We start from the raw sequence: 56098 nt of genomic DNA, 5'->3' as shown, positions 1-56098 counted from the left end.
AGGTTCGTAAAGAGAAGGATGCAGCAGTGCAAAGCCAAGAGTTTGAAAAAGCTGCTTCCTTGCGTGATACAGAACAACGCCTACGCGAGCAAGTAGAGGATACGAAGAAATCATGGAAAGAGAAGCAAGGGCAGGAAAACTCAGAGGTTACTGTAGATGATATTGCGATGGTTGTATCCAGCTGGACCGGTGTGCCTGTATCTAAAATCGCCCAAACTGAAACTGATAAGCTTCTCAATATGGAAAACATTCTTCATTCCCGTGTCATTGGCCAGGATGAAGCGGTTGTAGCTGTTGCAAAAGCCGTCAGACGTGCGAGAGCAGGATTGAAAGATCCTAAACGCCCAATTGGCTCATTCATTTTCTTAGGCCCTACAGGTGTAGGTAAAACAGAGCTTGCACGAGCACTCGCTGAATCCATTTTTGGCGATGAAGAATCCATGATCAGAATTGATATGTCTGAATACATGGAAAAACACTCAACTTCAAGACTTGTCGGTTCTCCTCCGGGATATGTGGGATATGATGAAGGCGGTCAATTGACAGAGAAAGTCAGAAGAAAACCTTACTCTGTCGTGCTTCTTGATGAGATCGAGAAAGCGCACCCTGATGTCTTCAATATCCTTCTGCAAGTTCTTGAAGACGGACGATTGACTGATTCTAAAGGACGCACAGTCGATTTCCGCAATACCATTCTGATCATGACATCAAACGTCGGAGCAAGTGAGCTGAAACGCAATAAATATGTCGGCTTTAACGTTCAGGATGAAACTCAAAATCATAAAGACATGAAAGATAAAGTGATGGGTGAATTGAAACGAGCGTTCAGACCTGAGTTCATCAACCGTATTGATGAAATCATTGTCTTCCATTCACTTGAGAAAAAACATCTTACTGAAATTGTGTCATTAATGTCTGATCAATTAACGAAACGCCTGAAAGAACAAGATCTTTCTATCGAATTGACAGATGCAGCAAAAGCGAAAGTCGCGGAAGAGGGCGTTGACCTGGAATACGGTGCCCGTCCGTTAAGAAGAGCGATCCAAAAACATGTCGAGGATCGTTTATCTGAAGAACTCCTCAGAGGAAATATTCATAAAGGACAGCATATTGTTCTTGATGTAGAAGATGGCGAATTTGTCGTAAAAACGACTGCTAAAACGAATTAATATAGAAGACGGAAATGAGGCATACAGCATGTAAGTGTATGCCTCACTTTCATATCAAGAAATAGAACAAGGGAGAGGTCTTACACTATATATGGCTAAAACAAAATCGAAATTCATCTGCCAATCCTGCGGCTACGAGTCTCCAAAATGGATGGGGAAATGTCCGGGCTGCGGTGCTTGGAATACAATGGTGGAAGAAATGATTAAAAAAGCACCGGCCAATCGGAGAGCGGCTTTTTCTCATTCTGTTCAAACTGTACAGAAACCTTCACCTATTACATCAATCGAAACATCAGAAGAACCCCGCGTCAAAACCCAGCTTGGCGAGTTTAACAGAGTACTCGGCGGAGGTGTCGTTAAAGGCTCCCTCGTTTTAATTGGCGGTGATCCTGGTATCGGAAAGTCAACGCTATTACTGCAGGTTTCCGCTCAATTATCAGGCTCATCAAACAGTGTCCTGTATATTTCGGGAGAAGAATCTGTAAAGCAAACGAAGCTGCGAGCAGACCGTCTCGGCATTAATAATCCGTCACTACATGTTTTATCTGAAACCGATATGGAGTATATTTCGTCTGCTATACAAGAGATGAATCCAGCGTTTGTCGTTGTTGACTCTATTCAGACGGTTTACCAAAGCGATATTACATCGGCTCCAGGCAGTGTGTCACAAGTCAGAGAATGTACCGCTGAGCTGATGAAAATTGCAAAAACAAAAGGTATTCCGATTTTTATCGTAGGGCACGTGACGAAAGAAGGGTCTATTGCAGGTCCGAGACTGTTGGAGCATATGGTTGACACTGTTTTATATTTTGAGGGAGAACGCCACCATACTTTCCGTATTTTGCGGGCTGTAAAAAACCGTTTCGGATCTACAAACGAAATGGGCATTTTTGAAATGCGGGAAGAGGGGCTCACTGAGGTTTTGAATCCTTCGGAAATTTTCTTAGAAGAACGCTCTGCTGGTTCCGCAGGCTCGAGTATCACTGCCTCTATGGAGGGCACTAGACCGATTCTCGTTGAAATTCAGGCGCTCATCTCGCCAACAAGCTTTGGCAACCCAAGGCGTATGGCAACGGGAATAGACCATAACAGGGTTTCTCTGTTAATGGCTGTGTTAGAAAAAAGAGTTGGACTGCTGCTGCAAAATCAGGATGCTTATTTGAAAGTGGCTGGCGGCGTTAAGCTTGATGAACCGGCAATTGATCTTGCGATTGTGATTAGTATCGCATCAAGCTTTAGAGACACACCTCCAAATCCTGCAGATTGTTTTATTGGAGAAGTGGGATTAACCGGAGAAGTCCGGCGGGTTTCAAGAATTGAACAGCGTGTGAAAGAAGCGGCAAAGCTTGGTTTTAAACGCATGATCATACCCGCGGCAAATCTGGACGGATGGACAAAACCAAAAGGGATTGAGGTTATCGGAGTAGCAAATGTTGCAGAAGCGCTTCGTACTTCATTAGGAGGATAATAGATGGAAAAAGAGAAAAAAGGGGCGAAACACGAGTTAGACCTGTCATCTATATTGCAGTTTGTTGCTCCGGGTACACCGCTCAGAGCGGGGATGGAAAACGTCTTGAGAGCAAATACAGGCGGTCTGATTGTTGTTGGATATAATGATAAAGTAAAAGAAGTGGTGGACGGCGGCTTTCACATAAACACGGCTTTTTCTCCGGCGCATTTATATGAGCTGGCTAAAATGGATGGAGCGATCATTTTAAGTGATTCGGGTCAAAAGATCCTCTATGCGAATACTCAGCTGATGCCGGATGCCACAATTTCTTCATCAGAAACAGGAATGCGGCATAGAACTGCCGAAAGAGTAGCTAAGCAAACTGGCTGTCTTGTGATCGCTATTTCTGAAAGAAGAAATGTCATAACGTTATATCAGGAAAACATGAAGTATACACTAAAAGACATAGGATTTATTTTAACCAAGGCGAACCAAGCCATTCAAACACTTGAAAAATATAAGACAATCCTCGATAAAACGATTAATGCACTGAACGCGTTAGAGTTTGAGGAACTTGTTACCTTCAGTGATGTCTTGTCTGTCATGCATCGTTATGAAATGGTACTGAGAATCAAAAACGAAATTAATATGTATATCAAAGAGCTGGGGACAGAAGGGCATCTGATCAAACTGCAAGTCATTGAATTGATTACGGATATGGAAGAAGAGGCCGCTTTATTTATTAAGGACTATGTAAAAGAAAAGATTAAAGATCCGTTTGTTCTCTTGAAGGAGCTGCAGGATATGTCCAGTTATGATCTGCTGGATGATTCCATTGTGTATAAGCTTCTCGGTTACCCTGCTTCTACTAATCTTGATGATTATGTATTGCCGAGAGGATACAGGCTGTTAAATAAGATACCGCGTCTTCCGATGCCGATTGTTGAAAATGTTGTAGAAGCATTTGGAGTCCTACCAAGGATTATTGAGGCGAGTGCAGAAGAATTAGATGAAGTAGAGGGTATCGGTGAAGTACGAGCCCAAAAAATCAAAAAAGGATTAAAACGCCTGCAAGAGAAGCATTATTTAGACAGACAACTGTGATTTCGGTTAAAACCTTATGAATACGGGTATATTAATGTTGGTTTTTGTTTATTCTGATATTCGTAGGATGCATAAGACTTTGTGAAATTAAAATGTTAAAAAAGGAGGTGGGGGTATGTTAAAACGAATAGTTCAGGCGTTCTTCATTATTTTTGGCGGCGTTGTTGGTATATTTTTGATACCTGAATTGTTTGTACTGTTAAATATACAGGACATACCTTTAATAACAAACGCATATACGTCTGCGGCAATAGGAGCAATTATCTTTTTTCTCATCAGTATATGGGGTACAGAATACGTTGTGAACTGGGTGAAGTGGATAGAGGATTCATTGTTAAAAGCGCCGGTTCCAGATTTGTTATTTGGAAGTCTTGGCTTAGTTTTTGGACTTATAATTGCTTATCTTATCGTAAATGTTATTCCTTTAGACAATATACCTTACCGCATATTCAGCACAATAATTCCTGTATTTTTGGCTTTCTTCCTCGGTTATCTCGGCTTCCAGGTGGGCTTTAAGAAAAAGGATGAATTGATCAGCCTGTTTTCCATTTCCGCCAGAATGCAAAAGAAAAAAGGAACAGCTGATGAAGAACATGAGGTTCAAGACAAGAAGCTGAAAATTTTGGACACTAGTGTTATTATTGATGGGAGAATAGCAGATATTTGCCAGACTGGTTTTTTAGAGGGAGTTATCGTGATTCCGCAGTTTGTCCTTGAGGAATTGCAGCATATTGCAGACTCTTCAGATGTTTTAAAACGAAACAGAGGACGCCGCGGTCTTGATATCCTGAACCGCATTCAGAAAGAATTAGACATTGAAGTTGAAATTTACGAAGGCGACTTTGAAGATATTCAGGAGGTTGACAGCAAGCTCGTCAAACTTGCTAAGCTGACATCCGGGGTCGTTGTGACGAATGATTTTAATTTAAATAAAGTGTGCGAGCTTCAAAAGGTAGCAGTATTAAACATTAATGACCTTGCCAATGCGGTCAAGCCTGTTGTGCTTCCTGGCGAGGAAATGAATGTTCAGGTCATTAAGGACGGGAAAGAGCATAATCAGGGAGTTGCCTACTTGGATGACGGTACGATGATTGTCGTTGAAGAAGGACGCAATTATATCGGCAAGCATATTGATGTACTCGTCACAAGTGTGCTGCAGACAGCAGCGGGACGAATGATTTTTGCGAAGCCTAAGCTGTTGGAGAAGGCGCTCTAAAGGGAGAAGAAACAATGAGTTATGATGTGGTGATTCCTGCAGCCGGACAGGGAAAGCGGATGAAGGCAGGGAGAAATAAACTGTTCATTGATCTGAAAGGAGACCCGGTGATCATACACACGTTAAGAGTGTTTGACAGCCACCGGCAGTGCGATAAAATCATTTTGGTGATTAACGAGCAGGAGCGGGAGCACTTTCAGCAATTGCTGTCCGATTACCCGTTTCAAACTTCAATTGAGCTTGTTGCAGGCGGAGAAGAGCGTCAGCACAGTGTGTATAAGGGGCTGAAAGCCGTAAAGCAGGAAAAGATTGTCCTTGTACATGACGGTGCCCGCCCATTTATAAAACATGAACAAATTGACGAACTGATCGCAGAGGCGGAACAGACAGGAGCGGCCATCCTTGCTGTTCCGGTAAAAGATACGATTAAACGCGTTCAAGATTTACAAGTCAGTGAGACGATTGAACGTTCAAGCTTGTGGGCTGTCCAAACGCCACAAGCTTTTCGTCTTTCTTTATTGATGAAGGCTCACGCTGAGGCCGAGCGCAAGGGATTTTTAGGGACGGATGACGCCAGCCTCGTTGAACAGATGGAGGGCGGTTCGGTCCGTGTTGTAGAAGGCAGCTATACAAATATTAAGCTGACGACGCCAGACGATTTGACGTCAGCTGAAGCTATCATGGAATCAGAAAGTGGGAATAAACATGTTTAGAATTGGACAAGGATTTGATGTGCATCAATTAGTGGAGGGCCGTCCTCTCATTATTGGCGGAATTGAAATCCCGTACGAAAAAGGGCTGCTTGGCCATTCTGATGCAGACGTATTGCTGCATACTGTCGCTGACGCCTGCCTGGGAGCTGTGGGTGAAGGAGACATCGGCAAGCATTTTCCTGACACAGATCCCGAGTTCAAGGACGCAGATTCTTTCAAATTACTTCAGCATGTCTGGGGAATCGTGAAACAGAAAGGGTATGTCCTTGGGAACATTGATTGCACCATCATAGCGCAAAAGCCGAAGATGCTGCCGTACATAGAAGATATGAGAAAAAGAATTGCTGAAGGCCTTGAGGCAGATGTTTCTCAAGTAAATGTAAAAGCAACAACGACAGAAAAGCTTGGATTTACAGGCCGGGCGGAAGGAATAGCGGCTCAGGCGACAGTACTGATACAAAAAGGCTAACTTGTTTTGATGCCGGGTCTATTTGGTGGTAGAATAGATTCATACATTTTTGCCTGAGGCCATACATGACATGAAAGGAAGTATTTGAAAATGGGAAACGAAGTACGCGTCCGTTATGCACCGAGTCCAACCGGACATTTGCATATTGGAAATGCCAGAACGGCGCTTTTTAATTATTTATTTGCCCGCAATCAAGGCGGTAAGTTTATCATTCGAGTTGAGGATACAGATAAAAAGCGCAATATTGAGGGCGGAGAACAAAGCCAGCTGAATTATCTGAAGTGGCTAGGTATTGACTGGGATGAGAGTGTGGATGTCGGAGGAGAGTACGGCCCATACCGTCAGTCAGAGCGTAACGATATCTATAAAGTGTACTATGAAGAGCTTCTTGAAAAAGGGCTTGCTTATAAATGTTACTGTACGGAAGAAGAGCTTGAAAAAGAGCGTGAAGAACAGATTGCCCGCGGAGAAATGCCTCGTTATTCCGGAAAACACAGAGACCTGACTCAGGAAGAACAGGAGAAATTTATCGCTGAAGGCAGAAAACCGAGTATTCGTTTCCGCGTGCCGGAAGGAAAAATCATCGCCTTCAATGATATCGTAAAAGGCGAAATTTCTTTTGAATCAGATGGCATCGGCGACTTTGTTATTGTGAAAAAGGACGGAACGCCGACTTACAACTTCGCGGTAGCGATTGATGATTACTTAATGAAAATGACACACGTGCTGCGCGGTGAGGATCATATTTCTAACACACCGAAACAGATTATGATTTATCAAGCATTCGGATGGGATATTCCTCAGTTCGGACACATGACGCTGATCGTAAACGAAAGCCGTAAAAAGCTCAGTAAACGTGATGAATCCATTATTCAATTCATCGAGCAGTACAAAGAGCTTGGCTACCTGCCAGAAGCACTGTTCAACTTTATCGGCCTGTTAGGCTGGTCACCGGTTGGAGAAGAAGAGCTTTTCACAAAAGAGCAGTTTATTGAAATTTTTGATGTAAATCGTTTATCTAAATCACCAGCTTTGTTTGATATGCATAAGCTAAAATGGGTTAACAACCAATATGTGAAGAAGCTGGATCTTGATCAGGTTGTTGAATTGACGCTTCCGCATTTGCAAAAAGCCGGCAAAGTTGGCACTGAGCTTTCTGCTGAAGAACAAGAATGGGTTCGTAAACTGATTTCCCTGTATCATGAGCAATTAAGCTACGGTGCGGAAATTGTTGAGCTGACTGATTTGTTCTTTACGAATGAGATCGAGTATAATCAAGAAGCGAAAGCTGTTCTGGAAGAAGAACAGGTTCCTGAAGTGCTCAGCACATTCGCAGCGAAGCTTGAAGAGCTTGAGGAGTTCACTCCGGATAACATCAAAGCATCGATCAAAGCAGTGCAGAAAGAAACTGGCCATAAAGGGAAAAAACTGTTTATGCCGATTCGTGTTGCTGTAACAGGGCAAACTCACGGCCCGGAACTGCCGCAATCAATTGAATTGATCGGTAAAGAGACTGCAATTCAGCGTTTAAAAAATATCTAAATAAATGATTGTTGACAGGGAAGAGTATAAAGCTTAAGGCCATTACAGAAAGGATCTCCATTGGCTGAGAGAGATCCATGAGCCGGGTTTTAGAAGTGCGCCCTTAAGACCTTTGAAGAACGTTTTTTGAAATCAGTATTCAAAGGCGGCCGCCGCCGTTACAGGCTGAAGTTGGGAGAGCAGAAGTCTGCTTTTCAAACAGAGTGGAACCGCGCGGTTAAAGCGTCTCTGTCATGTTTACATGCAGAGACGCTTTTTTTATTGGGTAGAGGAAATCAGATAGAGAAACGGGGGGAAGCATGTGTTTTTTAGAATGCTCAAAGAAGACATTGATACTGTGTTCGATCAAGATCCCGCAGCAAGAAGCTATTTTGAAGTGATTTTAACTTATTCCGGTTTACATGCTATATGGGCGCATCGGATTGCACATGCTTTATATAAACGAAAATTTTATTTCCTTGCACGCCTTATATCTCAAGTAAGCCGATTTTTTACCGGGATAGAAATCCACCCCGGCGCTACAATCGGGAGAAGATTTTTCATAGACCACGGCATGGGGGTTGTCATTGGGGAGACATGTGAAATCGGCAATAACGTAACCGTTTTTCAGGGGGTTACCCTCGGGGGAACGGGGAAAGAAAAGGGAAAAAGGCACCCAACGATTAAAGATGACGCATTGATAGCCACAGGTGCTAAAGTGCTCGGTTCTATTACGGTCGGTGAAGGCTCAAAGATTGGCGCTGGTTCAGTAGTGCTGCATGATGTTCCTGATTTTTCAACAGTTGTCGGTATCCCTGGACGGGTCGTTGTACAAAATGGCAAGAAAGTAAGACGCGATTTAAACCATCAGGATTTGCCCGATCCAGTTGCTGACCGCTTTAAGTCTTTGGAACAGCAGATTTTAGAGCTGAAGGCAGAACTTGAAGACAGAAAAGAAAGGATCAATCAAAAATGACAATCACACTTTATAATACATTGACTAGACAGAAGGAAACATTCGTTCCTCTTGAAGAGGGAAAAGTGAAAATGTATGTATGCGGACCCACGGTTTACAATTACATTCATATCGGGAACGCGCGTCCGGCAATCGTTTACGATACGGTTCGAAACTATTTAGAGTATAAAGGCTATGATGTGCAGTATGTCTCTAACTTCACAGACGTAGACGATAAATTAATTAAAGCGGCAAATGAACTCGGTGAGGATGTACCCACCATTTCAGAGCGTTTTATTAAAGCATACTTTGAAGACGTAGGTGCGCTCGGCTGCCGAAAAGCCGACCTTCATCCGCGAGTGATGGAAAACATGGATGCCATTATCGAATTCGTAGATCAGCTCGTGAAAAAGGGCTACGCTTATGAATCAGAAGGTGACGTTTATTTCAAAACAAGAGCGTTTGAAGGATACGGAAAGCTTTCTCAGCAATCAATCGATGAGCTAAGATCAGGTGCACGCATCCGAGTCGGCGAGAAAAAAGAAGATGCTCTTGATTTCGCACTGTGGAAAGCGGCAAAAGAAGGGGAAATCTCTTGGGATAGTCCTTGGGGAAAAGGACGTCCGGGCTGGCATATTGAATGCTCAGCAATGGTGAAAAAGTATCTGGGTGACCAGATTGATATCCATGCGGGCGGACAGGATTTAACATTCCCTCACCATGAAAACGAAATTGCGCAATCTGAGGCGCTGACAGGCAAAACGTTTGCGAAGTACTGGCTTCATAATGGTTATATCAATATTGATAATGAAAAAATGTCAAAATCACTAGGCAACTTTGTGCTTGTCCATGACATCATTAAACAGCATGATCCGCAGCTTTTGAGATTCTTTATGCTATCTGTTCATTATCGCCATCCGATTAACTATTCAGAAGAGCTTCTGGAAAATACGAAAAGCGCATTTAACCGTTTAAAAACAGCGTACAGCAATCTTCAGCACCGTCTGAACAGCAGTACGAATTTAACCGAAGATGACGATCAATGGCTTGAAAAAGTTGAAGAACACCGCAAAGCATTCGAAGAAGCGATGGACGATGATTTTAATACGGCGAATGCCATTTCAGTCTTGTTTGACTTAGCGAAACACGCCAATTATTATCTTCAGAAAGATCATACGGCTGATCATGTGATTACGGCGTTTATTGAGATGTTTGACCGCATTGTTTCTGTCCTCGGTTTTTCGTTGGGTGAGCAGGAACTTCTCGATCAAGAGATTGAAGACTTAATCGAAAAGCGAAATGAAGCGCGCCGGAATCGCGATTTTGCATTGTCAGACCAGATCCGTGACCAGCTGAAAAGCATGAATATCATTCTTGAAGATACGGCTCAAGGCACTCGCTGGAAACGGGGAGAATAACAGATGCTTGAATTTGATACGATAAAAGATTCTAAGCAGCTTAACGGTCTTGCGCTTGCTTATATAGGTGATGCCATTTTTGAAGTGTATGTCAGGCATCACCTGCTTAAGCAGGGCTTTACCAAACCAAATGATCTTCATAAGAAATCAAGCCGGATTGTTTCAGCAAAGTCACAGGCTGAGATCCTATTTTTTCTGCAGAATCAATCATTTTTTACGGAAGAAGAGGAAGCGGTGCTGAAAAGAGGCAGAAATGCCAAGTCAGGGACAACACCTAAAAATACAGATGTTCAGACGTACCGCTACAGTACAGCATTTGAAGCGCTTCTGGGCTACCTTTTTCTAGAGAAAAAAGAGGAACGACTTAGTCAGCTCGTAGCCGAAGCTATACAATTCGGGACGTCAGGGAGGAAAACAAATGAGTCAGCAACATGATTACGTCATAGGGAAAAATGCAGTGATCGAGACGTTAAAATCTGATCGGAAGCTGTATAAGCTGTGGATGGCGGAAAACACCGTAAAGGGACAAGCACAGCAAGTGATTGAGCTTGCCAAGAAGCAGGGAATCACGATTCAATACGTCCCGAGAAAAAAACTCGATCAAATGGTGACAGGACAGCATCAGGGCGTAGTGGCACAGGTTGCAGCGTATGAATATGCAGAACTAGACGATTTATATAAAGCAGCCGAAGAAAAAAATGAACAGCCTTTCTTCCTCATTCTGGACGAGCTTGAAGACCCTCATAATCTTGGTTCCATTATGAGGACAGCAGATGCGGTCGGCGCTCATGGCATCGTCATTCCAAAACGGAGAGCTGTCGGGCTGACAACAACAGTGGCAAAAGCTTCAACAGGAGCAATTGAGCACATTCCTGTAGCAAGAGTCACCAATTTGGCACGGACGTTAGAAGAGATGAAAGAGCGGGGAATCTGGGTTGTCGGAACGGATGCGTCCGCGCGTGAGGATTACCGCAATATGGACGGCAATATGCCTTTGGCTCTAGTCATCGGAAGTGAAGGAAAAGGGATGGGCCGCCTTGTGAAGGAAAAGTGCGATTTTCTCATTAAACTCCCGATGGCCGGAAAGGTAACTTCACTAAATGCATCTGTCGCGGCTGGTCTTTTGATGTATGAAGTCTACCGGAAACGAAACCCTCTGGGAGAATAAAGACCCATGGATATCCTGTTAGTAGACGGGTACAACATGATTGGAGCCTGGCCGCAGCTGAAGGATTTAAAAGCGAACAGTTTTGAAGAGGCGAGAGACGTACTGATTCAGAAAATGGCGGAATATCAATCGTATACAGGAAACAGGGTTATTGTTGTTTTTGACGCGCATCTCGTAAAAGGGCTTGAGAAAAAACAGACCAACCATAGAGTTGAAGTGATTTTTACAAAAGAAAATGAGACGGCTGATGAGCGGATAGAAAAGCTCGCTCAGGCTTTGAATAATATTGCGACTCAAATTCACGTTGCGACCTCTGACTATACTGAGCAGTGGGCGATTTTCGGACAGGGGGCATTGCGGAAATCGGCCCGGGAGCTTTTGAGAGAGGTAGAAACGATTGAAAGGCGAATAGAGAGACGGGTAAGAAAAATCACTTCCGAAAAGCCGGCGGGTAAAATTGCTTTATCGGAAGAGGTTTTGAAAACGTTTGAAAAGTGGAGGCGGGGAGACTTAGATTAAGTTGACGCTTTTTTGCCCAATACTGTATAATATTTCTATCTACGTGCGCCGGGGGGATCGGAGTGAATCTACAGAACAACAAGGGAAAATTCAACAAAGAGCAGTTTTGCCAGTTGGAGGACGAGCAGGTCATTGAAAAGGTTCATGTTGGGGACAGTGATGCGTTAGATTACTTGATTACGAAGTACCGAAACTTTGTTCGGGCAAAAGCAAGATCCTATTTCTTAATAGGGGCGGACAGAGAGGATATTGTTCAGGAAGGCATGATAGGCCTCTATAAGTCTATTCGTGACTTCAAAGAGGACAAGCTTACCTCATTCAAAGCTTTCGCAGAATTATGTATTACCCGCCAAATTATTACCGCAATAAAGACAGCTACTCGCCAGAAACACATTCCTTTGAATTCCTACGTCTCATTAGATAAACCGATTTTTGATGAAGAATCAGACCGAACGCTGCTGGATGTCATTTCAGGAGCGAAAACCTTAAATCCTGAGGAAATGATCATTAATCAGGAAGAATTTGATGATATTGAAATGAAAATGGGTGAACTATTAAGTGATTTAGAGAGAAAAGTACTCGTCTTATATCTCGACGGGAGAAGTTACCAAGAGATTTCTGATGAACTGAACCGACATGTGAAATCGATCGACAATGCCCTTCAGCGTGTGAAACGCAAGCTGGAGAAGTACTTGGAAATTCGCGAAATCAGTTTGTAATAGGAATTTATGCTATATTGACAGTATTTTTCTGACTATGATATGTTACTAAAGATAAGAACTAATGTCTATTTAGAAAAAGGTGTAATGACATGAGAAAAAAGATTACGTTAGCATGCAAGACATGCGGAAACCGTAATTATACGACAATGAAGAGCTCTGCATCAGCGGCTGAGCGATTAGAAGTAAAGAAATACTGCAGTACTTGCAATTCACATACAGCTCATCTTGAAACAAAATAGTTTTTGCGCTTTTAAATTGTGGAGGTCTTTTACATGCGTATTATGAAATTCTTTAAAGATGTTGGGAAAGAAATGAAAAAGGTAAGCTGGCCTAAAGGAAAAGAGTTAACGCGTTATACCATTACGGTAATTTCAACAGTTATCTTTTTTGTTATCTTTTTTGCCCTCCTTGACACAGGAATTTCTCAATTAATTCGTTTAATAGTTGAATAATGATCAGCAATACGTGCTATAATAGATCATAATATTACTTGCCAAAACCCGTTCAGCGGGTTTTTTATTGTGGCTTAAAATGATAGTTATCATAGGCTTGCCGCCTATTTTTTGAAGCGTTATGGTAATTCACTAAAACCAAATGCGGGGAGGGAAGGACTGGACAGTCCTGAATAGAATGGAAAAGAATTGGTATGTTGTTCACACGTACTCTGGTTATGAGAATAAAGTAAAAGCCAACTTGGAAAAACGTGTTGAATCAATGGGGATGCAGGATAAAATTTTCCGTGTAGTCGTACCCGAAGAAGAAGAAACAGATATCAAAAACGGCAAGAAAAAAGTCGTGAAAAAGAAAGTATTCCCTGGTTATGTGCTTGTTGAAATTGTAATGACAGACGACTCTTGGTATGTTGTCCGCAACACGCCGGGCGTTACTGGATTCGTAGGATCTGCCGGGTCAGGTTCAAAACCGACGCCGCTTCTTCCGGGCGAAGCAGAAACCATTCTGAAGAGAATGGGCATGGATGAACGCAAAACTGATATTGACTTTGAACTGAAAGAGACAGTGAAAGTAATAGACGGACCTTTTGCTAACTTTACAGGATCAATTGAAGAGATTGATTATGATAAAAGCAAGGTCAAAGTTTTCGTTAATATGTTCGGCCGTGAAACGCCGGTTGAGCTGGAATTTACCCAAATCGATAAATTGTAATGTGAAAAAACTTGAAATTGCTATATATAAATGATAATATAGCAAAGGTACGTCTTGGACTTATCCAAGGCAACTAGCATGATATTTCGTCATTCATATAAAGAATGAAACCTTGAGTGGGAGGGTTTACCCTATTACCACATCACGGACTTAAGGAGGTGTGTCTCGTGGCTAAAAAAGTAGTTAAAGTTGTAAAATTGCAAATTCCTGCTGGAAAAGCTAACCCAGCACCACCAGTTGGACCTGCACTTGGTCAAGCCGGTGTTAACATCATGGGATTCTGTAAGGAGTTTAACGCTCGTACAGCTGACCAAGCTGGTTTAATCATTCCTGTTGAAATTTCGGTTTACGAAGACCGTTCATTTACATTTATTACAAAAACTCCACCTGCTGCAGTATTGCTTAAAAAAGCAGCTGGAATTGAGTCTGGTTCTGGTGAACCAAACCGTAATAAAGTGGCAACCGTTAAGCGCGATAAAGTACGCGAAATCGCTGAAACGAAAATGCCTGACTTAAACGCAGCAGACGTTGAAGCGGCAATGCGCATGGTTGAAGGTACTGCCCGCAGTATGGGTATTGTAATCGAGGATTAATTTGTTTCTTGTCGGGTTGCGAGTTTTAACAAGTTCGCAACCCTTATTCGTGGGAGGTTATTCCGCTATAACCACATAAGGAGGAAATTTTAAAATGGCTAAAAAAGGTAAAAAGTACGTTGAAGCTGCTAAGCTTGTAGACCGTTCTAAAGCTTACGACGTCTCTGAAGCAGTAGCTCTCGTTAAAAAAACAAACACAGCTAAATTCGACGCTACAGTTGAAGTGGCTTTCCGTTTAGGGGTTGACCCTCGTAAAAACGACCAGCAAATCCGTGGAGCAGTTGTGCTTCCAAACGGAACTGGTAAAACTCAGCGCGTTCTCGTTTTCGCAAAAGGCGAAAAAGCGAAAGAAGCTGAAGCTGCTGGTGCAGATTTCGTAGGCGACACTGACTACATCAACAAAATTCAACAAGGCTGGTTCGATTTCGATGTTATCGTAGCTACACCTGACATGATGGGTGAAGTTGGTAAAATCGGTCGTGTACTTGGACCAAAAGGTTTAATGCCAAACCCTAAAACTGGTACAGTTACTTTCGAAGTTGAAAAAGCGATCGGCGAAATCAAAGCTGGTAAAGTTGAATACCGTGTTGATAAAGCTGGAAACATTCATGTTCCTATCGGTAAAGTTTCTTTCGAGGATGAAAAACTTGTTGAGAACTTCACAACAATGTACGATACAATCCTTAAAGCTAAACCTGCTGCAGCTAAAGGCGTTTACGTGAAAAACGTTGCTGTAACTTCTACTATGGGACCTGGTGTCAAAGTAGACTCTTCAACTTTTAACGTAAAATAATATTGACATGACATCAACATTCTGATATTATTCAAAATGTTGTAAAATAGAATATCATTTATACCGTAGACAGTAGGGGCCTAACCGCTTAATTATCCTACCGAGGTGTATATTATCACAGCTATTACGTTACGTATGCTTGTATATACAGCCTCCATGTCTCATGGAGGCTTTTTATATGGAATCCGTCGTCTCAGTCGTGATCACCTAACGGTATAAGTGTTACACAAGAATCTACAGGAGGTGTAACCATGAGCAGCGCAATTGAAACAAAAAAAGTTGTTGTTGAAGAAATTGCTTCTAAACTGAAAGAAAGTAAATCAACGATCATCGTTGACTATCGCGGACTTAACGTTTCTGAAGTAACTGAACTTCGTAAACAGCTTCGCGAAGCTAACGTTGAGTTCAAAGTTTACAAAAATACGATGACTCGCCGTGCGGTTGAACAAGCTGAGCTTAATGGTTTGAATGATTTCTTAACTGGACCGAACGCGATCGCATTCAGCACTGAAGATGTTGTCGCTCCGGCTAAAGTTCTTAATGACTTCGCTAAAAATCACGAAGCTCTTGAAATCAAAGCTGGCGTTATCGAAGGTAAAGTTTCTACTGTTGAAGAAGTGAAAGCTCTTGCTGAACTTCCATCACGCGAAGGCTTGCTTTCTATGTTGCTTAGCGTACTTCAAGCTCCAGTTCGCAACCTTGCTCTTGCTGCAAAAGCTGTGGCAGAACAAAAGGAAGAACAAGGCGCTTAATCTAATCAGTTTTTCATAAATTAAAACAAAATGGAGGAATTACAAATGGCTTTAAATATCGAAGAAATCATTGCTTCCGTTAAAGAAGCAACTGTACTTGAATTGAACGACCTAGTAAAAGCAATCGAAGAAGAATTTGGCGTAACTGCTGCTGCTCCTGTAGCTGTAGCTGGCGGAGCTGCTGCAGGCGGAGCTGCTGAAGAGCAAAGCGAATTCGATCTTATCCTTGCTGGTGCAGGATCTCAAAAAATCAAAGTTATCAAAGTTGTACGTGAAATCACTGGTCTTGGCTTGAAAGAAGCTAAAGAACTTGTTGACAACACTCCAAAACCACTTAAAGAAGGTATTGCTAAAGAAGAAGCTGAAGAGCTTAAAGCTAAACTTGAAGAAGTTGGCGCTTCTGTAGAAGTTAAGTAATCTTCACTTACCTGTAGGGGAAGCTCGCTTTTATGAGGCGAGCTTTTTCTTTGCCATTCTTTAAGCTATGAAAAAAGGAGGTTCTAATAATGAGTGAGCACTATTATTCAGAAAAACCTTCAGTAAAAAGCAACAAGCAAACCTGGTCTTTTAGGCTTCGGAATAAAGATTTCACGTTTACCAGCGACAGCGGGGTTTTTTCTAAAAAAGAAGTTGATTTCGGCTCCCGCCTGCTGATTGATTCTTTTGAAGAGCCTGAGGTTGAGGGCAGCTTTTTGGATGTAGGCTGCGGGTACGGCCCGATTGGTTTATCGCTCGCCAGCGACTTTAAAGACCGGACTATCCACATGATTGACGTTAATGAGAGAGCCGTAGAACTATCAAATGAAAATGCGGAACAGAACGGAATAACAAACGTTAAGATTTATCAAAGCGATTTGTTTTCAAACGTTGATTCTGCTCAAACATTTGCTTCTATTCTTACAAATCCCCCAATCCGAGCCGGAAAAAAAGTTGTCCATGCTATCTTTGAGAAAAGCGCTGAACACTTAAAAGCTTCAGGTGAATTGTGGATCGTCATACAGAAAAAGCAAGGCGCGCCTTCTGCCATTGAAAAGCTCGAGGAACTGTTCGATGAAGTTTCCGTCGTTCAAAAAAAGAAAGGCTATTATATCATAAAAGCAAAAAAAGTTTGACTCGGTATTTTAACTATGTTAATATTGTAAAATGCCAATGTATATATTTTGCTTGATATGATGAATTGTCAATATCTATGTATAAATTATACAAGTATGGAAATGCTAATAAAATCGGTATTTGTTTTTGGATGTGGTTTTCTTAATTAGAAACCCTTTTTTCTTTTGTCTTGTAAAAGTATTTTCTTTCTTTGGAAGAAATGCTTATTACACATATAATACGCATGATTTGAGGGGTGAATCAGTTGACAGGTCAACTAGTTCAGTATGGACGACACCGCCAGCGCAGAAGCTATGCTCGCATTAGCGAAGTGTTAGAATTACCAAATCTCATTGAAATTCAAACCTCTTCTTATCAGTGGTTTCTTGATGAGGGTCTTAGAGAGATGTTTCAAGACATATCACCAATTGAGGATTTCACTGGTAACCTCTCTCTTGAGTTCATTGATTATAGTTTAGGTGAGCCTAAATATCCTGTAGAGGAATCAAAAGAACGTGATGTGACTTACTCAGCTCCGCTAAGAGTGAAGGTTCGTTTAATTAACAAAGAAACTGGAGAGGTAAAAGACCAAGATGTCTTCATGGGTGATTTCCCTATTATGACAGATACAGGTACTTTTATCATTAACGGTGCGGAACGCGTTATCGTTTCCCAGCTTGTTCGGTCTCCAAGTGTATATTTCAGTGGTAAAGTAGACAAAAACGGTAAAAAAGGTTTTACCGCAACTGTCATTCCAAACCGTGGCGCATGGTTAGAATACGAAACTGATGCGAAAGATGTTGTTTATGTCCGCATTGATCGCACACGTAAGTTGCCGGTTACGGTTCTTTTGCGTGCTCTCGGCTTCGGCTCCGATCAAGAGATTCTTGATCTCATAGGAGAAAACGAATACCTGCGAAATACGCTTGATAAAGATAACACAGAAAACAGCGACAAAGCGTTGCTGGAAATTTACGAGCGTCTCCGTCCTGGAGAGCCGCCTACAGTAGAAAATGCGAAAAGCTTGCTTGATTCTCGTTTCTTTGATCCGAAACGATACGATCTTGCCAATGTAGGACGCTATAAAATTAATAAAAAACTTCATATTAAGAATCGCCTCTTCAATCAGAGACTTGCTGAAACGCTTGTTGATCCTGAAACAGGAGAAATCCTTGCTGAAAAAGGCCAGATTCTTGATAGAAGAACACTTGATAAAGTACTGCCATACTTAGAAAACGGAATCGGTTTTAGAAAGCTGTATCCGAATGGCGGCGTTGTTGAAGATGAAGTGACTCTTCAATCAATTAAAATCTTTGCTCCGACTGATCAAGAAGGAGAACAGGTTATTAATGTAATCGGCAATGCTTACATCGAAGAAGAGATTAAAAACATCACGCCTGCTGATATTATTTCTTCAATCAGCTACTTCTTCAACTTGCTGCACGGAGTAGGCGACACAGATGATATCGATCATCTTGGAAACCGCCGTTTACGTTCTGTAGGCGAGCTTCTTCAGAACCAATTCCGTATCGGTTTAAGCCGTATGGAGCGTGTGGTTCGTGAGAGAATGTCAATTCAAGATACGAATACAATTACGCCTCAGCAGCTGATCAATATTCGTCCTGTTATTGCGTCCATTAAAGAGTTCTTTGGAAGCTCACAGCTTTCTCAATTCATGGATCAGACGAACCCGCTTGCTGAATTAACGCACAAGCGTCGTCTGTCAGCATTAGGACCGGGCGGATTGACACGTGAGCGTGCCGGAATGGAAGTGCGTGACGTTCACTACTCCCACTATGGCCGTATGTGTCCGATTGAAACGCCTGAGGGCCCGAACATCGGTTTGATCAACTCACTATCATCTTATGCAAAAGTAAACCGTTTTGGCTTTATTGAAACGCCATATCGCCGCGTTGACCCTGAAACAGGGAAGGTAACGGGCAGAATCGATTACTTAACTGCTGATGAAGAGGATAACTATGTTGTCGCTCAAGCGAATGCTCGTCTTGATGACGAAGGCGCCTTTATTGATGACAGCATCGTAGCTCGTTTCCGCGGGGAGAACACCGTTGTTTCCAGAAATCGTGTAGACTACATGGATGTATCGCCTAAGCAGGTTGTATCTGCTGCGACAGCATGTATCCCGTTCTTAGAAAACGATGACTCCAACCGTGCCCTCATGGGAGCGAACATGCAGCGTCAGGCTGTGCCTTTGATGCAGCCGGAAGCGCCATTTGTTGGAACTGGTATGGAATACGTATCAGGAAAAGACTCTGGTGCCGCTGTTATTTGTAAACACCCTGGTATCGTTGAACGCGTAGAAGCGAAAAACGTTTGGGTTCGCCGTTATGAAGAAGTAGACGGTCAAAAAGTAAAAGGAAACCTGGATAAATACAGCCTGCTGAAATTTGTCCGCTCTAACCAAGGTACGTGCTACAACCAGCGTCCGATCGTAAGTGTCGGCGATGAAGTGGTAAAAGGAGAAATCCTTGCTGACGGTCCTTCTATGGAGCTTGGTGAACTTGCACTTGGCCGTAACGTAATGGTCGGCTTCATGACATGGGATGGCTACAACTATGAGGATGCCATCATCATGAGTGAACGCCTAGTGAAGGATGATGTTTATACATCTATCCACATTGAAGAATACGAATCAGAAGCACGTGATACGAAGCTTGGACCTGAAGAAATCACTCGCGATATTCCAAACGTCGGTGAAGATGCGCTTCGCAATCTTGATGACCGCGGAATCATCCGTATTGGGGCAGAAGTAAAAGACGGAGATCTTCTTGTTGGTAAAGTAACGCCTAAAGGCGTAACTGAACTGACTGCAGAAGAACGCCTTCTTCACGCCATCTTTGGCGAGAAAGCCCGCGAGGTTCGTGATACTTCTCTTCGTGTGCCTCATGGCGGCGGCGGAATTATCCATGACGTTAAAGTCTTCAACCGTGAAGACGGAGACGAACTTCCTCCAGGTGTTAACCAGTTAGTACGCGTATATATCGTTCAGAAACGTAAGATTTCTGAAGGGGATAAAATGGCCGGTCGTCACGGTAACAAAGGTGTTATCTCTAAGATTCTTCCTGAAGAAGATATGCCTTACCTTCCTGACGGCACACCAATTGATATCATGCTTAACCCGCTGGGCGTACCATCACGTATGAACATCGGGCAGGTATTGGAACTTCACATGGGTATGGCCGCTCGTTACCTTGGCATTCACATTGCATCTCCTGTATTTGACGGAGCGCGAGAAGAGGATGTCTGGGAAACACTTGAAGAAGCCGGCATGTCTCGTGACGCCAAAACAGTGCTTTACGACGGACGTACTGGAGAGCCGTTTGATAACCGTGTATCTGTCGGTATCATGTACATGATCAAACTAGCTCACATGGTTGACGATAAACTTCATGCACGCTCTACAGGCCCTTACTCACTTGTTACGCAGCAGCCTCTTGGCGGTAAAGCGCAATTTGGCGGACAGCGTTTTGGTGAGATGGAGGTTTGGGCACTTGAAGCTTACGGTGCGGCTTATACTCTTCAAGAAATTCTGACTGTTAAGTCTGATGACGTGGTTGGACGTGTGAAAACATACGAAGCCATCGTTAAAGGCGACAATGTTCCTGAACCAGGTGTTCCGGAATCATTCAAAGTATTAATCAAAGAACTTCAAAGCTTAGGTATGGATGTCAAAATCCTTTCTGGTGATGAAGAAGAAATAGAAATGAGAGATTTAGAAGACGAAGAAGATGCGAAACAAGCTGACGGCCTGGCATTATCAGGTGATGAAGAGCCGGAAGAAACAGCATCTGCAGACGTTGAACGCGATGTAGTAACAAAAGAATAATCTCTAGTTATAAAGGCAAGTGACATCGGTTAATCCGAAGATAAAAAGGGAGGTAGGCCCCTTGCTAGATGTGAACAATTTTGAGTATATGAACATCGGTCTTGCTTCACCAGATAAAATCCGTTCATGGTCTTTTGGTGAAGTGAAAAAGCCTGAAACGATAAACTATCGTACGTTAAAACCTGAAAAGGACGGTCTATTCTGCGAACGCATTTTCGGACCTACTAAGGACTGGGAATGTCATTGCGGGAAGTACAAGCGAGTTCGTTATAAAGGCGTAGTTTGTGACCGCTGCGGAGTCGAAGTAACACGGGCTAAAGTCCGTCGTGAGAGAATGGGGCACATTGAACTGGCTGCCCCAGTTTCCCACATTTGGTATTTCAAAGGTATTCCAAGCCGTATGGGTCTTGTGCTGGATATGTCACCTCGTGCTTTAGAAGAAGTCATTTACTTTGCTTCTTACGTTGTAACTGATCCGGCGAATACACCGCTTGAAAAGAAACAGCTTCTGTCTGAGAAAGAATATCGTGCTTATCTTGATAAATACGGTAATAAATTCCAAGCATCTATGGGTGCTGAAGCAATTCATAAACTTCTTCAAGATATCGATCTTGTAAAAGAAGTTGATATGTTAAAAGAAGAGCTGAAAACTTCACAAGGACAACGCCGTACTCGTGCGATCAAACGTCTTGAAGTTTTAGAAGCCTTCCGTAACTCAGGAAACAAGCCTTCTTGGATGATCCTTGATGTGCTTCCTGTTATTCCTCCGGAGCTTAGACCGATGGTTCAGCTAGATGGCGGACGTTTTGCGACTTCTGATTTGAATGACCTTTATCGTCGTGTCATCAACCGTAACAATCGTTTGAAACGCCTTTTGGACCTTGGTGCGCCTAGCATCATCGTTCAAAACGAAAAGCGTATGCTTCAAGAGGCTGTCGATGCTCTAATTGACAACGGCCGCCGCGGACGCCCTGTAACAGGTCCTGGTAACAGACCGTTAAAATCTCTTTCTCACATGCTGAAAGGGAAGCAAGGCCGTTTCCGTCAAAACCTTCTTGGTAAACGTGTCGATTACTCCGGACGTTCTGTAATCGTTGTTGGTCCTCATTTGAAAATGTACCAATGCGGATTACCGAAGGAAATGGCGCTTGAACTTTTCAAACCTTTCGTTATGAAAGAACTTGTTGAAAAAGGTCTTGCTCACAACATTAAGAGTGCGAAACGCAAAATTGAGCGCGTACAGCCTGAAGTTTGGGATGTACTAGAATCAGTTATTAAGGAGCACCCGGTACTGCTGAACCGTGCCCCTACACTTCACAGATTAGGTATCCAGGCGTTTGAACCAACGCTTGTTGAAGGACGCGCAATCCGTCTTCACCCGCTCGTATGTACAGCTTACAACGCTGACTTTGACGGTGACCAAATGGCGGTTCACGTACCATTATCTGCTGAAGCACAAGCTGAAGCACGCATCTTGATGCTTGCTGCTCAAAACATCTTGAACCCTAAAGATGGTAAACCGGTTGTAACACCGTCTCAGGATATGGTACTAGGTAACTATTACCTGACACTTGAGCGTGCCGGTGCTGTCGGTGAAGGTATGGTCTTCAAGAATACAGACGAAGCGCTTCTTGCTTATCAAAACGGATATGTTCACCTTCATACGAGAGTAGCTGTTGCAGCTAACTCACTTAAGAATGTGACATTTACCGAAGAACAGCGCTCAAAATTGTTAATTACAACTGTCGGTAAGCTTGTCTTCAATGAAATTCTTCCGGAATCATTCCCTTACATGAATGAACCAACGAAGAGCAACATTGAAGAGAAAACACCTGACCGTTTCTTCTTAGAAAAAGGTGCTGACGTTAAAGCTGTTATCGCACAGCAGCCAATCAATGCGCCGTTTAAAAAAGGCATTCTGGGTAAAATCATCGCGGAAATCTTTAAACGATTCCATATTACGGAAACGTCTAAAATGCTTGACCGCATGAAAAACCTAGGTTTCAAATATTCAACTAAAGCTGGTATTACAGTTGGGGTTTCTGACATCGTCGTACTCGATGATAAACAGGAAATTCTTGAAGAAGCGCAAAGCAAAGTTGACAACGTTATGAAGCAGTTCCGCCGCGGTCTTATCACTGAAGAAGAACGCTATGAGAGAGTCATCTCTATCTGGAGTGCTGCAAAAGACGTTATCCAAGGCAAACTGATGAAATCACTTGATGAACTCAACCCGATCTACATGATGAGTGACTCTGGTGCCCGTGGTAACGCATCTAACTTTACGCAGCTTGCCGGAATGCGCGGCCTGATGGCCAACCCGGCTGGACGTATCATTGAGTTGCCGATCAAATCAAGTTTCCGTGAAGGTCTGACAGTATTGGAGTACTTTATCTCCACACACGGTGCGCGTAAAGGTCTTGCCGATACCGCTCTTAAAACTGCTGACTCAGGTTACCTTACACGCCGTCTCGTTGACGTTGCGCAGGATGTTATCATCCGTGAAACTGATTGCGGAACTGACCGAGGCATTCTTGCTAAGCCTCTTAAAGAAGGAACTGAAACAATTGAGCGCTTAGAAGAACGCTTAATCGGACGTTTTGCAAGAAAACAAGTGAAGCACCCTGAAACAGGTGAAGTGCTTGTGAATGAAAACGAACTGATCGATGAAGATAAAGCACTGGAGATTGTCGAAGCCGGCATTGAAGAAGTGTGGATCCGTTCTGCCTTCACATGTAATACGCCTCATGGTGTATGTAAACGATGCTATGGCCGAAATCTTGCAACTGGCTCCGATGTTGAAGTCGGTGAAGCTGTCGGAATCATTGCTGCCCAATCAATCGGTGAGCCTGGTACACAGTTAACAATGCGTACATTCCATACAGGCGGGGTTGCTGGAGACGACATCACACAGGGTCTTCCGCGTATCCAAGAGCTTTTCGAAGCGCGTAATCCGAAAGGTCAGGCAACAATTACAGAAATCGACGGTACAGTCGTTGAGATCAATGAAGTTCGTGACAAGCAACAGGAAATTGTGGTTCAAGGCGCAGTGGAAACACGTTCTTATACGGCACCTTACAACTCCCGCCTGAAAGTAGCGGAAGGAGATAAAATTACTCGAGGCCAAGTACTGACAGAAGGTTCAATCGATCCGAAAGAACTTCTTAAAGTGACTGACCTGACAACTGTTCAAGAGTATCTTCTCCATGAGGTTCAAAAGGTTTACCGTATGCAGGGTGTTGAAATCGGTGATAAACACGTAGAAGTAATGGTTCGCCAGATGCTTCGCAAAGTACGCGTAATTGATGCCGGTGACACTGATGTGCTTCCAGGTACATTGCTTGATATTCACCAATTTACTGAAGCGAACAAAAAGGTATTGCTTGAAGGCAATCGACCTGCTACAGGCCGTCCTGTCTTACTCGGTATTACAAAAGCATCTCTTGAAACTGATTCATTCTTATCTGCTGCTTCCTTCCAGGAAACAACACGTGTCCTTACAGATGCAGCGATCAAAGGTAAGCGTGACGAGCTTCTCGGCTTGAAAGAGAATGTTATCATCGGTAAGCTTGTTCCAGCTGGTACAGGAATGATGAAATACCGTAAAGTAAAACCAGTATCAAATGTTCAGCCGACTGACGATATGGTCCCGGTTGAATAACTGATTTAATGCTGCTGAAAGACTGCAAAAACAGTCTTTCAGCAGATATATTTATGAAAAAGTCACTCTATGAGAAGAACGAAACTAAAAAATGTCATACCTTGTTGACATTCGTCTCCTAGAATGATAATATAACCAAGGTGCTCGAAATAAACCTGTTACTTTGGAGGATATGTTTATGTCTTATGATAAAGTATCACAGGCCAAATCAATTATTATTGGTACGAAGCAAACAGTGAAAGCTCTAAAGCGAGGTTCAGTAAAGGAAGTAGTCGTTGCAAAAGACGCAGATCCGATACTCACGTCAAGTGTTGTTTCACTTGCTGAAGATCAAGGTATCTCTGTCTCAATGGTTGAATCCATGAAAAAGCTCGGCAAAGCCTGCGGAATTGAGGTAGGAGCAGCCGCTGTTGCCATTATTTTATAACGTACTTTTGTTTTTGCGTAAGATTCCATCTTGTGTAAAGACATTGTTTTTTGCCTTTTGATGAACCACCTGGGTATGTGGGTTATAAAACGTAATGAAGGGAGGAAAAATTCATGCCTACAATTAATCAGCTAATTCGCAAAGGACGCGTGAGTAAAGTAGAAAACTCAAAGTCTCCTGCACTTAACAAAGGATACAACAGCTTTAAAAAAGAGCACACTAACGTATCTTCTCCACAAAAACGCGGGGTATGTACTCGTGTTGGTACAATGACACCGAAAAAACCGAACTCAGCACTTCGTAAATATGCTCGTGTTCGTTTGACTAACGGAATCGAGGTTACTGCTTACATTCCTGGTATCGGTCACAACCTGCAAGAGCACAGTGTTGTACTTATCCGCGGCGGACGTGTAAAAGACTTACCAGGGGTACGTTACCACATCGTTCGTGGTGCGCTTGATACTGCTGGAGTTGAAAACCGTGCACAAGGCCGTTCTAAATACGGTACGAAAAAACCTAAAGCAAAATAATATACGAAAATACGCATAATTGATGAAGGGAGGATATTCAGATGCCACGTAAAGGTCCTGTAGCAAAAAGAGATGTTTTACCTGATCCGATTTACAACTCTAAGCTTGTATCTCGTCTAATCAACAAAATGATGATCGATGGTAAAAAAGGTAAGTCTCAAACAATCCTATACAAGTCATTCGATATCATTAAAGAACGTACTGGCAATGATGCAATGGAGGTTTTCGAACAAGCATTGAAAAACATCATGCCTGTACTTGAAGTAAAAGCACGCCGTGTAGGTGGTGCGAACTACCAAGTTCCTGTAGAAGTTCGTCCTGAACGTCGTACGACTCTTGGACTTCGCTGGTTAGTTAACTACGCTCGTCTTCGCGGAGAAAAAACGATGGAAGAGCGTTTAGCTAACGAAATCCTTGACGCAGCTAACAACACTGGTGCTGCTGTTAAGAAACGTGAAGACACTCATAAGATGGCTGAAGCAAACAAAGCATTTGCTCACTATCGCTGGTAGGATTTATAGATTAACAAAACACAATTTCCTAATAAGGAAGGAGAAATTACCCAATGGCAAGAGAGTTCTCCTTAGAAAAAACTCGTAATATCGGTATCATGGCTCACATCGATGCCGGTAAAACGACTACTACAGAACGTATCTTGTTCTATACTGGTCGTATCCACAAAATTGGTGAAACTCATGAAGGAGCTTCACAAATGGACTGGATGGAGCAGGAACAAGAACGTGGTATCACAATCACTTCCGCTGCGACAACTGCACAGTGGAAAGGATACCGCGTAAACATCATCGACACTCCAGGACACGTAGACTTCACAGTTGAAGTTGAACGTTCTCTTCGTGTACTTGATGGTGCTGTTGCTGTACTTGACGCGCAATCAGGCGTTGAGCCTCAAACAGAAACTGTTTGGCGTCAGGCAACAACTTATGGAGTACCGCGTATCGTTTTTGTTAACAAAATGGACAAAATCGGTGCAGACTTCCTTTACTCTGTAGGAACTTTAAGAGACCGTCTTCAAGCAAACGCTCATGCAATTCAATTGCCGATCGGTGCTGAAGATAACTTCGAAGGTATCATTGACCTTGTAGAAAACGTTGCGTATTTCTACGAAGATGACCTCGGAACTCGTTCTGATGCAAAAGAAATCCCTGAAGAGTACAAAGAGCAAGCTGAAGAGCTTCGCAACAGCCTTATTGAAGCTGTATGTGAGCTTGATGAAGAGCTTATGGATAAGTACCTTGAGGGTGAAGAAATCACAATTGACGAGTTAAAAGCAGGAATTCGTAAAGGTACATTAAATGTTGAATTCTACCCTGTTCTTGTTGGTTCTGCCTTCAAAAACAAAGGTGTTCAACTAGTACTTGATGCTGTTCTTGACTACCTTCCTGCACCAACTGACGTTGCTGCAATCAAAGGTACACGTCCTGATACAAATGAAGAGATTGAGCGTCATTCTTCTGACGAAGAGCCATTCTCTGCATTAGCATTTAAAGTTATGACTGACCCTTACGTTGGTAAGTTGACTTTCTTCCGTGTGTACTCTGGAACACTTGATTCTGGTTCATACGTGAAAAACTCTACTAAAGGCAAACGTGAGCGTGTTGGACGTATTCTTCAAATGCACGCTAACAGCCGTGAAGAAATCTCTACTGTATACGCAGGGGATATCGCAGCTGCTGTAGGTCTAAAAGATACAACTACTGGAGATACTCTATGTGATGAGAAGGATCTTGTTATCCTTGAGTCAATGGAATTCCCAGAACCAGTTATCGACGTTGCTATTGAGCCTAAATCAAAAGCTGACCAAGATAAAATGGGTATCGCTTTAGCGAAACTTGCTGAAGAAGATCCTACATTCCGTACTCAAACAAACCCAGAAACTGGCCAAACGATCATCTCTGGTATGGGTGAACTTCACCTTGATATCATTGTTGACCGTATGAAACGCGAATTTAAAGTAGAAGCCAACGTTGGTGCTCCTCAAGTTGCGTACCGTGAAACATTCCGTACCGGTGCAAAAGTTGAAGGTAAATTCGTACGTCAGTCTGGTGGACGCGGTCAGTTCGGACACGTTTGGATCGAATTCGAACCAAACGAAGAAGGCGCTGGCTTTGAATTTGAAAATGCGATTGTCGGTGGGGTTGTTCCTCGTGAATACATCCCAGCTGTTCAAGCAGGTCTGGAAGATGCACTTGAAAATGGTGTACTAGCAGGCTTCCCGCTTATCGACATTAAAGCTAAACTTTTCGACGGTTCTTACCATGATGTTGACTCAAACGAAATGGCATTTAAAGTCGCTGCTTCTATGGCATTGAAAAATGCAGTCAGCAAATGTAACCCAGTTCTTCTTGAACCAATCATGAAAGTGGAAGTGGTTATTCCAGAAGAATACATGGGAGATATCATGGGTGATATCACTTCACGTCGCGGACGCGTAGAAGGTATGGAAGCACGCGGTAACGCTCAAGTTGTTCGCGCTATGGTTCCTCTTGCTGAAATGTTCGGTTACGCTACTGCACTTCGTTCTAATACGCAAGGTCGCGGTACGTTCACTATGCACATGGATCACTACGAAGAAGTGCCGAAGAGCGTCGCAGAAGAAATTATCAAAAAAAATAAAGGCGAATAATTGATTTTGCCGCTTAACTCAAGTATAACTACTATTGTAAGATGAGGAAGTGAAAGCTTTCTTTCACTTCCTATCACTCTATACATTACTAATTAAAAGCTCTTAAGGAGGATTTTAGAATGGCTAAAGAAAAATTCGACCGTTCCAAATCACATGCCAATATTGGTACAATTGGACACGTTGACCATGGTAAAACAACTTTAACTGCTGCTATCACAACAGTACTTCATAAGAAATCTGGTAAAGGTACAGCTATGGCGTACGATCAAATTGATGGTGCTCCAGAAGAACGTGAGCGCGGTATCACAATCTCTACTGCACACGTTGAGTACGAAACTGAAACTCGTCACTATGCACACGTTGACTGCCCAGGACACGCTGACTATGTTAAAAACATGATCACTGGTGCTGCGCAAATGGACGGAGCTATCCTTGTAGTATCTGCTGCTGATGGCCCAATGCCACAAACTCGTGAGCACATCCTTCTTTCTAAAAACGTTGGTGTACCATACATCGTTGTATTCTTAAACAAATGCGACATGGTAGACGACGAAGAGCTTCTTGAACTAGTTGAAATGGAAGTTCGCGATCTTCTTAGCGAATACGACTTCCCTGGTGATGATGTACCAGTTGTTAAAGGTTCTGCTCTTAAAGCTCTTGAAGGAGACGCTGAGTGGGAAGCTAAAATCTTCGAACTTATGGATGCGGTTGATGAGTACATCCCAACTCCAGAACGCGACACTGAAAAACCATTCATGATGCCAGTTGAGGACGTATTCTCAATCACTGGTCGTGGTACAGTTGCTACTGGCCGTGTAGAACGCGGACAAGTTAAAGTCGGTGACGAAGTTGAAATCATCGGTCTTCAAGAAGAGAACAAGAAAACAACTGTTACAGGTGTTGAAATGTTCCGTAAGCTTCTTGATTACGCTGAAGCTGGTGACAACATTGGTGCCCTTCTTCGCGGTGTATCTCGTGAAGAAATCCAACGTGGTCAAGTACTTGCTAAACCAGGTACAATCACTCCACACAGCAAATTCAAAGCTGAAGTTTACGTTCTTTCTAAAGAAGAGGGTGGACGTCATACTCCATTCTTCTCTAACTACCGTCCTCAGTTCTACTTCCGTACAACTGACGTAACTGGTATCATCCATCTTCCAGAAGGCGTAGAAATGGTTATGCCTGGAGATAACACTGAAATGAACGTTGAACTTATTTCTACAATCGCTATCGAAGAAGGAACTCGTTTCTCTATTCGTGAAGGCGGACGTACTGTTGGTTCAGGCGTTGTTTCTACAATCACTGAGTAATAGTATGATTTTAAACGAGACCCCTGCGGGTCTCGTTTTTTGTTTGCTTATCTTTTTCTTGTATAATAGGATCTATCATATTCGAGGGGTTAATATTTATGATTCCTGAAAAGAAATCAATCGCAATCATGAAAGAACTAAGCATTGGAAATACAAAGCAAATGCTGATGATTAATGGAGTTGACGTGAAAAATCCATTGCTGCTTTTTTTACATGGCGGGCCGGGAACGCCGCAAATCGGATATGTTAGACATTATCAAAAAGAGCTGGAACAGTATTTTACAGTAGTTCATTGGGATCAGAGAGGATCGGGGCTTTCTTATTCTAAGCGAATTTCGCATCACTCTATGACAATAAATCACTTCATTAAAGATACAATCCAAGTCACTCAATGGCTTTTAGCTCATTTTTCAAAATCAAAACTTTACCTAGCCGGTCATTCTTGGGGGTCAATATTGGCGCTTCATGTGCTGCAGCAGTGTCCTGATTTATTTTACGCGTATTATGGAATCAGCCAGGTTGTTAACCCTTACGATGAAGAATCAACTGCTTATCAACATATTCGTGAAATTTCTGAATCAAAAAAAGCAAGCATATTATCTTTCCTCACACGTTTCATTGGTGCTCCGCCTTGGAAGCAGGATATCCAGCACCTTATCTATCGGTTTTGTGTCGAGCTAAGCAGGGGAGGATTCACTCGCCGTCATCGTCAATCTCTAGCTGTATTATTTCAAATGCTTACTGGCAATGAGTATGGAGTGCGGAACATGCACAGCTTCCTCAATGGATTGCGCTTCAGTAAAAAACATTTAACTGATGAGTTGTACCGGTTTAATGCTTTTACATCAGTTCCTTCTATTAAAGTACCGTGTGTTTTCATTTCAGGGAAACATGACTTAATTGTTCCTGCTGAAATATCGAAACAGTATTATCAAGAACTTGAGGCACCCGAAAAGCTCTGGTTTCAATTTGAGAACTCAGCCCACACCCCGCATATTGAGGAGCCGTTATTATTCGCGAACACATTAAGTCGACATGCACGACACCATTTATGATAGATCCTTGATAATTAAGAAAAACCCCTGTATAATGAAAAAAGTGTGCAAACCATGCATATTTTAAATAAGTCTTGCAACATGCGCCTATTTTCTGTATAATGGTGTATGTTGGTCTTTGACTGCGATGAAGTGAGAGGTTGCTGACACACCCGGCCGCTTTGCCATGGCAAGGTGTTCAGGTTTTTCTCACGGAGAACTGTCTAACGTGATGTAGGCGAAAAGGAGGGAAAATAATGGCAAAACAAAAAATTCGTATTCGTTTGAAAGCATATGATCATAGAATCCTTGATCAATCTGCAGAGAAGATTGTTGAAACGGCAAAACGTTCTGGTGCCAGCGTATCTGGTCCGATTCCGTTGCCAACTGAAAAATCAGTTTACACAATCCTTCGTGCGGTGCACAAATACAAAGATTCTCGTGAGCAATTTGAAATGCGTACACATAAACGTTTAATCGACATTGTGAACCCAACACCACAAACTGTTGATGCTCTTATGCGATTAGACTTACCATCTGGTGTCGATATCGAAATTAAACTTTAATTCTAAAATATAGAATGATCTTAATAGGAGGTGTGACGAATGACCAAAGGAATCTTAGGAAGAAAAATTGGTATGACGCAAGTATTCGCTGAGAATGGTGATCTTATTCCGGTAACTGTTATCGAGGCTGCTCCAAACGTTGTTCTTCAAAAGAAAACAGCTGAAAACGACGGTTATGAAGCAATCCAGCTTGGTTTTGACGACAAGCGTGAAAAGCTTTCTAACAAACCTGAAAAAGGGCACGTTGCAAAAGCGGAAACTGCTCCTAAGCGCTTCGTTAAAGAATTACGCGGAGTGGAAATGGATGCGTATGAAGTTGGTCAGGAAGTCAAGGTTGAAATTTTCTCTGCTGGAGAAATCGTAGATGTAACAGGAGTATCTAAAGGTAAAGGTTTCCAAGGTGCGATCAAGCGCCACGGACAATCTCGCGGACCTATGTCTCACGGTTCACGCTACCACCGTCGTCCTGGTTCAATGGGACCTGTAGATCCTAACCGTGTATTCAAAGGTAAATTATTACCTGGACGTATGGGCGGAGAGCAAATCACTGTTCAAAACCTTGAAATCGTAAAAGTTGATGCAGAACGCAATCTTCTTTTGATCAAAGGTAACGTACCTGGTGCGAAGAAATCTTTAATCACTGTTAAAAGTGCTGTTAAATCTAAATAATTCTCTTAGGAAAGGAGGAAATTGATTATGCCAAAAGTAGCATTATACAACCAAAACGGTTCTACTGCTGGTGACATCGAATTAAACGCTTCTGTATTTGGTATCGAACCAAATGAGAGTGTTGTATTCGACGCTATTCTTATGCAAAGAGCTTCCTTACGTCAAGGAACTCACAAAGTAAAAAATCGTTCTGAAGTACGCGGCGGAGGTCGTAAACCATGGCGTCAAAAAGGTACTGGACGTGCCCGTCAAGGTTCAATCCGTTCACCGCAATGGCGCGGAGGTGGTGTCGTATTCGGCCCAACACCACGCAGCTATTCTTATAAATTACCTAAAAAAGTTCGCCGCTTGGCAATCAAATCAGTATTGTCTTCTAAAGTGATCGACAACAACATCATCGTTCTTGAAGATCTTACTCTTGATACGGCTAAAACAAAAGAAATGGCAGCTATCCTTAAAGGATTATCTGTTGAGAAAAAAGCTTTAATCGTAACTGCGGATGCAAACGAAGCAGTAGCATTATCTGCTCGTAACATTCCTGGAGTTACTGTTGTTGAAGCTAACGGAATCAACGTTTTAGACGTTGTCAACCACGAGAAGCTTCTGATTACAAAAGCAGCGGTTGAAAAAGTAGAGGAGGTGCTTGCATAATGAAAGATCCTCGTGATGTTCTAAAGCGCCCCGTCATTACTGAACGTTCTGCTGATTTAATGACTGAAAAAAAATATACTTTTGAAGTTGATGTAAGAGCTAACAAAACAGAAGTGAAAGACGCGGTTGAAAGCATCTTTGGAGTGAAAGTTGACAAAGTCAACATCATGAACTACAAAGGCAAATCAAAACGTGTTGGACGCTACACTGGTATGACTAGCCGTCGCAGAAAAGCGATCGTAAAACTTACTGCAGACAGCAAAGAAATCGAAATTTTTGAAGCTTAATTATCTGTAAAAAGAAGGAGGGAAATTCAAAATGGCGATTAAAAAGTATAAACCGACCTCTAATGGACGTCGTGGTATGACAACTTCAGATTTTGCTGAAATCACGACTGACAAGCCGGAAAAATCCTTGCTTGCTCCCCTTCACAAAAAAGGCGGACGTAACAACCAAGGTAAATTGACTGTACGTCACCAAGGTGGCGGACATAAACGCCAATACCGTGTTATCGACTTCAAACGCGATAAAGATGGTATACCTGGACGCGTTGCTACAGTTGAATACGATCCAAACCGTTCAGCTAACATCGCTCTAATCAACTATGCAGACGGAGAAAAACGTTACATTCTTGCTCCTAAAGGAATTCAAGTAGGTACTGAAATCATGTCAGGTCCTGAAGCTGACATTAAAGTAGGTAATGCACTTCCACTTATCAACATCCCTGTTGGTACAGTTGTGCATAACATTGAATTAAAACCTGGTAAAGGCGGACAGCTTGTACGTTCAGCTGGTACATCTGCTCAGGTTCTTGGTAAAGAAGGTAAATACGTTCTTGTACGTCTTAACTCTGGTGAAGTTCGCATGATCCTTTCTGCTTGCCGTGCTTCTATCGGTCAAGTAGGTAACGAACAGCACGAACTTATCAACATTGGTAAAGCTGGACGTTCTCGCTGGAAAGGCATCCGTCCTACTGTTCGTGGTTCTGTAATGAACCCTAACGATCACCCACACGGTGGTGGTGAAGGACGTGCGCCAATCGGACGTAAATCACCAATGTCTCCATGGGGCAAACCAACTCTTGGATTCAAGACTCGTAAGAAAAAGAACAAATCCGATAAATTTATCGTACGTCGTCGTAAAAATAAATAACGGGGTTGTCTACGGTTCTTTTCGGACCGTAGTGCAATCACGAAGGGAGGTTCCAAAATGGCTCGCAGCTTAAAAAAAGGACCATTTGTCGATGGACACTTGATGACTAAAATCGAGAAATTAAATGAAACAGACAAGAAACAAGTCGTAAAAACTTGGTCTCGTCGTTCTACTATTTTCCCACAGTTTATTGGTCACACAATCGCAGTCTATGACGGACGTAAACACGTGCCTGTATTCATCTCTGAAGATATGGTAGGGCACAAGTTGGGTGAATTCGCTCCAACTCGTACGTACAAAGGTCATGCTAGTGATGACAAAAAAACAAGACGCTAAGAGAGGAGGCTTTTAAATGCAAGCTAAAGCTGTTGCAAGAACAGTCCGTATTGCTCCTCGTAAAGCACGTCTAGTAATGGACCTGATTCGAGGCAAGCAAGTAGGTGAGGCAGTATCAATCTTGAACCTTACACCAAGAGCTGCTTCTCCAATTATCGAGAAAGTATTAAAATCCGCTATTGCAAATGCTGAGCATAACTATGAAATGGACGCTAACAACCTGGTTATTTCTCAAGCATTCGTTGACGAAGGCCCTACGTTAAAAAGATTCCGCCCACGTGCTATGGGACGTGCGAGCCAAATCAACAAACGTACGAGCCACATTACAATCGTTGTATCAGAAAAGAAGGAGGGATAAGTAGTGGGTCAAAAGGTAAATCCAGTCGGTCTTCGTATCGGAGTCATTCGTGATTGGGAATCTAAGTGGTACGCTGGTAAAGATTACGCTGACTTCCTGCACGAAGATTTAAAAATTCGTGAATACATTAGCAAACGCCTTTCTGACGCTTCTGTTTCTAAAGTAGAAATCGAGCGTGCAGCAAACCGCGTTAACATTACGATCCACACAGCTAAGCCTGGTATGGTTATCGGTAAAGGCGGTTCTGAAGTCGAAGCACTTCGCAAAGCCCTTAACAGCCTTACTGGCAAGCGTGTACACATTAACATTCTTGAAATCAAAAGAGCAGATCTTGATGCACAGCTAGTTGCTGACAACATCGCTCGTCAATTAGAAAACCGTGTTTCTTTCCGCCGTGCGCAGAAACAACAAATCCAACGTACTATGCGTGCTGGAGCACAAGGTGTGAAAACAATGGTTTCTGGTCGTCTTGGCGGTGCAGATATCGCTCGTTCTGAATACTACAGTGAAGGAACTGTTCCATTGCACACATTGCGTGCGGACATTGACTATGCAACATCTGAAGCTGATACTACTTACGGTAAGCTTGGTGTAAAAGTCTGGATCTATCGTGGAGAGGTTCTTCCTACTAAGAAGAAAAATGAGGAAGGAGGAAAATAATATGTTATTACCAAAACGCGTTAAATATCGCAGAGAGCATCGCGGAAAAATGCGTGGCCGTGCGAAAGGCGGTACTGAAGTACATTTCGGAGAATTCGGTATCCAAGCTCTAGAAGCTTCTTGGATTACTAACCGTCAAATCGAAGCTGCACGTATTGCGATGACTCGTTACATGAAACGTGGCGGTAAAGTTTGGATCAAAATTTTCCCTTCTAAACCTTACACTGCTAAACCACTTGAGGTACGTATGGGATCCGGTAAAGGGGCTCCAGAAGGTTGGGTAGCTGTTGTAAAACCGGGCAAAGTTTTATTTGAAATTTCTGGTGTGTCTGAAGAGGTTGCTCGTGAAGCGCTTCGCCTTGCATCTCACAAATTGCCAATTAAAACGAAGTTCGTAAAACGTGAAGAAATTGGTGGTGAATCAAATGAAAGCTAATGAAATTCGTGACCTTACCACTGCTGAAATTGAACAAAAAGTAAAGTCTCTTAAAGAAGAACTTTTCAATCTTCGCTTTCAATTAGCGACAGGACAACTTGAAAATACTGCTCGCATTCGTGAAGTGCGCAAAGCTATCGCGCGCATGAAAACTGTGATTCGTGAAAGAGAAATTGCTGCTAATAAATAATCACTGAGGGGAGGTCGTGAGCATGAGCGAACGTAACCAACGCAAAGTTTACCAAGGCCGTGTTGTTTCTGACAAAATGGATAAAACCATTACTGTTGTTGTTGAGACATACAAAAAACATACACTTTACGGTAAACGCGTAAAATACTCAAAAAAATTCAAAGCACATGATGAAAATAATCAAGCTAAAATCGGTGACATCGTTAAGATCATGGAAACTCGTCCATTGTCTGCAACTAAGCGTTTCCGTCTAGTTGAAGTTGTCGAAGAAGCTGTTATTATCTAATAAAGTTCGGAATTCTTTTTCCGAAGGGAGGTAACAAATAATGATTCAACAAGAGACTCGTTTAAAAGTAGCTGACAACTCTGGCGCACGTGAAGTACTTACTATTAAAGTTCTTGGTGGTTCTGGACGTAAAACAGCTAACATTGGTGATGTAATTGTTTGCACGGTTAAACAAGCAACACCAGGAGGCGTTGTCAAAAAAGGTGAAGTCGTAAAAGCTGTTATCGTTCGCACTAAAAGCGGAGCGCGCAGAAGTGACGGTTCATACATCAGCTTCGATGAGAATGCATGTGTTATCATCCGTGACGACAAGAGCCCACGCGGAACTCGTATCTTCGGACCAGTTGCTCGTGAATTGCGTGAAAACAACTTTATGAAAATTGTTTCTCTAGCTCCAGAAGTTATCTAATGAAATAAATGCCTTACTCAAGGAGGTGCGATCAGGATGCATGTAAAAAAAGGCGATAAAGTTATGGTTATCTCTGGTAAAGATAAAGGCAAACAAGGAACAATCCTTGCTGCTTTCCCTAAAAAGGACCGCGTTTTAGTTGAAGGTGTTAACATGGTAAAGAAACACTCTAAACCAACTCAAGCTAACCCTCAAGGCGGTATTTCTAATCAAGAGGCGCCAATTCATGTATCAAACGTTATGCCGCTCGATCCTAAAACAGGTGAAGTGACTCGCGTAGGATACAAAGTGGAAGATGGCAAAAAAGTTCGTGTAGCAAAAAAATCTGGGCAAGTTCTAGATAAATAGTATTAAAAGGAAGGGAGGTCTATCTCATGAACCGCCTTAAAGAAAAGTACAATAAAGAAATTGCACCTGCTTTAATGACTAAGTTCAACTATGATTCAGTCATGCAAGTGCCTAAAATCGAAAAAATCGTAATCAACATGGGTGTTGGTGACGCTGTTCAAAACGCCAAAGCAATCGACAGTGCTGTTGAAGAATTAACGTTTATCGCAGGTCAAAAACCTGTCGTTACTCGTGCGAAGAAATCAATTGCTGGATTCCGTCTTCGTGAGGGAATGCCTATCGGTGCGAAAGTAACTCTTCGCGGAGAGCGCATGTATGATTTCCTTGATAAACTTATTTCTGTATCTTTACCGCGTGTACGTGACTTCCGCGGGGTTTCTAAAAAATCTTTCGACGGTCGCGGCAACTACACACTTGGTATCAAAGAACAGTTAATCTTCCCTGAAATTGACTACGATAAAGTAACAAAGGTTCGCGGAATGGACATCGTTATCGTAACAACTGCTGATACTGACGAAGAAGCTCGTGAGCTATTAACTCAAGTAGGTATGCCGTTCCAGAAATAATCAATGAAAGGGAGGCGAAATCGTGGCTAAAAAGTCTATGATTGCGAAACAACAACGTACACCAAAGTTTAAAGTACAAGAGTACACACGCTGTGAACGCTGCGGACGTCCGCATTCAGTCATTCGTAAATTTAAACTTTGCCGTATTTGTTTCCGTGAGCTTGCATATAAAGGACAAATTCCTGGCGTGAAAAAAGCCAGCTGGTAATCCCCAAGAAAGGGAAGGAGGTAATTATATAATGGTTATGACAGATCCAATTGCAGATATGCTAACTCGTATTCGCAATGCAAACATGGTACGTCATGAGAAGCTTGAAATTCCTGCTTCTAAATTGAAAAGAGAAATTGCTGAAATTTTAAAGCGTGAAGGTTTCATTCGTGACGTTGAGTTCGTAGAAGACAGCAAACAAGGTATCATCCGCGTTTTCTTGAAATACGGACAAAACAACGAGCGCGTTATCACTGGTCTTAAAAGAATCAGCAAGCCTGGTTTGCGTGTTTATGCTAAATCTAATGAAGTACCTCGCGTACTTAACGGTCTTGGAATCGCGATTATTTCTACATCACAAGGTGTTTTAACGGACAAAGAAGCCCGTGCAAAACAAGCTGGTGGAGAAGTTCTAGCATACGTTTGGTAAGAAGTTTAACATGAATGGAGGTGTTTGGTATGTCTCGTGTAGGTAAGAAGCTACTTGAGATTCCTTCTGATGTTACAGTAACGTTAAATGATAACAACACTGTAGCTGTGAAAGGACCAAAAGGAGAATTAACTCGTACGTTTCACCCTGATATGGAGATTAAAGTAGAGGACAATGTGCTTACAGTCGCTCGTCCTTCTGATCAAAAAGAGCACCGTGCCCTGCATGGTACGACTCGCAGTCTGCTTGGCAACATGGTTGAAGGTGTATCTAAAGGATTTGAAAGAGGTTTGGAATTAGTCGGTGTCGGTTACCGTGCTTCTAAATCCGGAAATAAACTTGTTTTAAACGTTGGATACTCTCATCCTGTTGAGATCGTTCCTGAAGAAGGCATCGAAATCGAAGTTCCTTCTCAAACAAAAGTAGTTGTAAAAGGTACAGACAAAGAACGCGTAGGAGCTATTGCTGCTAACATCCGCGCTGTACGTTCTCCAGAGCCTTACAAAGGTAAAGGAATCCGCTACGAAGGTGAAGTTGTTCGCCGTAAAGAAGGTAAATCTGCTAAGTAAGATCGCTTAAAGTGAAGAAAGGAGTGACCTAGATGATTACGAAAACTAGCAAAAATGCTGCTCGTCTTAAAAGACACGCTCGTGTTCGCGCTAAACTTTCCGGTACTGCTGAAAGACCGCGCCTGAACGTTTTCCGTTCTAACAAGCACATTTACGCTCAAATCATCGATGATGTAAATGGTGTAACACTTGCTAGTGCATCTACTCTCGATAAAGACTTGAACGTTGAAAGCACTGGAGATACTTCTGCTGCTACTAAAGTTGGAGAATTAGTTGCAAAACGCGCTGCTGAAAAAGGCATTTCTGACGTAGTATTTGACCGTGGCGGATACTTATACCATGGACGTGTAAAAGCTTTGGCTGATGCCGCTCGTGAAGCTGGACTTAAATTTTAATAAAAGAAGGAGGGACACATGATTATGCGTCGTATTGACCCAAGCAAATTAGAGTTAGAAGAACGCTTAGTTACGGTTAACCGCGTAGCGAAAGTTGTTAAAGGTGGTCGTCGTTTCCGCTTCGCAGCTCTAGTCGTTGTCGGTGACAAAAACGGACACGTAGGATTCGGTACTGGTAAAGCACAAGAAGTACCAGAAGCGATCCGCAAAGCTGTTGAAGATGCGAAAAAGAATTTGATTGAAGTACCAATGGTTGGAACTACAATTCCACACGAAATCATCGGACGTTTCGGTGCAGGTAACATCTTGTTAAAACCTGCTTCTGAAGGTACTGGAGTTATCGCTGGAGGCCCTGTACGTGCGGTACTTGAGCTAGCTGGTGTAGCTGATATCCTTTCTAAGTCTTTAGGTTCTAACACACCGATCAACATGATTCGTGCAACACTTCAAGGTTTAAGTGAACTTAAACGTGCTGAAGACGTTGCGAAGCTTCGTGGAAAATCTGTAGAAGAACTGTTAGGATAAGGAGGGAACATTAATGGCTAAATTAGAAATTACCCTCAAACGAAGTGTAATCGGTCGCCCGGAAGACCAACGCGTTACTGTAAGAACACTTGGTTTAAAGAAAACAAACCAAACTGTTGTTCATGAAGACAACGCTGCGATCCGTGGTATGATTAATAAAGTATCTCATTTAGTTTCTGTTAAAGAACAATAAAAATATTTGATCGGATAAGGAGGTGTCCTAATGAAACTTCATGAATTAAAACCTTCAGAAGGTTCACGCAAAACGCGTAATCGCGTAGGTCGTGGTATTGGTTCTGGCAACGGTAAAACAGCTGGTAAAGGTCACAAAGGTCAAAACGCTCGTTCTGGCGGCGGTGTACGCCCTGGATTCGAGGGGGGACAAATGCCTTTATTCCAACGTCTTCCTAAACGCGGTTTCACTAACATCAACCGCAAGGAATACGCTGTAGTCAACCTAGACAAATTGAACGGTTTTGCAGAAGGAACGGAAGTCACTCCTGAACTTCTTCTAGAGACTGGTGTTATTAGCAAACTTAATGCAGGAGTAAAGATTCTTGGCAACGGTAAATTAGAGAAAAAATTAACTGTAAAAGCCAATAAATTCTCTGCTTCTGCGAAAGAAGCTGTTGAAGCTGCTGGCGGTACAGCTGAGGTGATCTAACTTGTTTAAAACAATCTCCAACTTTATGCGTGTGAGTGATATCAGGAATAAAATCATATTCACTTTACTCATGCTTATCGTCTTTCGCATAGGTGCGTTTATTCCTGTGCCTTACGTTAACGCTGAAGCGTTACAGGCGCAGTCTCAAATGGGTGTTTTTGATCTCCTTAATACATTTGGCGGCGGTGCGCTTTACCAATTTTCCATTTTCGCAATGGGAATTACTCCTTATATCACGGCTTCGATCATCATTCAGCTGCTTCAGATGGATGTTGTACCGAAGTTTACCGAGTGGTCTAAGCAAGGTGAAGTTGGCCGTCGTAAATTAGCTCAGTTCACAAGGTACTTTACGATTGTGCTTGGTTTCATCCAAGCGTTAGGTATGTCATATGGATTCAACAATCTGGCAAACGGTATGCTGATCGAAAAATCCGGTGTATCGACATATCTTATCATTGCTTTAGTGCTCACTGGCGGAACTGCCTTTTTAATGTGGCTTGGGGAACAAATTACTTCTCATGGAGTAGGCAACGGAATATCGATCATTATCTTCGCGGGGATTGTGTCTAGTATTCCAAAAACAATTGGGCAAATATATGAGACTCAATTTGTCGGCAGCAACGATCAGTTGTTTATTCATATTGTGAAAGTCGCACTTCTTGTGATTGCGATTTTAGCAGTTATTGTTGGAGTTATTTTCATTCAGCAAGCCGTACGGAAAATTGCGATTCAATATGCTAAAGGCACAGGTCGTTCACCTGCTGGCGGAGGTCAGTCTACACACCTTCCATTGAAAGTGAATCCTGCAGGGGTTATTCCGGTAATCTTTGCGGTTGCGTTTTTGATAACGCCGCGGACGATCGCGTCATTCTTTGGAACAAACGATGTGACAAAGTGGATTCAAAACAACTTTGATAATACGCATCCGGTGGGTATGGCGATATATGTTGCGTTGATTATTGCCTTTACGTACTTTTATGCTTTTGTACAGGTAAACCCTGAACAAATGGCTGATAACCTTAAAAAACAGGGTGGCTATATCCCGGGGGTTCGTCCAGGGAAAATGACTCAAGATAGAATTACGAGCATTTTGTATCGACTTACGTTTGTGGGTTCTATATTCTTAGCCGTGATTTCCATTCTTCCTATCTTTTTCATTCAGTTCGCTGGATTGCCTCAAAGTGCACAAATTGGCGGAACATCTTTGTTAATTGTTGTCGGGGTAGCCTTGGAGACAATGAAACAACTAGAAAGCCAGTTGGTGAAACGAAACTACCGTGGATTTATGAAAAACTAGAGGAAATGGATTTATCCATTCCCTCTTAATAAAGAGAGGACGGGGGAAATCCGAATGAACTTAGTCTTAATGGGGCTTCCTGGTGCCGGTAAAGGCACACAGGGCGAACGAATTGTTGAGGATTATGGGATTCCTCATATCTCAACAGGAGATATGTTCCGTGCTGCTATGAAAGAAGAAACACCACTCGGACTCGAAGCAAAATCTTATATTGATAAGGGAGAGCTCGTACCTGACGAAGTCACAATCGGAATTGTAAAAGAGAGACTTGGCAAAGATGATTGCGAAAGAGGTTTTCTTCTGGACGGATTTCCGCGAACAGTCGCTCAAGCCGAAGCTCTTGAAGAAATTCTTGAGGAATACGGCAAGCCGATTGATTATGTCATTAACATTGAAGTCGACAAAGACGCTCTGATGGAACGTCTGACTGGACGCAGAATTTGCAGTGTTTGCGGCACAACCTATCATTTAGTCTTTAATCCGCCGAAAACGCCGGGTATTTGTGATAAAGACGGAGGCGAACTCTATCAACGGGCAGATGATAATGAGGAAACAGTCTCTAAACGGCTTGAGGTAAACATGAAGCAAACTCAGCCTTTACTCGATTTCTATTCAGAGAAAGGTTATCTTGCAAACGTGAATGGCCAGCAGGACATTCAAGACGTTTATGCAGATGTGAAGGATCTTCTTGGAGGATTAAAAAAATGATTATCTGTAAAACCCCACGTGAACTTGGTATCATGCGGGAAGCAGGGCGAATCGTGGCTTTAACTCATGAAGAGTTAAAAAAGCACATTAAACCAGGAATCTCGACAAAAGAATTGGATCAAATTGCCGAACGTTTTATTAAGAAGCAGGGTGCAATCCCATCTTTTAAGGGGTATAATGGGTTTCGCGGGAGCATTTGCGTATCAGTTAATGAAGAACTCGTTCACGGCATTCCTGGCAGCAGGGTGCTGAAGGACGGTGACATCATCAGTATTGATATCGGTGCTAAATTAAATGGTTATCATGGTGACTCTGCATGGACATATCCGGTAGGAAGCATCAGCGATGATGACAAAAAACTTCTGGAAGTGACAGAGGAGTCTTTATATAAAGGCTTGCAGGAAGCAAAACCAGGTGAACGTTTGTCGAATATTTCCCACGCAATACAAACGTATGTCGAAAATGAGCAGTTTTCAGTTGTTAGGGAGTATGTCGGACATGGTGTTGGTCAAGACTTGCATGAGGACCCGCAAATTCCTCATTACGGTCCGCCCAACAAAGGACCACGGCTTAAACCTGGCATGGTTCTCGCTATTGAACCTATGGTGAACGCTGGCAGCCGCTACGTGAAAACATTGGCTGATAACTGGACGGTTGTAACGGTAGATGGGAAAAAGTGTGCTCATTTTGAACATACGATTGCGATTACGGAAACGGGTTTTGATATACTGACGAGAGTCTAGATGATGAAAACAATTCCGAAGACAGATGTTTTTCAAGCTTGATAGGGCAGAAAGCTTGGATGAACATTGGCAAGACCGAATTCATCTTGCTGCTTGTCGTTGGAATTTTAACCATCATCAATGTACTAACAGCAGACGGAGAAAAGCGTACATTTCATTCTCCTAAGAAAAAGAATATCAATCATTTAACCCTTTATGATTGCGTATCTCCGGAAGTTCAGAACAGTATAAACGAAACAGGGCGTGTGACAAACTTCTTTTGAAATTTGTCAGAAAGCAAGTTACTGATTTGAAGAAGGGAGAACACTTGAATGGCGAAAGACGATGTAATTGAAGTGGAAGGTACTATAGTCGAAACACTGCCAAACGCGATGTTCAAAGTTGAACTTGAAAATGGCCACACTGTTTTGGCTCATGTATCTGGTAAAATCCGCATGCACTTCATTCGCATTTTACCTGGAGACAAAGTTACGGTAGAATTATCTCCATATGACTTAACTCGTGGCAGGATTACGTACCGTTACAAATAAAGCACTCCGGAAACTGAAGGAGGTTGGAAACACATGAAAGTGAGACCATCAGTTAAACCAATCTGCGAAAAATGTAAAGTTATTCGCAGAAAAGGAAAAGTAATGGTGATCTGTGAAAATCCAAAGCATAAACAAAAACAAGGATAATTTATAAGGAGGTGCCCAGAGAATGGCTCGTATTGCTGGTGTAGATATCCCACGTGACAAACGTGTTGTTATTTCTTTAACATACATCTTCGGAATTGGCCGCACAACGGCTCAGCAAGTTTTAAAAGAAGCTGGAGTTTCAGAAGATACTCGTGTGCGCGATCTTACTGAAGAAGAACTTGGTAAAATCCGTGATATTATTGACAAACTGAAAGTAGAAGGTGACCTTCGCCGTGAAGTTTCTCTTAATATCAAACGTCTGATCGAAATCGGAAGCTACCGCGGAATCCGTCATCGCAGAGGATTACCTGTTCGCGGACAAAACTCTAAAAACAACGCGCGTACTCGTAAAGGTCCGCGTCGTACTGTAGCTAACAAGAAAAAATAAGTAAGGGAGGTTCTTAAACAATGGCTGCTGCTCGTAAATCTAACACGCGTAAACGTCGCGTGAAAAAGAATATTGAGTCTGGAATTGCTCATATTCGTTCAACTTTCAATAACACGATCGTTACGATCACTGACACTCATGGTAATGCTATTTCTTGGTCTAGTGCCGGAGCTTTAGGATTCAGAGGTTCTCGTAAATCTACTCCTTTTGCTGCGCAAATGGCTGCAGAAACAGCTGCTAAAGGTTCAATCGAACATGGTCTTAAAACTCTAGAGGTTACTGTTAAAGGACCTGGTTCAGGCCGTGAAGCTGCAATCCGTGCACTTCAAGCTGCTGGACTAGAAGTCACTGCTATCAGAGACGTAACTCCTGTTCCTCATAACGGATGCCGTCCACCAAAACGTCGCCGCGTGTAATTTGTTTGTATAGATTTTGTGTCCCTGTCAATAATGGGTTATGATACAGTTATTTATGAAACGAATGCACCGACTCGTTGCCTGAGCACATACGGGACTAAACAATGGGGAATTTCGGATGGAATCTCATATGATTCTATTCGAGGTTTCGACGTTTTGAAGGAGGGTTTTAAGTAATGATCGAGATTGAAAAACCAAAAATCGAAACGGTTGAAATCAGCGACGATGCCAAATTTGGTAAGTTTGTCGTAGAGCCACTTGAGCGTGGATATGGTACAACTCTGGGTAACTCCTTACGTCGTATCCTCTTATCCTCACTCCCTGGTGCCGCTGTAACATCAATCCAGATAGATGGTGTACTGCACGAATTCTCGACAATTGAAGGCGTTGTGGAAGATGTTACAACGATTATCTTACACATTAAAAAGCTTGCATTGAAAATCTACTCTGATGAAGAGAAGACGCTAGAAATTGATGTACAGGGTGAAGGAACTGTAACGGCAGCTGATATTACACACGATAGTGATGTAGAGATCTTAAATCCTGATCTTCATATCGCGACTCTTGGTGAGAATGCGAGTTTCCGAGTTCGCCTTACTGCTCAAAGAGGACGTGGGTATACGCCTGCTGACGCAAACAAGAGAGACGATCAGCCAATCGGCGTGATTCCGATCGATTCTATCTATACGCCAGTTTCTCGTGTATCTTATCAGGTAGAGAACACTCGTGTAGGCCAAGTTGCAAACTATGATAAACTTACACTTGATGTTTGGACTGATGGAAGCACTGGACCGAAAGAAGCAATTGCGCTTGGTTCAAAGATTTTAACTGAACACCTTAATATATTCGTTGGTTTAACTGACGAAGCTCAACATGCTGAAATCATGGTTGAAAAAGAAGAAGATCAAAAAGAGAAAGTTCTTGAAATGACGATTGAAGAATTGGATCTTTCTGTTCGTTCTTACAACTGCTTAAAGCGTGCGGGTATTAACACGGTTCAAGAGCTTGCGAACAAGACGGAAGAAGATATGATGAAAGTTCGAAATCTAGGACGCAAATCACTTGAAGAAGTGAAAGCGAAACTAGAAGAACTTGGACTCGGACTTCGCAAAGACGATTGACTAGTTTCCCTTGTGAACTAGGATTTTCGTGTGTTTATTATTCAGAAACAGCATTCCAATAAAGGAGGGGACATCACATGTCATACAGAAAACTAGGACGTACGAGTGCACAGCGTAAAGCTATGCTTCGTGATCTTACAACTGATTTGATCATCAACGAAAGAATCGAAACAACTGAAACACGTGCGAAAGAACTTCGCTCTGTAGTTGAAAAAATGATCACGCTTGGCAAACGCGGTGATCTTCACGCTCGCCGTCAAGCTGCTGCATACATCCGCAACGAGGTTGCAAACGAAGAAAATAACCAAGATGCACTTCAAAAATTATTCTCTGACATTGCAACTCGTTACGAGGAGCGCCAAGGCGGATACACACGTATTATGAAGCTTGGTCCTCGCCGTGGTGACGGAGCACCAATGGCAATTATCGAATTGGTTTAATCACATATTTTTGTGTATCTAAAGAAGGGCGGGACAGTTTCTAACTGGATCTATGCCCTTTTTTTAGATACTGCAACTTTTAATAGAGAGAAAAGCAGAGCATTAGCTGAGAGGAGGCCGGTTTTCCATGAATCAAAATCAGTTGATATCGGTAGAGGATATCGTATTTCGATATCGGAAGGACGCAGAAAGACGAGCACTAGACGGCGTCTCCCTGCAGGTGTATGAGGGTGAATGGCTTGCAATCGTAGGTCATAACGGTTCAGGGAAATCAACACTGGCCCGGGCATTGAATGGTTTAATTCTTCCTGAATCAGGCGACATTGAGGTTGCCGGGATTCAATTGACAGAGGAATCTGTTTGGGAAGTGCGTAAGAAGATAGGTATGGTCTTTCAAAATCCGGATAACCAATTTGTCGGAACGACTGTTCGCGATGATGTGGCTTTTGGTTTAGAAAACAATGGTGTACCGCGGGAAGAAATGATTGAGAGAGTAGACTGGGCAGTAAAACAGGTGAATATGCAAGATTTTCTCGATCAAGAGCCGCACCATCTCTCCGGAGGCCAAAAGCAGAGAGTTGCGATTGCGGGGGTTATTGCCGCACGTCCTGATATTATTATCTTAGATGAAGCAACATCCATGCTTGATCCGATCGGGCGAGAAGAAGTGCTTGAAACGGTAAGACATTTAAAAGAGCAGGGCATGGCGACTGTCATATCCATTACACATGATCTGAATGAGGCAGCAAAAGCAGACAGGATCATTGTCATGAATGGCGGTAAAAAATATGCTGAAGGGCCGCCTGAAGAGATTTTTAAATTGAATAAAGAACTTGTTCTAATTGGGCTTGATTTACCCTTCTCATTCCAGCTTAGCCAGCTTTTAAGAGAAAATGGACTGGCTTTGGAAGAAAACCATTTGACTCAGGAAGGGCTGGTGAAAGAGCTGTGGACATTACAATCAAAGATGTAGAGCATCGTTATCAGATGAAGACGCCGTTTGAGCGCCTAGCACTGTATGATATCAATGCATCGATTAAAGAAGGAAGCTACGTAGCCGTTATCGGGCATACAGGCTCTGGCAAGTCCACTCTTCTTCAGCACCTAAATGGTCTCCTGAAGCCGACGAAGGGACAGATATCACTAGGCAGCACTGTCATTCAGGCAGGGAAAAAGAATAAAGATCTGAAAAAACTTCGTAAAAAAGTCGGAATCGTTTTCCAATTTCCTGAGCATCAATTATTCGAAGAAACAGTTCTTAAAGATATTTCATTCGGACCGATGAACTTTGGTGTTAAAAAAGAAGATGCTGAACAAAAAGCGAGAGAGATGCTGCAGCTTGTAGGTTTATCAGAAGAGCTTTTGGACAGGTCACCCTTTGAATTAAGCGGGGGACAAATGCGCAGAGTTGCAATTGCCGGCGTACTTGCAATGGACCCTGAAGTGCTTGTTCTGGATGAACCGACTGCAGGATTGGACCCAAGAGGTCGAAAAGAGATTATGGACATGTTTTATGAGCTTCATCAACGTGGGAACCTGACGACGATCCTTGTGACACACAGCATGGAGGATGCAGCTGCATACGCTGATGAAATGATTGTTATGCATAAAGGAACGATACAAGCATCAGGCAGTCCGCGTGATCTGTTTTTAAAGGGTGAAGAGATGGCCGGCTGGGGGCTGGATCTTCCTGAAACAATAAAATTCCAAAGACACCTTGAAGCTGTACTGGGTGTGAGATTTAATGAGCCTATGCTCACAATCGAAGATGCCGCTGCTGAAATCCGTGCTCTTTTTCAGGGGGAGAAGACTTTATGATGGACAGCATGATTATCGGCAAGTATGTACCGGGGACTTCACTTGTGCACCGGCTTGACCCCAGAACAAAACTGATCACGATCTTTTTATTTGTCTGCATTGTATTCTTAGCCAATAATGTTCAGACATATGCGTTGCTTGGTTTATTTACAATTGGCGTCGTTTCTTTAACAAGAGTTCCTTTCTCTTTTTTAATGAAAGGGCTGAAGCCAATCATCTGGATTGTCCTTTTTACGTTCCTTCTTCACATCCTTATGACACATGAAGGACCGATTATCTTTCAAATAGGTTTTTTCAAAGTCTATGAGGGCGGTCTGATTCAGGGGATATTCATTTCTCTTAGATTCGTCTATTTGATTTTAATCACAACCTTATTAACGCTTACGACCACACCGATTGAGATTACCGATGGAATGGAGCAGCTGCTGAACCCATTGAAAAAATTAAAGCTTCCTGTTCATGAGCTGGCTCTTATGATGTCAATTTCTTTACGGTTTATTCCGACACTGATGGAGGAGACAGATAAGATCATGAAGGCTCAGATGGCGCGAGGCGTTGATTTTACAAGCGGGCCTGTCAAAGAAAGAGTGAAGGCTATTGTCCCGCTTCTTGTCCCGCTCTTCGTCAGCGCATTTAAACGCGCCGAAGAGCTTGCGGTGGCAATGGAAGCAAGAGGCTATCAAGGCGGAGAAGGACGTACGAAATATAGAAAGCTTGTATGGACAGGAAAAGACACTTCTGTCATTGTCAGCTTAATTATATTAGCTGCTTTGTTATTTTTCTTAAGGGCTTAGAGGTGCTGTATGAGACTGAAATGCACGATTTCTTATGACGGACATTTGTTTAATGGTTATCAGGTTCAGCCGGGCAAAAGAACGGTTCAGGATGAACTGGAGAAGGCTTTGGCTGTCCTGCATAAGTCAAAAGACAGAATTCCGGTCGTTTCGTCTGGAAGAACAGACAGCGGGGTTCACGCAGCCGGACAGGTGATTCATTTTGACACTCCGCTGTCTATCCCGGCTGAGAGATGGCCATATGCCTTAAATGCACTGCTTCCGGACGATATCGCAGTCAAACAGGCAGAAATTGCGGATGATGGGTTCCATGCACGATTTAGCGCAGTCAAAAAAGAATATCGCTACTTTGTATACACGGAGAAACACCCGGACGTATTTAAACGGCATTACGCTTACCATTTTTCATATCGCCTTAATGTGCAGGACATGAGAGAAGCGGCAAAGCATCTTATAGGGACACATGATTTTACGAGCTTTTGCGCGGCTAAAACAGAAGTGCAGGACAAGGTAAGAACGATTTACGAACTTGATTGGACTGAGACGGCTGATGGCCTGCAAATGCGGATCACAGGCAGCGGTTTCTTATATAATATGGTCAGAATTATTGCGGGTACTTTGCTTGATGCAGGTATTGGAAAAATTTCTCCCGATGAGGTGAAATCCATGCTGGAAGCGAAGGATCGCGAAGCGGCAGGGCGCACAGCGCCGGGACACGGGCTATATTTATGGAACGTTTACTATGACAACTAAACCAGGTGTATAATATTTTCTTGACAGAGTCTGCATAAAGTTATAAGATATCATATGGTATGTATTTCAACCCCACGATAAGCCCCGGAACTTATTGTGTTGTGAAATAGAACGTAATCGAAGTTTATTGAAAATGACAGATCATTTAGGAGGGAAATTCAATGCGTACAACACCTATGGCTAACGCAAGTACTATTGAACGCAAGTGGTTAGTTGTTGATGCTGCTGGCAAGACTTTAGGTCGTCTTTCTTCAGAAGTTGCAGCTATCCTTCGCGGAAAACACAAACCAACTTACACACCACACGTTGATACTGGAGATCATGTGATCATCATCAACGCTGAAAAAATCGAGTTAACTGGTAAAAAGTTAACTGACAAAATCTACTACCGTCACACTCAACATCCAGGCGGATTAAAATCAAGAACTGCTCTTGAAATGCGTACAAACTACCCTGAGAAAATGCTTGAGCTTGCTATCAAAGGCATGCTTCCAAAAGGTTCTCTAGGTCGTCAAATGTTCAAAAAATTGAACGTATACCGTGGTTCTGAGCATCCACACGAAGCACAAAAACCTGAAGTTTACGAACTTCGCGGTTAATTAAAAAGGAGGTTACCAATTTGGCACAGGTTCAATATTACGGTACTGGCCGTCGTAAAAGCTCTGTAGCGCGTGTGCGTTTAGTTCCAGGAGAAGGCCGTATCGTCGTTAATAATCGTGAAATCAGCGAACACATCCCATCTGCAGCTTTAATCGAAGATATCAAACAACCATTAACTTTGACTGAAACAGCTGGCACTTATGATGTTTTAGTAAACGTACATGGAGGCGGCTTATCTGGTCAAGCTGGAGCAATCCGTCACGGTATCGCTCGTGCTTTGCTTGAAGCAGATCCAGAATACCGTACAACTCTTAAACGTGCAGGTCTTCTGACTCGTGACGCTCGTATGAAAGAACGTAAAAAATACGGTCTTAAAGGCGCTCGTCGTGCACCTCAGTTCTCAAAACGTTAATTTTACGTTTTCAAAAAGCTCTCGACCTTGGGTTGGGAGCTTTTTTCTTTTAATATACCGTGGCCAGCTCCGCATAAAAATAACACTGAATGGACGCTTAACGGGGTTAAGCAAATTGTTTGTTTATAAACGGTCTCACTATAATAATCATGATAGCTTTCATTTTTATTTAATTGGAAGTTCGGTCAATGTTTATTATCGTTATGTGATCAGCCCAGCTCCATCTAACCACTGTATCTCATCCGTTAAAGTTCGCTGCTGATTCTTAACCCGGAGAAACAAGGGCTCTCATTGCTAATGGCATTATGTAACAAAGTAAGTGTAAATCTGATGATATAAATCACATATCTCCTTTGTGATTTTTTTGCGTTTTTATGAACTTTTTTCTAAATATGCAAAGGGAAAGCGATATCAATCTAGAAATATTTGTTATACTCTATACATTAAAGTAAGGAGAAGATTCATGAATGCGTTAGTAGCTCATAATAGCAAAGCCTGGGATAAAAAAGTAGAAGCAGGCAATGAATGGACTGTTGCTGTTGAGCAGCAGGTTATCGAACAAGCAAAAAAAGGCAATTGGGATATAAGGGTAACACCAATGAAAGATGTACCGAAGGATTGGTTTCCGCCTGTCAAAGGTCTGAAAGTACTCTGTTTAGCATCAGGCGGCGGCCAGCAGGGTCCAGTTTTGGCAGCCGCAGGCGCGGATGTCACTGTATTAGATAACTCAGAAAAACAGCTGAATCAGGATAGAATGATTGCTGAGCGAGATGGTCTCACGATACACACTGTCAAAGGAAGCATGGACGATTTAAGTGTATTTGATGATGAATCATTTGATGTCATTGTACATCCTGTTGCCAATGTTTTTGTTGAGAATGTCCTCCCGGTATGGAAGGAAGCGCACCGTGTGTTGAAAAGGAACGGTGTTCTAATCTCGGGTTTTGTCAATCCTGTTGTATTTCTGTTTGATACAGAATTAGAACAGCAAGGTGTTTTAAAAGTAAAACACTCCATTCCATACGCTGACCCAGAAGATCTTCCGAAACATAAAGTGAAAAAACTGATCGAAAATAATGAGGCTCTGGAATTCGGCCATTCCTTAGAAGACCAAATCAAAGGCCAAATTGATGCCGGTTTTATCGTTACTGGTTTTTATGAAGATAAAGGCGGGTTTGTATTAGACCAATATATCCATACATATTCTGCAACAAGAAGCGTGAAAGTATGAAAAGCAGCGACCTGTTAGAGGGGCTGCTTTTTTCATAACTAATTACAGAACGTTTGTTCCCTACCCTGCAGAAAGTTGATTTTTTATCGATTTTACACCTTCATTTGGGCGAATTTCCAACCGAATTCGGGCATTGTTTCATTATCCAAACCTCAAAATAATCGATAAAAGGAGAGTGAATTTATATGGCAGAAGTACTGTCTTTTATGGATGTGAAACGCCAAAAGGATTTTGAATTAGAAAAGAACTTGCTCAAAGAACTCTCTCTGAGACAAATTATCCAGTCTGTTAAGGATTGTTTGGAACCATTATTTCCATTTTTACATGATGAACGAGATATTATTACTGAAGGCTGTATTGATTTTGCGATTGAAGCTTATTTGTTAGGCGGGCGTTTTGGGATATTCGGCTATTACGGAGAATCCATGCAAAGTATCAGTGCCCGCTCTGCAAGAGAAGAAGAAGAGCTACGTATGGAGTTTTTTGATTATCTCTATAATTGGATACACGAGCAATACGCAACATTTGATAAAAACACAGTTTATGAAGCGGCTCGCAAGTTCATTAAAGATTGGTGGACAGCGGGGTTTGTTCAAAGAGAAAAACAGTGTAAGCTTCGCATGCGATAATCATATTTCCCGGCCCTGTCCCATAGTTATGTAATAACGGACAAGCGGGAGGGGAAGGGATGAGGAAAAAGCTTAAATGGCTCAGTTTTTTGCTAGGCTTCATCGTATTACTATTTCTGTTCAAATATCAGTTCAGCAATAACGACTCTTGGAAGCCGTGGAGCCTGCCCTTGAGCGGTAAAATCATTTATCTAGATCCAGGTCATGGCGGGCCTGACGGCGGAGCAGTCGGCGGAAAGCTGTTAGAGAAGGATGTTACCCTGGAAGTGGCCTTTAGAGTCAGGGATTATCTTCAAGAACAAGGAGCGCTTGTTATCATGACCAGAGAAAGTGATACTGATCTCGCTCCAGAAGGAACAAAAGGCTATAGCCGACGAAAAGCTGAGGATCTAAGACAACGAGTCAAATTAATAAACCATTCAGAGGCGGAGCTCTATATCAGCATTCATCTTAATGCGATTCCGTCACAAAAATGGAGCGGAGCCCAAAGCTTTTATTACGGGAAATATGCGGAAAATGAGAAAGTCGCAAAATACATCCAGGATGAGCTGAGAAGAAATCTGGAAAACACAACCCGGAAAGCAAAGCGGATTCATGGTATCTACTTAATGCAAAACGTCACCAAACCGGGGGCGCTTATAGAAGTCGGATTTTTATCCAATCCAAACGAAGCAACGCTGCTCGGTAAACCGAAATATCAAGACAAGGTGGCATCTTCCATATATAAAGGCATTTTGCGATATTTCACAGAAAAAGGAGACCCTCCGGAGTAATGGAGGGTTTTCTTGTGGTTCTAAGCATAAGACACCCGCCATTTATGTATGATATAATAATAATTGTAAACGAATACACAAAAGGGTGAGGTTCGATGATAAGAGAAGATGAAGTAAGAAAATTAGTCGGAGAAATGCGCGAACCTTTTCTTCAAAGACCTCTGGGAGAATTGGATGCCGTTAAGGAAATTAAAATAAAGCCTGAAAAACGGCATATCAGTGTAAAAGTCGCTCTTGCAAAAACAGGAACTGCAGAACAAATGCAGATTCAGCAAGAGATCGTAAACGTATTAAAAGGGGCAGGAGCTGAGACAGTCGGCCTTCGATTTGAAGAGCTGCCTGAAGAAACGGTTGCTAAATTCCGAGCGCCGTCAGCTGAGAAAAAAACATTATTAAATATGGATAACCCGCCAGTCTTTCTTGCTGTAGCAAGTGGAAAAGGCGGCGTAGGCAAGTCAACTGTGTCAGTAAACCTAGCTATTTCTCTGGCTCGTCTAGGGAAAAAGGTTGGTTTAATTGATGCGGATATTTATGGGTTCAGTGTGCCGGACATGATGGGTATCACTGTGCGTCCAACAATTGAAGGAGAGAAACTTCTTCCTGTTGAACGCTTTGGAGTAAAGGTCATGTCAATGGGCTTTTTCGTAGAAGAAAATGCTCCGGTCGTATGGAGAGGGCCGATGCTTGGCAAAATGCTGAATAACTTTTTCCACGAAGTAGAGTGGGGAGAAGTAGACTATATCGTTCTTGATCTTCCGCCTGGTACAGGGGACGTTGCTCTCGATGTACATACAATGCTTCCGAGCTGCAAAGAAATTATCGTATCTACGCCACATCCAACAGCTGCTTTTGTCGCGGCCAGAGCGGGCTCTATGGCGATTAAAACCGATCATGAGGTCGTGGGTGTCATAGAGAACATGGCTTATTATGAAAGTGCAAAGACAGGGGAAAGAGAATATGTGTTTGGAAAAGGCGGAGGAGATAAACTGGCTGAGGAACTAAACGTGCCTTTACTCGGCAGAATCCCATTGAAACAGCCCGATTGGGATAAGGACCAATTTGCTCCGTCTGTTTATGACGAAAATCATCCAATCGGAGAAATATATCAGGACATCGCAAAAAAAATAGATGCAAAAATGTCAGTGCAGGTATAAAAGGTGAACCGGGATTCCAGATCCCGGCTTTCCCTTTATTCACTTTCTTTGGCTGTGTCTTTTGCTGCTTTTTTCAGTTCATCTTCGAACTGTTTTTTGTAAAGCGGACTAGAAAGTGTTTCGTTAATAACCTCTTCTAAATAACTGCGGAATTCTTGGCTTTTTGCCAGCTGGCTGTACTTTTTATCCATGCCGGGATCCTGCATCACGCTCATCAGCATCTTCTGGTAATCTGGATCCTTCATCAGCTTTTTAATCACTTTTTCATGCTCTGTTTGAAGAGTTTTGGCAAAGCCCTCAGCAAAATCAGTGTCTTCAAAGATGTTTTTCCAAAATTCTTCACCTTTTTTAGATGTGAGTGTTTTTTCTATTGTTCCTTTAATTGCATCTTGGTCAATCACCAGCGCTTCATTCATGGCATCATCATTTAATAATTCCTTAATAGCTTTCTTTCCATCATCAGTTTTTAATATATCAACAACCATTTTTTTGGTCTGATCATAGTCCATATCCGCTGCTTGGTCTTTTGGAGCGCAAGCTGTTACAGATAATAACAAAAAACAGCTCATCAATAGCGTTTTGGCTTTTGACATGCTTAAGCTCCTTTCACATACTTGTCTTACTTTTAATATGATTCATCTGTTTGGAATTATACATAACAAAATATCGCTGTTCGCGATTTTTGAGGGGATGAATAAGAAATGAAAAGCCGTGGTTTAGTTCGTTTTTTCTTTTCTATTTTAGCTGTCGGAGCGCTTATCACGAGTATTGTGGGTTTTGCTTTAAAATGGGGAGAATATAGAGGGCTGTTTCTAACATTTGAAGCGGGACAGATTTTCTCTGTTTTATTTTGGTTTATCGGTGTAGGCATGATTTTCAGTGTGATCAGCCAAATGGGTTTTTTCGTGTTTTTAACAGTTCATCGGTTTGCGCTTGAGATATTAAGGTCCTCCTCTTTGTGGAATTTGCTGCAGTTGTTTTTCATCCTGTTTGTTGCTTTTGATTTAATGTACGTGCGTTTTTTATTTTTTGGAGAGAGCGGAGAATCGCTGGCTGGGTATGCGTGGTTACCGGTGTTTTTATTGATCTTTGGAGTGATTACAGCTTATATAAAGCAAAAGCAGTCCTCTAAGAAAACATTTGTGTCATCGTTGTTTTTGATGGTTGTGATTACCGCATTAGAATGGTTCCCTGCATTAAGGGTAAATGATGAGGACTGGCTTTATTTAATGCTTTTTCCGTTAATGGCATGTAATGCCTTCCAATTGCTGATGTTGCCGAAGTTTGCAGCAAAGTAATTACTTTACCTCTGCGGATTTGGCATCAGAATTTGCGATGAGATCACCCACGGTTACATTTTTTAATCCTTTTTCTTTCAGCCGATGGATGATATCAGGCAATGCTTCTTCTGTTTGTTTTGCCGAATCGGAGGCATGTAAAAGAATAATGTCTCCACCGGAAACTTGCTTGGTCACATTGTCGATGATTTTTTCAACTCCGGGATTTGTCCAGTCTTGAGAGTTCACACTGTAATGAACGACTGTATAATTGTATTGCTTTGCGACCTTTAGAACATTCTTATTGAATTGGCCGGTAGGGGGTCTTAATAGCTGTATGTCTTTGATCCCTAACTTTTCAAAGGCTGTTTGCGCACGGTTCATGTCCTTTTTTATTTCGCTGCTCTCTAAGTTGGCATAGTTTTTATAAGCGTAGCCCATGCTCCCGATTTGATGTCCGTCCTTTACGATACGGGCCACTGTGTCGGGATGGCGTTCTGCCCAAGAAGCGGAAAGAAAAAACGTTGCATTTTTAATCCCGTTTGCTTTCAGAGTATTAAGTATCGGTTCTGCTCTCTCATCACCCCAGCTGATATCGAAAGTAAGTGAAATATCTTTAGAGTCTGTTTCTCCTTTATAAATGGCTTTAGGTCCGGTGTCAGTTGAAAACACGGGAAGCGGGACAGCTCTTTGGATATAAAAAAAGCTGGCAGCTGCAAATGCAGCGATAAGTATAATAATTAATTGTTTCACCCGTTTAATGTGCCACACATAGAAGTGATTCACTGATGATGCCTCCTTATCTTGTCCATCATTCTTGTTTTACATCTTATGAGCATGGATAATTGAATATAACCGATAAAATGTCTCTTCACATACAGCTTAAATTGGGTGTTGACCTTTTGATAATATCCGTGATATATTATTATTCGTCGCTGATAAACAGCTGACATCAACTAAAAGCTTCATTAAGTACTTTGAAAAAAGTTGTTGACTTAAAAGAAGCTAAATGTTATAGTAATAAAGCTGCTTCGTTAAGCGGCGGTAATGATCTTTGAAAACTAAACAAGACAAAACGTACCTGTTAATTCAGTTTTTAAAAATCGCACAGCGATGTGCGTAGTCAGTCAAACTACTTTATCGGAGAGTTTGATCCTGGCTCAGGACGAACGCTGGCG

72 protein-coding genes, 1 pseudogene and 2 other annotated features (1 of these 75 cut by a window edge) are annotated in these 56098 nt (G+C 42.4%); of the genes and pseudogenes, 71 read left to right on the top strand and 2 right to left on the bottom strand.

The features are described from left to right. The 70 genes and pseudogenes from clpC to salA all read left to right on the top strand — a co-directional run. Positions 1-1169, top strand: partial view of an ATP-dependent protease ATP-binding subunit ClpC gene (gene clpC, locus WA279_RS20165; RefSeq protein ID WP_014475592.1) — the end only. Its footprint begins 1264 nt before the window's first position; only the last 1169 of its 2433 coding nucleotides appear in the window; the start codon falls outside the window, past its left edge; it ends in the stop codon at positions 1167-1169. 91 nt (positions 1170-1260) lie between these two features. Beyond that, entirely contained in the window at positions 1261-2637 is a 1377-nt protein-coding gene (gene radA / locus WA279_RS20160; RefSeq protein ID WP_014475593.1) for a DNA repair protein RadA, read from the top strand. Between the two features lie 3 nt (positions 2638-2640). After that, a complete protein-coding gene (gene disA, locus WA279_RS20155; RefSeq protein WP_003225736.1) occupies positions 2641-3723 on the top strand; it encodes a DNA integrity scanning diadenylate cyclase DisA in 1083 nt (360 codons plus the stop codon). 115 nt (positions 3724-3838) lie between these two features. Then, a complete protein-coding gene (locus WA279_RS20150; protein ID WP_003235014.1) occupies positions 3839-4939 on the top strand; it encodes a PIN/TRAM domain-containing protein in 1101 nt (366 codons plus the stop codon). A gap of 14 nt (positions 4940-4953) precedes the next feature. After that, the gene (ispD, locus tag WA279_RS20145; protein ID WP_064672086.1) at positions 4954-5652 is read left to right on the top strand and encodes a 2-C-methyl-D-erythritol 4-phosphate cytidylyltransferase; all 699 of its coding nucleotides are present in this window, start codon (positions 4954-4956) and stop codon (positions 5650-5652) included. Beyond that, positions 5645-6121, top strand: a complete 477-nt coding sequence (gene ispF, locus WA279_RS20140; protein WP_003225745.1) for a 2-C-methyl-D-erythritol 2,4-cyclodiphosphate synthase — start codon at positions 5645-5647, stop codon at positions 6119-6121. Before ispD ends, ispF begins: the two co-directional genes overlap by 8 nt. Positions 6122-6211: 90 nt before the next feature. Beyond that, entirely contained in the window at positions 6212-7663 is a 1452-nt protein-coding gene (gltX, locus tag WA279_RS20135; RefSeq protein ID WP_336156435.1) for a glutamate--tRNA ligase, read from the top strand. 2 nt (positions 7664-7665) lie between these two features. Beyond that, positions 7666-7896 (top strand) — a binding site (T-box leader). Positions 7897-7964: 68 nt separating this feature from the next. Continuing rightward, complete coding sequence (gene cysE, locus WA279_RS20130) at positions 7965-8618, top strand: serine O-acetyltransferase (RefSeq protein WP_003225749.1); 654 nt, start codon at positions 7965-7967, stop codon at positions 8616-8618. Continuing rightward, positions 8615-10015: a cysteine--tRNA ligase gene (gene cysS / locus WA279_RS20125; RefSeq protein WP_014478619.1), complete on the top strand. Its 1401-nt coding sequence runs from the start codon at positions 8615-8617 to the stop codon at positions 10013-10015. Before cysE ends, cysS begins: the two co-directional genes overlap by 4 nt. A 3-nt stretch (positions 10016-10018) precedes the next feature. Next, positions 10019-10450, top strand: coding sequence for a mini-ribonuclease 3 (locus tag WA279_RS20120; RefSeq protein WP_004399685.1), 432 nt, complete (start codon positions 10019-10021; stop codon positions 10448-10450). Further along, positions 10434-11183 (top strand): 23S rRNA (guanosine(2251)-2'-O)-methyltransferase RlmB, encoded by a 750-nt coding sequence (gene rlmB, locus WA279_RS20115; protein WP_014475598.1) that lies wholly within the window; start codon positions 10434-10436, stop codon positions 11181-11183. Before WA279_RS20120 ends, rlmB begins: the two co-directional genes overlap by 17 nt. A 6-nt stretch (positions 11184-11189) precedes the next feature. Next, complete coding sequence (gene rae1 / locus WA279_RS20110) at positions 11190-11702, top strand: ribosome-dependent mRNA decay endonuclease Rae1/YacP (protein WP_003235032.1); 513 nt, start codon at positions 11190-11192, stop codon at positions 11700-11702. A gap of 62 nt (positions 11703-11764) precedes the next feature. Continuing rightward, complete coding sequence (gene sigH, locus WA279_RS20105; protein ID WP_003225758.1) at positions 11765-12421, top strand: RNA polymerase sporulation sigma factor SigH; 657 nt, start codon at positions 11765-11767, stop codon at positions 12419-12421. Positions 12422-12513: 92 nt separating this feature from the next. Beyond that, positions 12514-12663 carry a 50S ribosomal protein L33 gene (gene rpmG, locus WA279_RS20100; RefSeq protein ID WP_003156421.1) on the top strand — a complete coding sequence of 50 codons (150 nt, stop codon included), beginning with the start codon at positions 12514-12516 and terminating at the stop codon, positions 12661-12663. Between the two features lie 33 nt (positions 12664-12696). Beyond that, the gene (secE, locus tag WA279_RS20095; RefSeq protein WP_004399676.1) at positions 12697-12876 is read left to right on the top strand and encodes a preprotein translocase subunit SecE; all 180 of its coding nucleotides are present in this window, start codon (positions 12697-12699) and stop codon (positions 12874-12876) included. Positions 12877-13054: 178 nt separating this feature from the next. After that, the gene (nusG, locus tag WA279_RS20090) at positions 13055-13588 is read left to right on the top strand and encodes a transcription termination/antitermination protein NusG (RefSeq protein ID WP_003225764.1); all 534 of its coding nucleotides are present in this window, start codon (positions 13055-13057) and stop codon (positions 13586-13588) included. Positions 13589-13755: 167 nt separating this feature from the next. Beyond that, entirely contained in the window at positions 13756-14181 is a 426-nt protein-coding gene (rplK, locus tag WA279_RS20085; RefSeq protein WP_003156430.1) for a 50S ribosomal protein L11, read from the top strand. Between the two features lie 94 nt (positions 14182-14275). Continuing rightward, positions 14276-14974, top strand: coding sequence for a 50S ribosomal protein L1 (rplA, locus tag WA279_RS20080; protein ID WP_003235040.1), 699 nt, complete (start codon positions 14276-14278; stop codon positions 14972-14974). Positions 14975-15019: 45 nt separating this feature from the next. After that, positions 15020-15160 (top strand) — a sequence feature (ribosomal protein L10 leader region). A 65-nt stretch (positions 15161-15225) separates the two neighbouring features. Next, positions 15226-15726 (top strand): 50S ribosomal protein L10, encoded by a 501-nt coding sequence (gene rplJ / locus WA279_RS20075; RefSeq protein ID WP_003235042.1) that lies wholly within the window; start codon positions 15226-15228, stop codon positions 15724-15726. A gap of 45 nt (positions 15727-15771) precedes the next feature. Then, positions 15772-16143 (top strand): 50S ribosomal protein L7/L12, encoded by a 372-nt coding sequence (gene rplL, locus WA279_RS20070; RefSeq protein WP_003156436.1) that lies wholly within the window; start codon positions 15772-15774, stop codon positions 16141-16143. An 89-nt stretch (positions 16144-16232) separates the two neighbouring features. Then, positions 16233-16838, top strand: coding sequence for a class I SAM-dependent methyltransferase (locus WA279_RS20065; RefSeq protein ID WP_041337888.1), 606 nt, complete (start codon positions 16233-16235; stop codon positions 16836-16838). Between the two features lie 245 nt (positions 16839-17083). Continuing rightward, a complete protein-coding gene (rpoB, locus tag WA279_RS20060) occupies positions 17084-20665 on the top strand; it encodes a DNA-directed RNA polymerase subunit beta (protein ID WP_009966326.1) in 3582 nt (1193 codons plus the stop codon). Between the two features lie 61 nt (positions 20666-20726). Beyond that, the gene (gene rpoC / locus WA279_RS20055) at positions 20727-24326 is read left to right on the top strand and encodes a DNA-directed RNA polymerase subunit beta' (RefSeq protein WP_004399688.1); all 3600 of its coding nucleotides are present in this window, start codon (positions 20727-20729) and stop codon (positions 24324-24326) included. 178 nt (positions 24327-24504) lie between these two features. Further along, positions 24505-24753 carry a 50S ribosomal protein L7ae-like protein gene (locus WA279_RS20050; protein WP_003225778.1) on the top strand — a complete coding sequence of 83 codons (249 nt, stop codon included), beginning with the start codon at positions 24505-24507 and terminating at the stop codon, positions 24751-24753. Between the two features lie 113 nt (positions 24754-24866). Then, entirely contained in the window at positions 24867-25283 is a 417-nt protein-coding gene (gene rpsL, locus WA279_RS20045; RefSeq protein ID WP_003225781.1) for a 30S ribosomal protein S12, read from the top strand. Between the two features lie 41 nt (positions 25284-25324). Next, positions 25325-25795, top strand: a complete 471-nt coding sequence (gene rpsG, locus WA279_RS20040) for a 30S ribosomal protein S7 (RefSeq protein WP_003225784.1) — start codon at positions 25325-25327, stop codon at positions 25793-25795. A gap of 53 nt (positions 25796-25848) precedes the next feature. Next, on the top strand, positions 25849-27927 hold the full coding sequence (fusA, locus tag WA279_RS20035; RefSeq protein WP_003235056.1) for an elongation factor G: 2079 nt from the start codon (positions 25849-25851) through the stop codon (positions 27925-27927). A 119-nt stretch (positions 27928-28046) separates the two neighbouring features. Then, on the top strand, positions 28047-29237 hold the full coding sequence (gene tuf, locus WA279_RS20030) for an elongation factor Tu (protein WP_003235058.1): 1191 nt from the start codon (positions 28047-28049) through the stop codon (positions 29235-29237). Between the two features lie 98 nt (positions 29238-29335). Continuing rightward, complete coding sequence (locus WA279_RS20025; RefSeq protein WP_336156434.1) at positions 29336-30292, top strand: alpha/beta fold hydrolase; 957 nt, start codon at positions 29336-29338, stop codon at positions 30290-30292. 236 nt (positions 30293-30528) lie between these two features. Next, complete coding sequence (gene rpsJ, locus WA279_RS20020) at positions 30529-30837, top strand: 30S ribosomal protein S10 (protein WP_003156464.1); 309 nt, start codon at positions 30529-30531, stop codon at positions 30835-30837. A gap of 39 nt (positions 30838-30876) precedes the next feature. Then, entirely contained in the window at positions 30877-31506 is a 630-nt protein-coding gene (rplC, locus tag WA279_RS20015; protein ID WP_004399671.1) for a 50S ribosomal protein L3, read from the top strand. A gap of 27 nt (positions 31507-31533) precedes the next feature. Then, positions 31534-32157: a 50S ribosomal protein L4 gene (gene rplD, locus WA279_RS20010; protein WP_004399658.1), complete on the top strand. Its 624-nt coding sequence runs from the start codon at positions 31534-31536 to the stop codon at positions 32155-32157. Then, on the top strand, positions 32157-32444 hold the full coding sequence (gene rplW, locus WA279_RS20005) for a 50S ribosomal protein L23 (RefSeq protein WP_003156467.1): 288 nt from the start codon (positions 32157-32159) through the stop codon (positions 32442-32444). Before rplD ends, rplW begins: the two co-directional genes overlap by 1 nt. Positions 32445-32475: 31 nt before the next feature. Then, entirely contained in the window at positions 32476-33309 is an 834-nt protein-coding gene (rplB, locus tag WA279_RS20000) for a 50S ribosomal protein L2 (RefSeq protein WP_003225795.1), read from the top strand. 57 nt (positions 33310-33366) lie between these two features. Beyond that, positions 33367-33645, top strand: coding sequence for a 30S ribosomal protein S19 (rpsS, locus tag WA279_RS19995; RefSeq protein ID WP_003156472.1), 279 nt, complete (start codon positions 33367-33369; stop codon positions 33643-33645). A gap of 16 nt (positions 33646-33661) precedes the next feature. Continuing rightward, positions 33662-34003, top strand: a complete 342-nt coding sequence (rplV, locus tag WA279_RS19990) for a 50S ribosomal protein L22 (protein WP_003156475.1) — start codon at positions 33662-33664, stop codon at positions 34001-34003. Between the two features lie 3 nt (positions 34004-34006). Next, positions 34007-34663 carry a 30S ribosomal protein S3 gene (rpsC, locus tag WA279_RS19985; protein ID WP_003235068.1) on the top strand — a complete coding sequence of 219 codons (657 nt, stop codon included), beginning with the start codon at positions 34007-34009 and terminating at the stop codon, positions 34661-34663. 1 nt (position 34664) lies between these two features. After that, a complete protein-coding gene (gene rplP, locus WA279_RS19980) occupies positions 34665-35099 on the top strand; it encodes a 50S ribosomal protein L16 (protein WP_003225801.1) in 435 nt (144 codons plus the stop codon). Beyond that, on the top strand, positions 35089-35289 hold the full coding sequence (rpmC, locus tag WA279_RS19975; RefSeq protein WP_003156482.1) for a 50S ribosomal protein L29: 201 nt from the start codon (positions 35089-35091) through the stop codon (positions 35287-35289). Before rplP ends, rpmC begins: the two co-directional genes overlap by 11 nt. Positions 35290-35311: 22 nt before the next feature. After that, positions 35312-35575, top strand: coding sequence for a 30S ribosomal protein S17 (gene rpsQ, locus WA279_RS19970; RefSeq protein ID WP_003225804.1), 264 nt, complete (start codon positions 35312-35314; stop codon positions 35573-35575). 40 nt (positions 35576-35615) lie between these two features. After that, the gene (gene rplN / locus WA279_RS19965) at positions 35616-35984 is read left to right on the top strand and encodes a 50S ribosomal protein L14 (protein WP_003225805.1); all 369 of its coding nucleotides are present in this window, start codon (positions 35616-35618) and stop codon (positions 35982-35984) included. A 36-nt stretch (positions 35985-36020) separates the two neighbouring features. Next, positions 36021-36332: a 50S ribosomal protein L24 gene (gene rplX, locus WA279_RS19960; RefSeq protein ID WP_003156486.1), complete on the top strand. Its 312-nt coding sequence runs from the start codon at positions 36021-36023 to the stop codon at positions 36330-36332. 26 nt (positions 36333-36358) lie between these two features. Then, positions 36359-36898, top strand: a complete 540-nt coding sequence (gene rplE / locus WA279_RS19955) for a 50S ribosomal protein L5 (RefSeq protein ID WP_336156432.1) — start codon at positions 36359-36361, stop codon at positions 36896-36898. Positions 36899-36920: 22 nt separating this feature from the next. After that, positions 36921-37106: a 30S ribosomal protein S14 gene (gene rpsN, locus WA279_RS19950; RefSeq protein WP_003156488.1), complete on the top strand. Its 186-nt coding sequence runs from the start codon at positions 36921-36923 to the stop codon at positions 37104-37106. A gap of 31 nt (positions 37107-37137) precedes the next feature. Further along, positions 37138-37536, top strand: a complete 399-nt coding sequence (gene rpsH / locus WA279_RS19945; RefSeq protein ID WP_003241998.1) for a 30S ribosomal protein S8 — start codon at positions 37138-37140, stop codon at positions 37534-37536. 29 nt (positions 37537-37565) lie between these two features. Then, positions 37566-38105, top strand: coding sequence for a 50S ribosomal protein L6 (rplF, locus tag WA279_RS19940; protein WP_004399690.1), 540 nt, complete (start codon positions 37566-37568; stop codon positions 38103-38105). A gap of 32 nt (positions 38106-38137) precedes the next feature. After that, positions 38138-38500: a 50S ribosomal protein L18 gene (gene rplR / locus WA279_RS19935; protein WP_003225816.1), complete on the top strand. Its 363-nt coding sequence runs from the start codon at positions 38138-38140 to the stop codon at positions 38498-38500. 24 nt (positions 38501-38524) lie between these two features. Next, positions 38525-39025, top strand: a complete 501-nt coding sequence (gene rpsE, locus WA279_RS19930) for a 30S ribosomal protein S5 (protein WP_003328273.1) — start codon at positions 38525-38527, stop codon at positions 39023-39025. 13 nt (positions 39026-39038) lie between these two features. After that, on the top strand, positions 39039-39218 hold the full coding sequence (rpmD, locus tag WA279_RS19925) for a 50S ribosomal protein L30 (RefSeq protein WP_003156497.1): 180 nt from the start codon (positions 39039-39041) through the stop codon (positions 39216-39218). A 30-nt stretch (positions 39219-39248) separates the two neighbouring features. Further along, positions 39249-39689: a 50S ribosomal protein L15 gene (gene rplO, locus WA279_RS19920; protein WP_003225819.1), complete on the top strand. Its 441-nt coding sequence runs from the start codon at positions 39249-39251 to the stop codon at positions 39687-39689. A 1-nt stretch (position 39690) separates the two neighbouring features. Continuing rightward, on the top strand, positions 39691-40986 hold the full coding sequence (secY, locus tag WA279_RS19915) for a preprotein translocase subunit SecY (protein WP_004399662.1): 1296 nt from the start codon (positions 39691-39693) through the stop codon (positions 40984-40986). Positions 40987-41040: 54 nt separating this feature from the next. Further along, positions 41041-41694 (top strand): adenylate kinase, encoded by a 654-nt coding sequence (locus tag WA279_RS19910; RefSeq protein WP_003241987.1) that lies wholly within the window; start codon positions 41041-41043, stop codon positions 41692-41694. Then, entirely contained in the window at positions 41691-42437 is a 747-nt protein-coding gene (gene map, locus WA279_RS19905) for a type I methionyl aminopeptidase (protein WP_336156430.1), read from the top strand. The genes WA279_RS19910 and map overlap by 4 nt, the downstream gene beginning before the upstream one ends. A gap of 59 nt (positions 42438-42496) precedes the next feature. Then, a pseudogene (locus tag WA279_RS19900) lies at positions 42497-42771 on the top strand (ribosome-binding protein ybzG). Next, complete coding sequence (gene infA / locus WA279_RS19895) at positions 42749-42967, top strand: translation initiation factor IF-1 (RefSeq protein WP_003156508.1); 219 nt, start codon at positions 42749-42751, stop codon at positions 42965-42967. The pseudogene WA279_RS19900 and the gene infA overlap by 23 nt, the downstream one beginning before the upstream one ends. A 33-nt stretch (positions 42968-43000) precedes the next feature. Next, positions 43001-43114, top strand: a complete 114-nt coding sequence (rpmJ, locus tag WA279_RS19890) for a 50S ribosomal protein L36 (protein ID WP_003156543.1) — start codon at positions 43001-43003, stop codon at positions 43112-43114. Between the two features lie 22 nt (positions 43115-43136). After that, the gene (rpsM, locus tag WA279_RS19885) at positions 43137-43502 is read left to right on the top strand and encodes a 30S ribosomal protein S13 (RefSeq protein ID WP_003235095.1); all 366 of its coding nucleotides are present in this window, start codon (positions 43137-43139) and stop codon (positions 43500-43502) included. Between the two features lie 20 nt (positions 43503-43522). After that, positions 43523-43918: a 30S ribosomal protein S11 gene (gene rpsK, locus WA279_RS19880; RefSeq protein ID WP_009966385.1), complete on the top strand. Its 396-nt coding sequence runs from the start codon at positions 43523-43525 to the stop codon at positions 43916-43918. A gap of 176 nt (positions 43919-44094) precedes the next feature. Continuing rightward, complete coding sequence (locus WA279_RS19875) at positions 44095-45039, top strand: DNA-directed RNA polymerase subunit alpha (protein ID WP_003225835.1); 945 nt, start codon at positions 44095-44097, stop codon at positions 45037-45039. A 77-nt stretch (positions 45040-45116) separates the two neighbouring features. Beyond that, positions 45117-45479, top strand: a complete 363-nt coding sequence (gene rplQ, locus WA279_RS19870; RefSeq protein WP_003225836.1) for a 50S ribosomal protein L17 — start codon at positions 45117-45119, stop codon at positions 45477-45479. Between the two features lie 127 nt (positions 45480-45606). Continuing rightward, entirely contained in the window at positions 45607-46452 is an 846-nt protein-coding gene (locus WA279_RS19865) for an energy-coupling factor ABC transporter ATP-binding protein (RefSeq protein ID WP_336156429.1), read from the top strand. Continuing rightward, on the top strand, positions 46428-47297 hold the full coding sequence (locus WA279_RS19860; RefSeq protein ID WP_031600082.1) for an energy-coupling factor ABC transporter ATP-binding protein: 870 nt from the start codon (positions 46428-46430) through the stop codon (positions 47295-47297). Before WA279_RS19865 ends, WA279_RS19860 begins: the two co-directional genes overlap by 25 nt. Continuing rightward, entirely contained in the window at positions 47294-48091 is a 798-nt protein-coding gene (locus WA279_RS19855; protein WP_336156426.1) for an energy-coupling factor transporter transmembrane component T family protein, read from the top strand. Before WA279_RS19860 ends, WA279_RS19855 begins: the two co-directional genes overlap by 4 nt. Positions 48092-48100: 9 nt before the next feature. Then, a complete protein-coding gene (gene truA, locus WA279_RS19850) occupies positions 48101-48844 on the top strand; it encodes a tRNA pseudouridine(38-40) synthase TruA (RefSeq protein WP_004399657.1) in 744 nt (247 codons plus the stop codon). Between the two features lie 161 nt (positions 48845-49005). Further along, entirely contained in the window at positions 49006-49443 is a 438-nt protein-coding gene (gene rplM, locus WA279_RS19845; protein WP_003241966.1) for a 50S ribosomal protein L13, read from the top strand. Between the two features lie 20 nt (positions 49444-49463). Continuing rightward, on the top strand, positions 49464-49856 hold the full coding sequence (gene rpsI / locus WA279_RS19840; RefSeq protein ID WP_004399691.1) for a 30S ribosomal protein S9: 393 nt from the start codon (positions 49464-49466) through the stop codon (positions 49854-49856). 463 nt (positions 49857-50319) lie between these two features. Beyond that, positions 50320-51087, top strand: coding sequence for a class I SAM-dependent methyltransferase (locus WA279_RS19835; protein ID WP_336156425.1), 768 nt, complete (start codon positions 50320-50322; stop codon positions 51085-51087). A gap of 185 nt (positions 51088-51272) precedes the next feature. Continuing rightward, on the top strand, positions 51273-51716 hold the full coding sequence (locus tag WA279_RS19830) for a YbaK family protein (RefSeq protein WP_003235118.1): 444 nt from the start codon (positions 51273-51275) through the stop codon (positions 51714-51716). A gap of 59 nt (positions 51717-51775) precedes the next feature. Next, the gene (cwlD, locus tag WA279_RS19825) at positions 51776-52489 is read left to right on the top strand and encodes an N-acetylmuramoyl-L-alanine amidase CwlD (RefSeq protein ID WP_015252979.1); all 714 of its coding nucleotides are present in this window, start codon (positions 51776-51778) and stop codon (positions 52487-52489) included. Positions 52490-52584: 95 nt separating this feature from the next. After that, complete coding sequence (salA, locus tag WA279_RS19820; protein WP_003235124.1) at positions 52585-53643, top strand: iron-sulfur carrier protein/transcriptional regulator SalA; 1059 nt, start codon at positions 52585-52587, stop codon at positions 53641-53643. 35 nt (positions 53644-53678) lie between these two features. On the opposite strand, the gene gerD is transcribed toward salA, so the two are convergent. Further along, entirely contained in the window at positions 53679-54236 is a 558-nt protein-coding gene (gerD, locus tag WA279_RS19815; protein WP_003235126.1) for a spore germination lipoprotein GerD, read from the bottom strand. A 108-nt stretch (positions 54237-54344) separates the two neighbouring features. Here gerD and kbaA point away from each other — a divergent pair, with 108 nt between their 5' ends. Further along, positions 54345-54941, top strand: a complete 597-nt coding sequence (gene kbaA / locus WA279_RS19810) for a KinB-signaling pathway activation protein (protein ID WP_004399693.1) — start codon at positions 54345-54347, stop codon at positions 54939-54941. Here the strand turns inward: kbaA and pdaB are convergent, their stop codons facing one another. Continuing rightward, the gene (pdaB, locus tag WA279_RS19805) at positions 54942-55706 is read right to left on the bottom strand and encodes a polysaccharide deacetylase family sporulation protein PdaB (protein ID WP_336156422.1); all 765 of its coding nucleotides are present in this window, start codon (positions 55704-55706) and stop codon (positions 54942-54944) included. Positions 55707-56098 lie beyond the last annotated feature (392 nt).

Source organism: Bacillus sp. 204(2023), from assembly GCF_037027505.1.
Classification (GTDB): domain Bacteria; phylum Bacillota; class Bacilli; order Bacillales; family Bacillaceae; genus Bacillus; species Bacillus subtilis.
Note: the sequence above shows the minus strand (reverse complement) of the source record. Positions and strands in the feature narration are given on the sequence as shown.

Excerpts from the sequence above, each read along its gene's own strand:
- rpmG (WP_003156421.1), top strand. The coding sequence starts at position 12,514 with ATGAGAAAAAAGATTACGTTAGCATGCAAGACATGCGGAAACCGTAAT.
- gltX (WP_336156435.1), top strand. The coding sequence starts at position 6,212 with ATGGGAAACGAAGTACGCGTCCGTTATGCACCGAGTCCAACCGGACAT.
- map (WP_336156430.1), top strand. The coding sequence starts at position 41,691 with ATGATTATCTGTAAAACCCCACGTGAACTTGGTATCATGCGGGAAGCA.
- rplV (WP_003156475.1), top strand. The coding sequence starts at position 33,662 with ATGCAAGCTAAAGCTGTTGCAAGAACAGTCCGTATTGCTCCTCGTAAA.
- rpsS (WP_003156472.1), top strand. The coding sequence starts at position 33,367 with ATGGCTCGCAGCTTAAAAAAAGGACCATTTGTCGATGGACACTTGATG.
- rplW (WP_003156467.1), top strand. The coding sequence starts at position 32,157 with ATGAAAGATCCTCGTGATGTTCTAAAGCGCCCCGTCATTACTGAACGT.
- WA279_RS19875 (WP_003225835.1), top strand. The coding sequence starts at position 44,095 with ATGATCGAGATTGAAAAACCAAAAATCGAAACGGTTGAAATCAGCGAC.
- WA279_RS19865 (WP_336156429.1), top strand. The coding sequence starts at position 45,607 with ATGAATCAAAATCAGTTGATATCGGTAGAGGATATCGTATTTCGATAT.
- rplO (WP_003225819.1), top strand. The coding sequence starts at position 39,249 with ATGAAACTTCATGAATTAAAACCTTCAGAAGGTTCACGCAAAACGCGT.
- rplP (WP_003225801.1), top strand. The coding sequence starts at position 34,665 with ATGTTATTACCAAAACGCGTTAAATATCGCAGAGAGCATCGCGGAAAA.
- WA279_RS19835 (WP_336156425.1), top strand. The coding sequence starts at position 50,320 with ATGAATGCGTTAGTAGCTCATAATAGCAAAGCCTGGGATAAAAAAGTA.
- WA279_RS19855 (WP_336156426.1), top strand. The coding sequence starts at position 47,294 with ATGATGGACAGCATGATTATCGGCAAGTATGTACCGGGGACTTCACTT.
- rplA (WP_003235040.1), top strand. The coding sequence starts at position 14,276 with ATGGCTAAAAAAGGTAAAAAGTACGTTGAAGCTGCTAAGCTTGTAGAC.
- WA279_RS20025 (WP_336156434.1), top strand. The coding sequence starts at position 29,336 with ATGATTCCTGAAAAGAAATCAATCGCAATCATGAAAGAACTAAGCATT.
- rplE (WP_336156432.1), top strand. The coding sequence starts at position 36,359 with ATGAACCGCCTTAAAGAAAAGTACAATAAAGAAATTGCACCTGCTTTA.
- truA (WP_004399657.1), top strand. The coding sequence starts at position 48,101 with ATGAGACTGAAATGCACGATTTCTTATGACGGACATTTGTTTAATGGT.
- radA (WP_014475593.1), top strand. The coding sequence starts at position 1,261 with ATGGCTAAAACAAAATCGAAATTCATCTGCCAATCCTGCGGCTACGAG.
- WA279_RS20050 (WP_003225778.1), top strand. The coding sequence starts at position 24,505 with ATGTCTTATGATAAAGTATCACAGGCCAAATCAATTATTATTGGTACG.
- kbaA (WP_004399693.1), top strand. The coding sequence starts at position 54,345 with ATGAAAAGCCGTGGTTTAGTTCGTTTTTTCTTTTCTATTTTAGCTGTC.
- rpmD (WP_003156497.1), top strand. The coding sequence starts at position 39,039 with ATGGCTAAATTAGAAATTACCCTCAAACGAAGTGTAATCGGTCGCCCG.
- rplD (WP_004399658.1), top strand. The coding sequence starts at position 31,534 with ATGCCAAAAGTAGCATTATACAACCAAAACGGTTCTACTGCTGGTGAC.
- rplQ (WP_003225836.1), top strand. The coding sequence starts at position 45,117 with ATGTCATACAGAAAACTAGGACGTACGAGTGCACAGCGTAAAGCTATG.
- rpmC (WP_003156482.1), top strand. The coding sequence starts at position 35,089 with ATGAAAGCTAATGAAATTCGTGACCTTACCACTGCTGAAATTGAACAA.
- tuf (WP_003235058.1), top strand. The coding sequence starts at position 28,047 with ATGGCTAAAGAAAAATTCGACCGTTCCAAATCACATGCCAATATTGGT.
- WA279_RS20065 (WP_041337888.1), top strand. The coding sequence starts at position 16,233 with ATGAGTGAGCACTATTATTCAGAAAAACCTTCAGTAAAAAGCAACAAG.
- rpsG (WP_003225784.1), top strand. The coding sequence starts at position 25,325 with ATGCCACGTAAAGGTCCTGTAGCAAAAAGAGATGTTTTACCTGATCCG.
- rpsL (WP_003225781.1), top strand. The coding sequence starts at position 24,867 with ATGCCTACAATTAATCAGCTAATTCGCAAAGGACGCGTGAGTAAAGTA.
- rplB (WP_003225795.1), top strand. The coding sequence starts at position 32,476 with ATGGCGATTAAAAAGTATAAACCGACCTCTAATGGACGTCGTGGTATG.
- infA (WP_003156508.1), top strand. The coding sequence starts at position 42,749 with ATGGCGAAAGACGATGTAATTGAAGTGGAAGGTACTATAGTCGAAACA.
- gerD (WP_003235126.1), bottom strand. The coding sequence starts at position 54,236 with ATGTCAAAAGCCAAAACGCTATTGATGAGCTGTTTTTTGTTATTATCT.
- rpsE (WP_003328273.1), top strand. The coding sequence starts at position 38,525 with ATGCGTCGTATTGACCCAAGCAAATTAGAGTTAGAAGAACGCTTAGTT.
- WA279_RS20120 (WP_004399685.1), top strand. The coding sequence starts at position 10,019 with ATGCTTGAATTTGATACGATAAAAGATTCTAAGCAGCTTAACGGTCTT.
- rplL (WP_003156436.1), top strand. The coding sequence starts at position 15,772 with ATGGCTTTAAATATCGAAGAAATCATTGCTTCCGTTAAAGAAGCAACT.
- rpsM (WP_003235095.1), top strand. The coding sequence starts at position 43,137 with ATGGCTCGTATTGCTGGTGTAGATATCCCACGTGACAAACGTGTTGTT.
- cysS (WP_014478619.1), top strand. The coding sequence starts at position 8,615 with ATGACAATCACACTTTATAATACATTGACTAGACAGAAGGAAACATTC.
- disA (WP_003225736.1), top strand. The coding sequence starts at position 2,641 with ATGGAAAAAGAGAAAAAAGGGGCGAAACACGAGTTAGACCTGTCATCT.
- secE (WP_004399676.1), top strand. The coding sequence starts at position 12,697 with ATGCGTATTATGAAATTCTTTAAAGATGTTGGGAAAGAAATGAAAAAG.
- rplF (WP_004399690.1), top strand. The coding sequence starts at position 37,566 with ATGTCTCGTGTAGGTAAGAAGCTACTTGAGATTCCTTCTGATGTTACA.
- rplC (WP_004399671.1), top strand. The coding sequence starts at position 30,877 with ATGACCAAAGGAATCTTAGGAAGAAAAATTGGTATGACGCAAGTATTC.
- WA279_RS20150 (WP_003235014.1), top strand. The coding sequence starts at position 3,839 with ATGTTAAAACGAATAGTTCAGGCGTTCTTCATTATTTTTGGCGGCGTT.
- WA279_RS19830 (WP_003235118.1), top strand. The coding sequence starts at position 51,273 with ATGGCAGAAGTACTGTCTTTTATGGATGTGAAACGCCAAAAGGATTTT.
- fusA (WP_003235056.1), top strand. The coding sequence starts at position 25,849 with ATGGCAAGAGAGTTCTCCTTAGAAAAAACTCGTAATATCGGTATCATG.
- nusG (WP_003225764.1), top strand. The coding sequence starts at position 13,055 with ATGGAAAAGAATTGGTATGTTGTTCACACGTACTCTGGTTATGAGAAT.
- rpsH (WP_003241998.1), top strand. The coding sequence starts at position 37,138 with ATGGTTATGACAGATCCAATTGCAGATATGCTAACTCGTATTCGCAAT.
- salA (WP_003235124.1), top strand. The coding sequence starts at position 52,585 with ATGATAAGAGAAGATGAAGTAAGAAAATTAGTCGGAGAAATGCGCGAA.
- rplX (WP_003156486.1), top strand. The coding sequence starts at position 36,021 with ATGCATGTAAAAAAAGGCGATAAAGTTATGGTTATCTCTGGTAAAGAT.
- ispF (WP_003225745.1), top strand. The coding sequence starts at position 5,645 with ATGTTTAGAATTGGACAAGGATTTGATGTGCATCAATTAGTGGAGGGC.
- rpsJ (WP_003156464.1), top strand. The coding sequence starts at position 30,529 with ATGGCAAAACAAAAAATTCGTATTCGTTTGAAAGCATATGATCATAGA.
- rpmJ (WP_003156543.1), top strand. The coding sequence starts at position 43,001 with ATGAAAGTGAGACCATCAGTTAAACCAATCTGCGAAAAATGTAAAGTT.
- WA279_RS19910 (WP_003241987.1), top strand. The coding sequence starts at position 41,041 with ATGAACTTAGTCTTAATGGGGCTTCCTGGTGCCGGTAAAGGCACACAG.
- rpsQ (WP_003225804.1), top strand. The coding sequence starts at position 35,312 with ATGAGCGAACGTAACCAACGCAAAGTTTACCAAGGCCGTGTTGTTTCT.
- rpsK (WP_009966385.1), top strand. The coding sequence starts at position 43,523 with ATGGCTGCTGCTCGTAAATCTAACACGCGTAAACGTCGCGTGAAAAAG.
- rplR (WP_003225816.1), top strand. The coding sequence starts at position 38,138 with ATGATTACGAAAACTAGCAAAAATGCTGCTCGTCTTAAAAGACACGCT.
- rplJ (WP_003235042.1), top strand. The coding sequence starts at position 15,226 with ATGAGCAGCGCAATTGAAACAAAAAAAGTTGTTGTTGAAGAAATTGCT.
- rlmB (WP_014475598.1), top strand. The coding sequence starts at position 10,434 with ATGAGTCAGCAACATGATTACGTCATAGGGAAAAATGCAGTGATCGAG.
- rplM (WP_003241966.1), top strand. The coding sequence starts at position 49,006 with ATGCGTACAACACCTATGGCTAACGCAAGTACTATTGAACGCAAGTGG.
- rplN (WP_003225805.1), top strand. The coding sequence starts at position 35,616 with ATGATTCAACAAGAGACTCGTTTAAAAGTAGCTGACAACTCTGGCGCA.
- rae1 (WP_003235032.1), top strand. The coding sequence starts at position 11,190 with ATGGATATCCTGTTAGTAGACGGGTACAACATGATTGGAGCCTGGCCG.
- ispD (WP_064672086.1), top strand. The coding sequence starts at position 4,954 with ATGAGTTATGATGTGGTGATTCCTGCAGCCGGACAGGGAAAGCGGATG.
- cwlD (WP_015252979.1), top strand. The coding sequence starts at position 51,776 with ATGAGGAAAAAGCTTAAATGGCTCAGTTTTTTGCTAGGCTTCATCGTA.